The organism is Exiguobacterium sp. UBA3491 (assembly GCF_002377745.1).
GTDB lineage: Bacteria > Bacillota > Bacilli > Exiguobacteriales > Exiguobacteriaceae > Exiguobacterium_A.
This window is the reverse complement of the sequence record NZ_DFQK01000012.1, coordinates 114332-172002: the sequence shown is the minus strand read 5'-3', so window position 1 is coordinate 172002 and position 57671 is coordinate 114332. Positions and strand designations below refer to the sequence as shown.

60 protein-coding genes (1 of these 60 cut by a window edge) are annotated in these 57671 nt (G+C 48.8%); 5 read left to right on the top strand and 55 right to left on the bottom strand.

The window, feature by feature from the left end; all coding sequences use genetic code 11:
* The 32 genes from mutL to B4F99_RS03795 form a co-directional block, all read right to left on the bottom strand.
* Window positions 1-62 carry the 5' portion of a DNA mismatch repair endonuclease MutL gene (mutL, locus tag B4F99_RS03950; RefSeq protein ID WP_290755462.1) on the bottom strand. Its footprint begins 1771 nt before the window's first position, so only the first 62 of its 1833 coding nucleotides appear in the window; it begins with the start codon at window positions 60-62; its stop codon lies beyond the left edge, outside the window.
* 10 nt (window positions 63-72) lie between these two features.
* The gene (mutS, locus tag B4F99_RS03945; protein WP_290755460.1) at window positions 73-2604 is read right to left on the bottom strand and encodes a DNA mismatch repair protein MutS; all 2532 of its coding nucleotides are present in this window, start codon (window positions 2602-2604) and stop codon (window positions 73-75) included.
* 62 nt (window positions 2605-2666) lie between these two features.
* Entirely contained in the window at window positions 2667-3104 is a 438-nt protein-coding gene (locus tag B4F99_RS03940) for a RicAFT regulatory complex protein RicA family protein (protein WP_023467714.1), read from the bottom strand.
* Window positions 3105-3216: 112 nt separating this feature from the next.
* The gene (locus B4F99_RS03935) at window positions 3217-4044 is read right to left on the bottom strand and encodes a DNA-3-methyladenine glycosylase family protein (RefSeq protein ID WP_290755458.1); all 828 of its coding nucleotides are present in this window, start codon (window positions 4042-4044) and stop codon (window positions 3217-3219) included.
* Window positions 4041-5309: a DUF445 domain-containing protein gene (locus B4F99_RS03930; protein ID WP_290755456.1), complete on the bottom strand. Its 1269-nt coding sequence runs from the start codon at window positions 5307-5309 to the stop codon at window positions 4041-4043. The genes B4F99_RS03935 and B4F99_RS03930 overlap by 4 nt, the downstream gene beginning before the upstream one ends.
* A 105-nt stretch (window positions 5310-5414) precedes the next feature.
* A complete protein-coding gene (locus B4F99_RS03925) occupies window positions 5415-5702 on the bottom strand; it encodes a hypothetical protein (protein WP_029341204.1) in 288 nt (95 codons plus the stop codon).
* A 124-nt stretch (window positions 5703-5826) separates the two neighbouring features.
* Window positions 5827-7281 (bottom strand): phytoene desaturase family protein, encoded by a 1455-nt coding sequence (locus B4F99_RS03920; protein WP_290755454.1) that lies wholly within the window; start codon window positions 7279-7281, stop codon window positions 5827-5829.
* Window positions 7278-8894, bottom strand: a complete 1617-nt coding sequence (locus B4F99_RS03915) for an alpha/beta hydrolase (protein ID WP_414651132.1) — start codon at window positions 8892-8894, stop codon at window positions 7278-7280. The genes B4F99_RS03920 and B4F99_RS03915 overlap by 4 nt, the downstream gene beginning before the upstream one ends.
* Window positions 8895-9039: 145 nt before the next feature.
* Window positions 9040-10215, bottom strand: coding sequence for a glycine C-acetyltransferase (locus B4F99_RS03910; RefSeq protein WP_290755450.1), 1176 nt, complete (start codon window positions 10213-10215; stop codon window positions 9040-9042).
* The gene (gene tdh / locus B4F99_RS03905) at window positions 10215-11303 is read right to left on the bottom strand and encodes an L-threonine 3-dehydrogenase (protein ID WP_214855275.1); all 1089 of its coding nucleotides are present in this window, start codon (window positions 11301-11303) and stop codon (window positions 10215-10217) included. The genes B4F99_RS03910 and tdh overlap by 1 nt, the downstream gene beginning before the upstream one ends.
* Window positions 11304-11402: 99 nt before the next feature.
* On the bottom strand, window positions 11403-12269 hold the full coding sequence (locus B4F99_RS03900; protein WP_023467707.1) for a 2-oxoacid:ferredoxin oxidoreductase subunit beta: 867 nt from the start codon (window positions 12267-12269) through the stop codon (window positions 11403-11405).
* Window positions 12256-14004, bottom strand: a complete 1749-nt coding sequence (locus tag B4F99_RS03895; RefSeq protein WP_035398188.1) for a 2-oxoacid:acceptor oxidoreductase subunit alpha — start codon at window positions 14002-14004, stop codon at window positions 12256-12258. Before B4F99_RS03895 ends, B4F99_RS03900 begins: the two co-directional genes overlap by 14 nt.
* A gap of 191 nt (window positions 14005-14195) precedes the next feature.
* Window positions 14196-14456: a stage V sporulation protein S gene (locus B4F99_RS03890; RefSeq protein ID WP_023467705.1), complete on the bottom strand. Its 261-nt coding sequence runs from the start codon at window positions 14454-14456 to the stop codon at window positions 14196-14198.
* A 29-nt stretch (window positions 14457-14485) separates the two neighbouring features.
* A complete protein-coding gene (locus tag B4F99_RS03885; protein WP_035408850.1) occupies window positions 14486-15280 on the bottom strand; it encodes a TIGR00282 family metallophosphoesterase in 795 nt (264 codons plus the stop codon).
* Window positions 15281-15329: 49 nt separating this feature from the next.
* A complete protein-coding gene (gene rny, locus B4F99_RS03880) occupies window positions 15330-16892 on the bottom strand; it encodes a ribonuclease Y (RefSeq protein WP_290755447.1) in 1563 nt (520 codons plus the stop codon).
* A 193-nt stretch (window positions 16893-17085) separates the two neighbouring features.
* Entirely contained in the window at window positions 17086-18129 is a 1044-nt protein-coding gene (gene recA / locus B4F99_RS03875; protein WP_290755445.1) for a recombinase RecA, read from the bottom strand.
* A 111-nt stretch (window positions 18130-18240) separates the two neighbouring features.
* Window positions 18241-19473 (bottom strand): competence/damage-inducible protein A, encoded by a 1233-nt coding sequence (locus B4F99_RS03870; protein ID WP_290755443.1) that lies wholly within the window; start codon window positions 19471-19473, stop codon window positions 18241-18243.
* A gap of 71 nt (window positions 19474-19544) precedes the next feature.
* Entirely contained in the window at window positions 19545-20123 is a 579-nt protein-coding gene (gene pgsA / locus B4F99_RS03865; protein ID WP_214855267.1) for a CDP-diacylglycerol--glycerol-3-phosphate 3-phosphatidyltransferase, read from the bottom strand.
* 64 nt (window positions 20124-20187) lie between these two features.
* Window positions 20188-21087, bottom strand: coding sequence for a helix-turn-helix domain-containing protein (locus B4F99_RS03860; RefSeq protein ID WP_290755440.1), 900 nt, complete (start codon window positions 21085-21087; stop codon window positions 20188-20190).
* Window positions 21088-21114: 27 nt separating this feature from the next.
* Window positions 21115-21897, bottom strand: a complete 783-nt coding sequence (locus tag B4F99_RS03855; protein WP_023467698.1) for a DUF3388 domain-containing protein — start codon at window positions 21895-21897, stop codon at window positions 21115-21117.
* Window positions 21898-21991: 94 nt separating this feature from the next.
* Window positions 21992-22696, bottom strand: a complete 705-nt coding sequence (gene ymfI, locus B4F99_RS03850) for an elongation factor P 5-aminopentanone reductase (RefSeq protein WP_056060433.1) — start codon at window positions 22694-22696, stop codon at window positions 21992-21994.
* Entirely contained in the window at window positions 22696-23967 is a 1272-nt protein-coding gene (gene yfmH, locus B4F99_RS03845; protein ID WP_231496875.1) for an EF-P 5-aminopentanol modification-associated protein YfmH, read from the bottom strand. Before yfmH ends, ymfI begins: the two co-directional genes overlap by 1 nt.
* On the bottom strand, window positions 23964-25217 hold the full coding sequence (gene yfmF / locus B4F99_RS03840) for an EF-P 5-aminopentanol modification-associated protein YfmF (protein WP_214855261.1): 1254 nt from the start codon (window positions 25215-25217) through the stop codon (window positions 23964-23966). The genes yfmH and yfmF overlap by 4 nt, the downstream gene beginning before the upstream one ends.
* Window positions 25217-25765 (bottom strand): cob(I)yrinic acid a,c-diamide adenosyltransferase, encoded by a 549-nt coding sequence (locus tag B4F99_RS03835; RefSeq protein WP_035408870.1) that lies wholly within the window; start codon window positions 25763-25765, stop codon window positions 25217-25219. Before B4F99_RS03835 ends, yfmF begins: the two co-directional genes overlap by 1 nt.
* 33 nt (window positions 25766-25798) lie before the next feature.
* A complete protein-coding gene (locus tag B4F99_RS03830; RefSeq protein WP_290755436.1) occupies window positions 25799-27526 on the bottom strand; it encodes an ATP-binding protein in 1728 nt (575 codons plus the stop codon).
* Window positions 27523-28245, bottom strand: coding sequence for a response regulator transcription factor (locus B4F99_RS03825; protein WP_290755434.1), 723 nt, complete (start codon window positions 28243-28245; stop codon window positions 27523-27525). The genes B4F99_RS03830 and B4F99_RS03825 overlap by 4 nt, the downstream gene beginning before the upstream one ends.
* 171 nt (window positions 28246-28416) lie before the next feature.
* Window positions 28417-29583, bottom strand: coding sequence for a c-type cytochrome biogenesis protein CcsB (gene ccsB / locus B4F99_RS03820; protein ID WP_290755432.1), 1167 nt, complete (start codon window positions 29581-29583; stop codon window positions 28417-28419).
* The gene (gene resB, locus B4F99_RS03815; protein ID WP_251137910.1) at window positions 29580-31127 is read right to left on the bottom strand and encodes a cytochrome c biogenesis protein ResB; all 1548 of its coding nucleotides are present in this window, start codon (window positions 31125-31127) and stop codon (window positions 29580-29582) included. The genes ccsB and resB overlap by 4 nt, the downstream gene beginning before the upstream one ends.
* 22 nt (window positions 31128-31149) lie before the next feature.
* The gene (locus tag B4F99_RS03810; RefSeq protein WP_290755429.1) at window positions 31150-31740 is read right to left on the bottom strand and encodes a redoxin domain-containing protein; all 591 of its coding nucleotides are present in this window, start codon (window positions 31738-31740) and stop codon (window positions 31150-31152) included.
* Window positions 31741-31866: 126 nt separating this feature from the next.
* The gene (locus B4F99_RS03805) at window positions 31867-32628 is read right to left on the bottom strand and encodes a pseudouridine synthase (RefSeq protein WP_023467688.1); all 762 of its coding nucleotides are present in this window, start codon (window positions 32626-32628) and stop codon (window positions 31867-31869) included.
* Entirely contained in the window at window positions 32628-33200 is a 573-nt protein-coding gene (gene scpB / locus B4F99_RS03800) for an SMC-Scp complex subunit ScpB (protein WP_214855249.1), read from the bottom strand. Before scpB ends, B4F99_RS03805 begins: the two co-directional genes overlap by 1 nt.
* Complete coding sequence (locus tag B4F99_RS03795; protein WP_214855247.1) at window positions 33190-33945, bottom strand: segregation/condensation protein A; 756 nt, start codon at window positions 33943-33945, stop codon at window positions 33190-33192. Before B4F99_RS03795 ends, scpB begins: the two co-directional genes overlap by 11 nt.
* Window positions 33946-34037: 92 nt before the next feature.
* Here B4F99_RS03795 and B4F99_RS03790 point away from each other — a divergent pair, with 92 nt between their 5' ends.
* On the top strand, window positions 34038-34502 hold the full coding sequence (locus tag B4F99_RS03790) for a DUF309 domain-containing protein (protein WP_214855245.1): 465 nt from the start codon (window positions 34038-34040) through the stop codon (window positions 34500-34502).
* 17 nt (window positions 34503-34519) lie between these two features.
* Here the strand turns inward: B4F99_RS03790 and B4F99_RS03785 are convergent, their stop codons facing one another.
* The 11 genes from B4F99_RS03785 to B4F99_RS03735 form a co-directional block, all read right to left on the bottom strand.
* The gene (locus B4F99_RS03785) at window positions 34520-34867 is read right to left on the bottom strand and encodes a GNAT family N-acetyltransferase (RefSeq protein ID WP_290755424.1); all 348 of its coding nucleotides are present in this window, start codon (window positions 34865-34867) and stop codon (window positions 34520-34522) included.
* Window positions 34868-35019: 152 nt separating this feature from the next.
* Window positions 35020-35547, bottom strand: a complete 528-nt coding sequence (locus B4F99_RS03780; protein WP_035398198.1) for a type 1 glutamine amidotransferase domain-containing protein — start codon at window positions 35545-35547, stop codon at window positions 35020-35022.
* A gap of 97 nt (window positions 35548-35644) precedes the next feature.
* The gene (locus B4F99_RS03775) at window positions 35645-36082 is read right to left on the bottom strand and encodes a peptidylprolyl isomerase (protein ID WP_023467682.1); all 438 of its coding nucleotides are present in this window, start codon (window positions 36080-36082) and stop codon (window positions 35645-35647) included.
* Between the two features lie 103 nt (window positions 36083-36185).
* A complete protein-coding gene (locus B4F99_RS03770) occupies window positions 36186-37190 on the bottom strand; it encodes a S66 family peptidase (RefSeq protein WP_290755422.1) in 1005 nt (334 codons plus the stop codon).
* A gap of 85 nt (window positions 37191-37275) precedes the next feature.
* A complete protein-coding gene (locus tag B4F99_RS03765) occupies window positions 37276-37920 on the bottom strand; it encodes a hypothetical protein (protein ID WP_290755420.1) in 645 nt (214 codons plus the stop codon).
* A gap of 107 nt (window positions 37921-38027) precedes the next feature.
* Window positions 38028-39329, bottom strand: coding sequence for a pyrimidine-nucleoside phosphorylase (locus B4F99_RS03760; protein ID WP_290755419.1), 1302 nt, complete (start codon window positions 39327-39329; stop codon window positions 38028-38030).
* Between the two features lie 47 nt (window positions 39330-39376).
* Window positions 39377-40189 (bottom strand): purine-nucleoside phosphorylase, encoded by an 813-nt coding sequence (locus tag B4F99_RS03755; RefSeq protein WP_290755417.1) that lies wholly within the window; start codon window positions 40187-40189, stop codon window positions 39377-39379.
* Window positions 40190-40207: 18 nt separating this feature from the next.
* Entirely contained in the window at window positions 40208-41380 is a 1173-nt protein-coding gene (deoB, locus tag B4F99_RS03750) for a phosphopentomutase (protein ID WP_290755415.1), read from the bottom strand.
* A 118-nt stretch (window positions 41381-41498) separates the two neighbouring features.
* Window positions 41499-42383 carry a site-specific tyrosine recombinase XerD gene (xerD, locus tag B4F99_RS03745; RefSeq protein WP_056060398.1) on the bottom strand — a complete coding sequence of 295 codons (885 nt, stop codon included), beginning with the start codon at window positions 42381-42383 and terminating at the stop codon, window positions 41499-41501.
* Between the two features lie 125 nt (window positions 42384-42508).
* Window positions 42509-42991: a Fur family transcriptional regulator gene (locus B4F99_RS03740; RefSeq protein WP_023467675.1), complete on the bottom strand. Its 483-nt coding sequence runs from the start codon at window positions 42989-42991 to the stop codon at window positions 42509-42511.
* Between the two features lie 101 nt (window positions 42992-43092).
* A complete protein-coding gene (locus tag B4F99_RS03735; protein WP_035408909.1) occupies window positions 43093-43623 on the bottom strand; it encodes an NUDIX domain-containing protein in 531 nt (176 codons plus the stop codon).
* Window positions 43624-43790: 167 nt separating this feature from the next.
* On the opposite strand from B4F99_RS03735, the gene B4F99_RS03730 reads away from it, so the two are divergent.
* Window positions 43791-44645, top strand: a complete 855-nt coding sequence (locus tag B4F99_RS03730) for an aldo/keto reductase (protein ID WP_290755413.1) — start codon at window positions 43791-43793, stop codon at window positions 44643-44645.
* A 67-nt stretch (window positions 44646-44712) separates the two neighbouring features.
* The gene (locus tag B4F99_RS03725) at window positions 44713-45372 is read left to right on the top strand and encodes a type 1 glutamine amidotransferase domain-containing protein (protein ID WP_023467672.1); all 660 of its coding nucleotides are present in this window, start codon (window positions 44713-44715) and stop codon (window positions 45370-45372) included.
* Window positions 45373-45437: 65 nt separating this feature from the next.
* Here B4F99_RS03725 and B4F99_RS03720 read toward each other — a convergent pair whose 3' ends face one another.
* The 11 genes from B4F99_RS03720 to B4F99_RS03670 form a co-directional block, all read right to left on the bottom strand.
* Window positions 45438-46055 carry a hypothetical protein gene (locus B4F99_RS03720; protein WP_174316073.1) on the bottom strand — a complete coding sequence of 206 codons (618 nt, stop codon included), beginning with the start codon at window positions 46053-46055 and terminating at the stop codon, window positions 45438-45440.
* A gap of 80 nt (window positions 46056-46135) precedes the next feature.
* Window positions 46136-46672 (bottom strand): PadR family transcriptional regulator, encoded by a 537-nt coding sequence (locus tag B4F99_RS03715; protein ID WP_023467670.1) that lies wholly within the window; start codon window positions 46670-46672, stop codon window positions 46136-46138.
* Window positions 46673-46834: 162 nt separating this feature from the next.
* Window positions 46835-47419 (bottom strand): NUDIX hydrolase, encoded by a 585-nt coding sequence (locus B4F99_RS03710; protein WP_290755410.1) that lies wholly within the window; start codon window positions 47417-47419, stop codon window positions 46835-46837.
* Complete coding sequence (locus B4F99_RS03705; protein ID WP_290755409.1) at window positions 47416-47997, bottom strand: CDP-alcohol phosphatidyltransferase family protein; 582 nt, start codon at window positions 47995-47997, stop codon at window positions 47416-47418. The genes B4F99_RS03710 and B4F99_RS03705 overlap by 4 nt, the downstream gene beginning before the upstream one ends.
* Window position 47998: 1 nt before the next feature.
* Window positions 47999-48886, bottom strand: a complete 888-nt coding sequence (locus B4F99_RS03700) for an ABC transporter ATP-binding protein (protein WP_064300242.1) — start codon at window positions 48884-48886, stop codon at window positions 47999-48001.
* Window positions 48858-49607 (bottom strand): ABC transporter permease, encoded by a 750-nt coding sequence (locus B4F99_RS03695; RefSeq protein WP_290755406.1) that lies wholly within the window; start codon window positions 49605-49607, stop codon window positions 48858-48860. The genes B4F99_RS03700 and B4F99_RS03695 overlap by 29 nt, the downstream gene beginning before the upstream one ends.
* Window positions 49604-50362 (bottom strand): ABC transporter permease, encoded by a 759-nt coding sequence (locus tag B4F99_RS03690; protein ID WP_290755404.1) that lies wholly within the window; start codon window positions 50360-50362, stop codon window positions 49604-49606. The genes B4F99_RS03695 and B4F99_RS03690 overlap by 4 nt, the downstream gene beginning before the upstream one ends.
* Window positions 50349-51545: an ABC transporter substrate-binding protein gene (locus B4F99_RS03685; RefSeq protein ID WP_290755402.1), complete on the bottom strand. Its 1197-nt coding sequence runs from the start codon at window positions 51543-51545 to the stop codon at window positions 50349-50351. Before B4F99_RS03685 ends, B4F99_RS03690 begins: the two co-directional genes overlap by 14 nt.
* A gap of 19 nt (window positions 51546-51564) precedes the next feature.
* The gene (locus B4F99_RS03680) at window positions 51565-52323 is read right to left on the bottom strand and encodes an SDR family NAD(P)-dependent oxidoreductase (RefSeq protein ID WP_290755399.1); all 759 of its coding nucleotides are present in this window, start codon (window positions 52321-52323) and stop codon (window positions 51565-51567) included.
* Window positions 52323-53294, bottom strand: coding sequence for an MBL fold metallo-hydrolase (locus B4F99_RS03675; RefSeq protein ID WP_290755397.1), 972 nt, complete (start codon window positions 53292-53294; stop codon window positions 52323-52325). Before B4F99_RS03675 ends, B4F99_RS03680 begins: the two co-directional genes overlap by 1 nt.
* Before the next feature lie 173 nt (window positions 53295-53467).
* Complete coding sequence (locus tag B4F99_RS03670; RefSeq protein WP_290755395.1) at window positions 53468-54907, bottom strand: NADP-dependent glyceraldehyde-3-phosphate dehydrogenase; 1440 nt, start codon at window positions 54905-54907, stop codon at window positions 53468-53470.
* A gap of 218 nt (window positions 54908-55125) precedes the next feature.
* Here B4F99_RS03670 and B4F99_RS03665 point away from each other — a divergent pair, with 218 nt between their 5' ends.
* Window positions 55126-56004 (top strand): chemotaxis protein CheV, encoded by an 879-nt coding sequence (locus B4F99_RS03665; RefSeq protein ID WP_214855202.1) that lies wholly within the window; start codon window positions 55126-55128, stop codon window positions 56002-56004.
* A 46-nt stretch (window positions 56005-56050) separates the two neighbouring features.
* Here the strand turns inward: B4F99_RS03665 and B4F99_RS03660 are convergent, their stop codons facing one another.
* A complete protein-coding gene (locus B4F99_RS03660) occupies window positions 56051-56419 on the bottom strand; it encodes an Hpt domain-containing protein (RefSeq protein WP_290755392.1) in 369 nt (122 codons plus the stop codon).
* Between the two features lie 122 nt (window positions 56420-56541).
* Here B4F99_RS03660 and B4F99_RS03655 point away from each other — a divergent pair, with 122 nt between their 5' ends.
* Window positions 56542-57477: a magnesium transporter CorA family protein gene (locus tag B4F99_RS03655; RefSeq protein ID WP_023467658.1), complete on the top strand. Its 936-nt coding sequence runs from the start codon at window positions 56542-56544 to the stop codon at window positions 57475-57477.
* Window positions 57478-57671: the final 194 nt, after the last annotated feature.

Genomic DNA, 57671 nt, shown 5'->3' with positions numbered 1-57671 from the left:
ACGACTTCTCCCGCCGCGATTCGGTTCGCTAAACTATCGGATAATTCACGAATGATTCCCACTGCATTCTCCTCACTTTCTCGCTTCAGCTTGTAGACGGTATAGCGTATTCAGTGCCTCGAGTGGCGTCATATTAATTAAATCAAGACTAGCCATCGTCTCTCGCAGCGGATCCGCTTCTGAGAACAGACTGAGTTGATCAATCGGCTCCTCCTGAACAGGGGCTTTTACAGGTGCTGCGACCGGAACAGGCTCAGCCTGCTCGAACTCGGACAAGAGGACTTGCGCCCGCTCGATCAGACTATCTGGTAAATCAGCTAGACGCGCGACATGGATTCCGTAAGATTGATCGGCTTTTCCGTCGCGTACTTCATGCAAGAAGACGACGCGTCCCTCTTGTTCGACGGCGCGGACATGAACGTTCGCTAATCGATCAATCGATTCTTCGAGCACTGTCAATTCATGATAATGCGTCGAAAATAGCGTCTTTGCCCCGACGTGCCGGGCGATGTGTTCAACGATTGCTTGCGCAAGTGCCATCCCGTCGTACGTCGAGGTCCCGCGACCGATTTCATCTAGCAGGATCAACGACCGGTCCGTCGCACGCGTCAACGCTTCTTGTGTCTCGACCATCTCGACCATGAATGTCGACTGTCCACTGACAAGGTCGTCTGCTGCCCCGATCCGCGTGAAGATTTGATCGAAGATCGGCAGTTCCGCTTGAGCAGCTGGTACGAACGAGCCGATTTGATGCAATAAGGCGATCAAGGCGAACTGTCGCATATAGGTCGATTTACCGGACATGTTCGGTCCAGTGATCAACAACATCTCGCGTCCTTCGTTTAAGGTGATCCCGTTCGCGACGTATTCACCGCGCGGTAAGACTGTTTCGATGACCGGATGACGTCCTTGCTGAATATCAACCGTTCGTCCCGTCGTCGTGATTGGTCGGACATAGTCATGCGTCTCAGCAATCTCAGCCAGTGCGACGAGGACGTCGAGTTCCGCGATCCGGCGACTGACCCGTTGCAAGCTTTCGATATGTCCTTTAACTTCATCGCGCACTCCACAGAAGAGATCGTACTCGAGCGTGACACTCTTCTCTTCCGCACCAAGGATCAATGCTTCTTTTTCCTTCAGTTCCGGTGTGATATAACGCTCAGCATTGGCAAGTGTCTGCTTCCGTTCATACCGTCCTTCCGGCAACAGCTTGGCATTGGCACGTGAGACCTCGATGTAATAGCCGAAGACACGATTGTAACCGATCTTCAACGTCTTGATGCCGGTTGCTGCTCGTTCATTTGCTTCAAGCGTCGCTAACCACGTCTTACCGTCTTTTGAAGCAACAAGTAACTCGTCGAGGTCTGGTGAATAACCGGACTTGATCATGCCGCCCTCTTTCGTTGAGATCGGCGGGGCTTCAACGAACGCACTATCGAGTAGATCGCTTAATTCGTCGTGTGGATCGAGTCCGAGACTAAGTTGACCGAGCCGTTCGCTCATCATCTCTTCAAGTGCTGATTGAATACGGGGAATCAATCGCAACGTCGACTTCAATTGAACGAGATCACGCGCTGACGCTGTTCCGTAACCGACTTTTGCGACGAGTCTCTCGAGATCATAGACTTCCCGTAACGTATCTTTTAATTGCTGACGCTCGAAATAGTGCTGCAACAGTTCCTCGACAGCGTCGAGCCGTTCCGTGATGACGCGCTCCGATAACAACGGTTTTTCCAGCCAGCGTTTCAGCATCCGTCCACCCATCGCTGTACCTGTCACGTCAAGTAGACCAAGCAACGAACCCTTTTTGTCTCCTGTCCGTGCCGAGCGGACGAGCTCAAGATTCTTGACCGTATTCGGTTCGAGTTGCATGAAATCGCTCGCTTCGTAGACAATGGCCGGTTGCAGATGTGTCAACGCTCGTTTTTGTGTATCGTGCATGTAGGCATAGAGGACCGCAAAGGCTTCCGCTTGGGCTGTATCAATCGCGCGATCGCCATGTGGATGTGTCTCGCGTCGTGAACTGCGCGTCAGCGGGATCCGTAAGGACGCAAGTGCCGTCTCATGTTCCTCTGTCGTGACGATGATTTCCCGTGGCAAGATAATGCTTAATTCTTTGATTACACCATCGAGTGTCGCAACGCTTGTCAAGGCACTCTCACCCGTCGAGACATCTCCTCTGGCAATCCCAAAGCGACCGTCCTGTTCAACGACTGCAACTAAGTAACGATTTTCTTTTTCCGTTAAAGCGGACATCAACGTTCCCGGTGTGATGACTTGGATGACTTCGCGTTTGACAAGTCCTTTCGTCAACTTTGGATCCTCGACTTGATCACAAAGCGCCACTTTATACCCACGCTCGATCAACTGTTCGATGTAGCCGTTCGCTGCGTGATGGGGTACGCCACACATCGGAATCGGATGCTCCGCGTTTTTACCGTTTTTCGCCGTCAACGTCAACTCCAGTTCATGGGCGACCTTTTTGGCATCCTCAAAGAATAATTCATAAAAATCACCGAGCCGATAAAACAAGAAAGCGTCCGGATAGTCCGCCTTGATCGAGAAGTATTGTTTCATCATCGGTGTGTTGTGTACTGCTTCCATTCTTCCACCTCATTCGTCGAAAAAGCCGACGGATGTCCGTCGGCTTTTCGTTCATTTCGTGATTAGTAGCCGCAACCGCCGCTTTTGTTTTCTGCTTCCATGCCGCTACCTGTCTTACCTGCAAGAACATCTCCGTCCGTCGCTTCGATGATTTGATCCGTAATCCCGTTCGAGATCGTCACCGTGATGTATTGGAGAAGTCCGTTGACTTCTTCTTGCGTTTCTTGGAACTGTTGGACGACAGGCATCTCATCGAGCTCAGCAAACAATTTATCGAGCTTCGCTTCGACACGTGCGAGTGCTTCTGTTTTGCCGTAATGTTGGCAGTTGACTGCCTCTTTTTGAAGGAACTTGATTTGTTTCATCATCTTTTGGACTTTTTCATTCCCATTGATGTTGGCTTCTGCCGCTTTGAATCGTTCTACTTCCGGTGTCTCTGAAATCATTTTGGCGATTTCATTGGCTTTTTCGATGATTTGTTCATCTGTATACATCCACATTCGTCCCCTCTATCGTTAGCGAACACGTCGCTTCCCTTAGCATTTCTGAACGATTCCTCGTTCTATCGCATTCATTATACCGTTCTGACGATAGAGTGACAAGAATAGTTCCTTATTCAATCGAACGCCATAATAGATAGGCAGCGTGACTGCGAACAGGAGCGAATTCCTCTGCCAGTCGCGTCGCTTCTTCTACTGTCGGTCGATATCCAAGTAATCGTTCAAAAGCCCGTAATATTCCAATGTCCGATGCAGGGAAAAGATCCGGACGACCGTACCCGAACATCAGGACGTTTTGAACCGTCCATGGTCCGACACCTTTCAGTGCAATCAACGTCTCAGCGATTTCTGCGTCGGTCGCTGACGTCAATGCATCATAATCAATCGCTGCTGATGCTACCCCGAGTAGATAATCGACTTTACGTCCTGATAGTTGCAGAGCGAGCAAGTCCTCGCGACGCGCTGCCGCTAATTGACGCGGCGTCGGCGGAAGGATGATTCCATCCTTGACCGTTCCGAATGTCCGAAAGACACGTTCCGTCAACGTATGCGCAAACGACAGATTGATTTGTTGATGGATGATCGAACGAATCAAGGCCGTGAACGGTGAATGATCAAGAACGAGCCGTTCGTCGCCGAACTGTTCGACGATCGCATGTAACGACGTCGTCTTGAGATGCTGCGCAGGATTCGGCTCACTGAGTCGAAAGCGTCGCTTGAGTTGCGTCAGCACCGCTGCTTGCGGTCCTGAACCGTCAATCCGTAACGTATAACCGTCGATGGCTTCCATCATCGTGATGTATGCCTGATCGTTGACGAAGACCGGAACGACGAGTCGCCCATCCTGTTCGATTTGTAACGGGTCTTCCGTCAAACGAGATACGATTCCTTTAAAATCCAATGCTTCCGACAACGTCAGATCATATGTCCACCGGCTCATCCGACGAACACCTTGATCGCACCGAGAATCAAACCGATGATGAATCCACACAATGCCCCGTTGACCCGAATCCACTGCAAGTCACTGCCGACCTTATCCTCGATCATATGAATCAGTGTCTCGGTATCGAACCGATTTAAGTTCTCGCGCACGAGTCCGCCGATTTTTTTGTGATTTTGTTCGACGAAACGCACGAGTTGCTCCTTCATCCACTGATCACTGCTATCCTTGAACGTCGGATGCTGTTCCCAGTCGTCTAAAGCGCGCGAAAGCATCGGCATCGCCCGTTCCGTCCAGAAAGCGTCTGACGTCAAATAGCGTTCGAGCTCGATCAGACCAGCGTCATAGGCACGTTCAATGACCGGAAAGAAGTCAAACCGGTCGACCTCACTTGCCTTCCAAGCATCGATTTTCGCGAGACGCTCTTCATCAATCGACAACTGTGCCAGGTTACGACGCAGATGATCGAGAATCGCGAGTCGATTTGGATGATGGACGTGTCGCATATCTTGAATGACCGTCAACAAGACGCCTTGAATGACCAGACTGAGTTTTTCTTCCGAATAGACTTTTTGGACGGTTCGCGCCGTCACCCGCAAAAACGTATTCTTTTCTTGGTCAATCATCGCCGTATAAGCAAGGCGGCCAATCTGATCGCGAATGATCGGATCTTCGAGAAGGCGTTGGCCGTAATCGAGTAACTGATCCATCAGCCACTCGTCGAGTCGACGTTCCTCATTCAACTCCATCGCCCGGACCGCCAGCCGTTTGGACGGATACGCTTTGATCGTCTCCGTCACCCGTGTATTCGCAAACTCAAGAATTGCCTCTTTCGGTAGTTTCCGAATCAAACCCATCAACAGCTCGGTGACGGTTGCTCGAAAGGCAGGTAAGACCAGAATCGAACGTAAAATTTTGATGACACGATCTGCAAGCGTCATATGTTGCAGCTTCGCAACGATACTTTCTTTGTTCAGTAAATCCGTCTCGAGCATATGAACAATCGATTCGATGACCCGTTCCCGATTTTTCGGCAATAGGTTCGTATGGGGAATCTTTAATCCAAGCGGGTGACGAAACAGCGCCGTGATCGCGAACCAGTCGGCAATCCCACCGACGAGTCCGGCTTCAAAACCACTCTGGAGCCAAAAGACCCACGCATTTTCTTTAAATGGCAATGAGACGACGAATCCGACCGCCATGAAAATCAACGAAACGGTTGCAAGCCGCCGTGTCGATGTTTTAGGTTGTTCAAATGATGACACATCGTTTCCTCCTTCAACTGAGTCACTTATCTACCTTACGAACGGGACAAGGATTAGGTTTCGACACGAAAGAGCCCCAGTCATCGACTGGGACTCCCTATGTACTTAAAACGTGTATTCACCAAAACGGTCGCCATCCCATGTCGCGGTTGCCGTTGAGACAAAATAGACCAGTCCGTTGCCGAATGTATTTTCCATTAATGAAACGAGTTGTTGACCATTCGTCTGTTCAACGAACGCTAATCGGACTTCTTCTTTCCCTTGATAAATCCGTTCGTAGACACTTAAACCGCGTGCATTGAGAAACGTACGCGCCGACTCGAATTGAATCGGACCGACTTCAGGTCGTCGTTCCTGAATGAACGACTGACATTTTTGTTCGAATGTCTCCATGGTTCTTCACTCCTTCTCTCTTTTTGTTCATGGATATCATGTTCCCGACTCTTCCTCATCATAATCCTCAAATGTGAAAAAAGCGACAGATGCGTCGCTTCTTTCATCATTTTACGACGATTTCTCACAATCTGACTCCAAACTGTCGGGCAGCATGGATCGCAGACGTCGTCGCACCGATCGTTCCAGCACCCGGAAAGATGGTATCGCCGATTGCAAAGAAATGATCGACACCTGTTCGAAACGGTGCCGCGAATAGGAGACTCGTACTCGGACGTTGCGGATATCCACCGACTCCACCATCCGGGCGGAACGTATAGCGGACCCATGCACCTGGTCCACCCGGATGGCGTTCGATTGCCTGTTGACTAAAACCCGGAAACTGCTGTTCGAGAATGGCTTCGAAGATCGCCGACATCGTCTCGACTTGTCCGTCGTAACGTTTGCGGTTCGTCTTATCAAACGTACCAATGGGAACATGGCATGACATCGTCAGCGTCCGCTGACCAACTGGTGCACGTAATCGATCATCCGGACGGGACAGCGAGATGAAGGCATGACCTGAAGGTAAGGACGGATCATGAACTTGCCGGAATGCTTCGTCAGACAAAATGAGCGCCTCTGGAATCGCCGCATAATACGTAAAGGTCGCCCATTGCTGTAATTTTTCCTGTCGTCGGTACGTTCGTCGTAATGTTCGTCGCATATCCATGCTGACGACTTCTCGGATGCCTTCAAGCGGAACCGCACAGATGACAGTATCAGCAATCATCAAGCGTCCTCGGCGATCCTCGATCAAAAATCCATCTGATGTCTTTCGGATCGACGTGACTTTCCGTCCAAGGAGACAGGTTGCCCCGCTCGCCTCTGCTGTCTCTTTCAATTGCTCAGCCAGTCGGTACAAGCCGCCCGGAACATAATAGGCACCTTCATGATAAATCGATAAGGCGACGGCTCCTAGTAAAGCTGAGGCCTCCTGCCCAGTCTGCATGCTGTCGAGCAAGATCCCGTCGATCACTTGTGCGAACAACGTATCCGCTAGTTCATGTTTTCGTAACAGATGACCAATCGTCAGCGGAAAATACGGTAAAAGGACGACACTTTTCGCATGTCGGACTAACCGCCGGACGTCTGCTGGATCTTGAAGTGGTAATGCTGGAAGTTCTGCCATTAGCGGACGAATCACCTCGTAAATCTGCTCGATTTCTGCAAAGAAAGCCTGAATCGACGATGCCTGCTCTGGAAAATGTGATGTCAATTCGGTTAGAAACGCAGCACGATCCTGATAATAATGAATCGTCCGTCCTGCGATGCGAATCGTCATGACGACGTCGAGCGACTCGACCTGATGCGTCACTCCAAGATGATTAAGAACACGGGCATGAATACCACCGGGCTCAAACCCCATTCCGAGTGTCGCCCCTACTGGATACGTCAGGTCCCGGCGCGTGAACTTCCCGGCTGATCCCCCCCATTCACGGCTTCCTTCAAGGACGGTAACAGTATGTCCTTCTTGTGCGATCAGAGCCGCAGCCGTTAAACCTGCAATTCCTCCGCCGACGATGACGACGTGTTTCATGATGATTCCTCCTCCGTGACCCGATTTTCTTTAAATAGGAAATTGCGGATTTCGCGGAAGACCGGCTCCCGGCGATGAATCGTGAAGTGATCATATTTATACGATTTTGTCTGGATATTATCCGTGTAGTTCTCGAGTGCAAAGGAACTCTTTAACGAAATCAGATTGAAATCGCCTCCTTTGGCACCAAACGAATAGACGAGTACATCGCGTGGCCATGTCTCGAGCCGCTTAGTTAAATTGTTCATCGCTGGTGAGCCCTTCGCGAGATCACGAATGGCGGGACTGTTCGTATTCGTGCCAAGCGGTGCGAGCGTCAACCCGAGTTTTGCGTAATCGGAACCAGCGATTGGTGAGTCGAGCGTCACGACTTTTCGGACGTGATACGGCATCTCTTCTTGGACCGTATAGGCGACGACATCCACACCACCCATGCTGTGACCGACGAGCTGGATATCGGAAAAGGTCGCTTTTTGTTTCGCATCATACGCAGCAATCGCTGCATTCAACCACTTTTGTTGATCGGCAAGGCTCGCCTCGTCGTCTGCAAAGACGATTCGGACAAGCGGGTAGCCGGTCGGCGAGGGTGTGACGCTACAAGTCGCTTTTCCGGAACGAGTCACGTCACATCGACCACCATCATCGGCGACTTTTTTATTCGTGAAGTTTTGAATCATCGGCACGAACGTCCGCTCCGTCCCGAATAGCCCGTGGACGAGGAACGTCGGTACGATTTCACTCTTTCCTTGTGTGACGATCTGACGCGTTGGTGGCGGCGCACTCGACGTATCCTCCGCGAACACCCACCACGCGCCTCCCCCAACGATCAAACAGACGAGGAGCGAGATACTAATCGTCTTCAACTGTTGCCGGCGCAAACGGCGGACACGGTGAAAGACCCAGTAGAGCAATAATCCGACACCGATTAATAACACGATACCGGTAATGATCCAACCTGTCGGATTCGGTACATACGCAATCAACTGTAGCTGGTTGGCTTTCGTTCCGTATAATTTCCATGACACATCATGATAATTCGACCAGTCGATCTTTTCTCCGTTTTGGAGACCGATCACTTTCGGACCGTGGAGTTTGATCTCGATATCGGCTTGACGGATATACCGGTCGGCGAGTTTCTTGACCTGTCCCGTCGGTTGATAGCCTTTGATATTCAAACGATCGATACTGAGATCGATGTTCGTATCCAGTCGATACGTATCGAACCAAAATCCGTCCGATTTTTTCATGTCGAACTTCGTATCAGGTGGAATGAGAATCCCTCCGATACCTGTCTTCCATTCGTCCTTGATCGACGTCATGTCCTTGAAGTTCGCGAATGTCTTCTGGATCCGAATCCCTTCATAGTCATCCTTCGTCTTGAACGTTTTCGCCGCATAGCCGTTCTTTTCTGCCTGTTTGACATAACTATTCCAATTCGGATTTAGGTTCAGTAAACGCACTACTGGGTGTTCCTTTGCGGCATATGTCGTTTTTAAGGTGACACTCTGATCGGTATGAATCGTCGCATCATATTGGATGCGAATACAACCCCCAAGGAGCAGCGTCAGCATCAAAAATGAGAGCAAAATCTCTTTCTTCTTCGTACTCATCAGGTCACATCCTTTCCTCATCTGTTATTCCCTATCTCGCAAAAGTAAAAACGGTCGACGTTGATTCTTTCGTCATGACGCACTTCAGGCAGCGGATCGCTGATCCGCTGCCTGAAAGTATGCGGACGCATTTCGTCCGTGATCGATATCAACCGATCAAGTTTAATTCACGACCGACTTTTTCGAACGCTGCAAGAGCCGTCGTTAAATCTTCACGCGTATGTTCCGCCGTCACGATCGTCCGGACACGTGCTTTTCCTTTTGCGACCGTCGGGAAGGCGATGCCTTGAGCGAAGACACCTTCTTGACGGAGGCGATCCGACAATTCGTGGCAACGTGCTTCATCCCCGACGATGACCGGTGTGATCGGCGTCGTCGACGTGCCGATGTCGAATCCAAGATCCCGGAGTCCTTGTTTGAAGAATTCCGTGTTTTCCCACAGACGTTCGAAAAGTACCGTTTCTTCTTCCATGACGCGGAGTGCTTCGCGGTTCGCTTCGACGACCGCTGGTGGATGTGATGTCGAGAACAAGAACGGACGTCCTTTATGGATCAGATAATCTTTGACGTGCTGTTCACACGCGACGTATCCGCCAAGGACACCGATGGCTTTTGAGAGCGTACCAACTTGAAGAGCAACACGTCCGTCAAGACCGAAGTGATTGACCGTACCGCGTCCCGCTTTCCCAAGCACACCTGACGCATGAGCGTCATCGACCATGACGAGTGCGTCATAATGCTCGGCTAATTCAACGATTTCTGGAAGTGGTGCGATGTTTCCGTCCATCGAGAAGACACCGTCCGTGACGATAAGGCGCGTCCGCGCGTCTTGTGTTTCTTGTAAGGCCGCTTCAAGATCCGCCAAGTCGACGTGTTTATAGATCCGGCGTTTCGCTTTCGTCAGACGAATCCCGTCGATGATCGAAGCGTGGTTCAACTCATCCGAGATGACGACGTCTTCCGGACCGAGCAGTGCCGATAAGACACCTAAATTCGTGGCGAATCCAGACTGGAAGACGAGTGCTGCTTCCGTGTGCTTGAATGTCGCAAGTTCCCGTTCGAATGCTTGGTGCATCTCAAGTGTCCCGGCAATCGTCCGAACCGATCCTGTTCCAGCACCGAACGTGCGCGCTGCTTCCGCTGCTTGTTCAGCAAGACGTGGATGTGCTGCGAGTCCGAGGTAGTTGTTCGACGACAGTTGAATGAGTTCCTTACCATTGATCGTCACGCGGTTATGTTGTGCGCTCTCAAGTGCTACGAGGTTGCGGAACGTGCCCGCCTGTTTCATCTCTTCTAGTTCTGTCCGTAAGTGTTCAAATCCCATTAATTCGTCCCCCTTGGTTGTAATACGACTTTCCCGCATTTCCCTTGACGCATCAATTCAAATCCTTCTTCGAACCGCTCTAGCGGTAACGTGTGTGTGATTAACGGTCGGACATCGACTTTTCCGCTCGATAAGAAAGCAGAAACCTGGCTCCATGTCTCATACATCTTCCGACCGGTGATGCCTTGAACCCGGACACCTTTGAAGACGACGTGGTTCGTCAAATCGATTTCGACCGGTTTGACCGGCAGACTGAGGATGTTGACGTCTCCACCTGCTGTCACCATCTCGAAGGCTTGACGAATCGCAACCGGATGACCACTCATCTCACAGACGACATCAATTCCATCCCCGTCCGTCATGCGCTCGATCCGCTCCAAGACATCGTCATGACGTGAATCGATGACGACATCCGCCCCCATCGTCCGTGCGAGTTCAAGACGATATGGATTGACGTCGATTGCGACGACTTCCGCCGCACCGGCTGCTTTTGCGACCGAAACTGCCATCAGACCAATCGGACCACAACCGACGATTGCGACCGTTTTCGCGCTGACATCGCTCGCGAGTACCGTATGGACGGCATTGCCCATTGGCTCTTGAATCGAAGCGATCCCTGCTGGCATATCTTCCGGGTTGACCCAGAGGTTTTCTTCCGGCATGACGACGTATTCCGCAAAACAACCTTGTGTATCGACACCGATGATCTTCGTGTTCTTACAGATATGATATTGACCACGAAGACATTGTTTACATTGATGACAGACGATATGCGTCTCCGCCGAGACACGGTCACCGAGCTTCAAGCGTTTCGTGCCTTCTCCAAGCTCGACGACTTCGCCCGAGAACTCGTGACCGAAGACATACGGCGGATTGACACGCGAGGCTGCCCACGCATCCCACTCATAGATATGCACGTCCGTTCCACAGATCGATGTTGCCTCGACTCGAATCAAGACTTCCCCACGACTCGGTACGGGTACCGGTACTTCTTTCAGTGCCGCACCGAATCCGCGCTCTTCTTTGACGAGTGCACGCATCGTTTTCGTCGTTGCCGTCTCTTCTACCGTCGTTACTAATTTCGTCATCTTTCCCCGACTCCTTCGCGGAAGTTCGCGTTTATGTATATGTGGCGAACTTCCAAATGTTTAGCATCCCCAAAAAACCAAACACATCTTTCCTCTATCTTACATGAATTCTGCCGCTAGTTTACCGAATGTTTCTTCGTTTAGCTCAAGATCCGCATATGCGAGACCTGATTCTTGATAGCCGTCGATTTGTGACTGGTAATCAGGACGTGTTTCATCCTGATAAATCAATCCCATGACGAGTCCGTCGTGAGCATGAACGGTCTGTTTTGCAAGATCCAAGTTCGACGGATCGTATCCTTCGATGTCGGACAGCTTCGTCAAGTTCTGTTTGAACCAATCGTACGTATTGACCTTGTTGAACGTGACACACGGACTGAAGACGTTGATGAACGCAAACCCCTTATGTGCCGTCGCTTGCTCGATCAGTTGCGTCAAGCCCTTCAAATCGTTCGAGAAGCTTTGGGCAACGAACGTCGCACCAGCCGTCAAGGCGAGTTCAACCGGTGAAACACTCTTTTCGATCGACCCTTTTGGCGTCGATTTCGTCTTGAATCCAGGTGCAGAAGTAGGTGATGTCTGTCCTTTCGTCAAGCCGTAAATCTGATTGTCCATGACGATGTACGTCATGTCGACATTGCGCTTGAATGCATGAATCGTATGTCCCATGCCGATCGCAAATCCATCACCGTCGCCACCAGACGCGATGACTGTCAATTCGCGGTTCGCCATCTTAACACCTTGGGCGATCGGAAGGGATCGTCCATGAACGCCGTGGAAGCCATACGTATTGATATAACCGGAAATCCGACCAGAACAGCCGATCCCGGAAATCAATGCCAACTCTTCTGGCTCGAGACCGACGTTCGCGACAGCACGCTGAATCGCTGCTTGAATCGAGAAGTCTCCACACCCTGGACACCAGTTTGGTTTGACATCATTTCTAAAATCCTTAAAGGTTGCCATGATATACCCCTCCTACGACCTGCTCGACGACCTCTGCTGGGTAGAACGGGTCGCCATTGAATTTCAGGATATGCTCGATCTTCGATGCATGTCCACAGTTCATCTGGATCAGCTTCGCCAGTTGTCCCGTTGCGTTGTACTCGACGACGATGACTCGTTTGGCCCGCTCTAGGTGCGGCGTGACGAGCTCACTTGGGAACGGATGGACTTGACGGATATGCAAGTGATCAACCTTGATTCCTTGTGCTTCGAGTCGTGGCATGATCTCTTCGATCGTTCCACGTGTCGAGTTGAAACCGACGAATAAGATATCCGGTTCTGCATGATGCTCCGTTACGAGAACGGCATCCTGTAAGCGGAACGTGTTCAGCTTACGAAGTCGCTTCGTCATTTGATCGACCCGGTTCTTCGTCGCTTCCGACGGACGCCCTTCCTCATTGTGCTCAACACCCGTTACGTGGTGAATTCCGTGCTTGACGCCTGGAATGACACGTGGGCTGATTCCATCTTCCGTCACTTCGTAGCGTTTGAAGTACGCTTTTCCTTCAAGTTCCGGTAAGTCTTCCTGGATCAACTTCCCGCGACGGATCTCAACGCGTGACATATCCGGTGGTTCAACCGATTGTTTTCCGAGCGACAGCATCAAATCCGTCAATAGAATGACAGGGCATTGATACTCCTCTGCGATATTGAATGCTTCTGCTGCATCGTAGAACGCTTCTTCGACCGTTGACGGTGCCAAAACGACCTTCGGAATCTCACCATGTGTACTATAGATCATCGCCATCAAGTCCGACTGTTCCTGTTTCGTTGGTAGACCTGTTGACGGACCACCCCGTTGTGTATCGACGATGACGAGCGGTGTTTCCGTCATCCCGGATAATCCGATCGCTTCCGCCATTAGTGACAATCCTGGACCAGCAGACGCCGTCAAAGCACGGACACCTGCGTAGTTGGCACCAATTGCCATCGTGACCGCTGCCAGTTCGTCTTCCGTCTGGACGACCGTTCCACCGAACTGCGGTAATTTCTTGATTAAGTATTCCATGATCTCAGATGATGGTGTGATCGGGTAAGCTGCCATCAGACGCGCTCCACCGGCAATCGCGCCAAGAGCAATTGCATCGTTTCCAATCATGAACATCCGTTGTTTTCCGTCAGCCGGTTCCAAGACGAACCGTTCGCCCTCTCCTGCAAGAGCTTCAAACGCTGCTGCTCCTTCACGAATCGCTGCTAAGTTCTTCTCGACCATATCTGGACCTTTTCGTCCGAAAATCTGTTCGACGACGGCTTGGAAACGCTCTGGTGCAATGCCGAGAATCGCACTCGATGCACCAATCGCGACCATGTTCTTCATCAAGGCCGTACCGAGATCAGCTGCGATCTCCGTAAATGGAATCGCATACAAGGAAGCGCGTGCTTCGTCCGGATTCGTCGGATTGAATTTCGCATCCGCGATGATGATGGCACCTTGACGCAATTCATGGAAGTTGACGTCGATCGTCTCTTGATCGAACGCGACCAAAATATCGAGATCATCGGAAATCGTCCGGACTTCCTGTGTTGCGACACGAATCTTATTATTCGTATGTCCTCCCTTGATACGTGACGAAAAGTGACGGTAGCCATACAGGTAATAGCCGAGTCGATTCAAGGCAATCGCAAAGATTTCGCCTGTTGATTCGATCCCTTCTCCCTGCTGACCGCCAACTTTCCATGATAACTGATTATACATCGACGTTCGCTCCTTCTCTGTCCCCTGAAATGATAGTTCTCTCTATCCTCCCTCATGATACCGATTTACCGGAAGTAGTACAATGCTCCCTCGGTGGAAAGGTGAGAAAAATTCGAAGACGCAGCAAAAAGACCATCTACTCCAGTCGAGTAAATGGTCTACTTGTAAATATAGGACCTATGTCCAATTCATCATCGTGGTTCGATGATGAGTTTGATGGCGGTTCTTTCTTCTCCATCAATTAAAATGTCTGTGAAGGCTGGGATACAAATCAAATCGATGCCAGAAGGCGCCACGAATCCGCGTGCGATGGCGACGGCTTTGACAGATTGATTGAGCGCTCCCGCACCAATGGCCTGAATCTCGACGGAACCTCTCTCTCGAATGACACCCGCGAGTGCACCTGCTACCGCGTTTGGATTCGACTTAGCTGATACTTTCAGGACGTCCATGCGTGTACCTCCCCATCCAGAAATGGCAATCAGTCGAAGAATACTGACTGATCCGTCAGATGAATCCGTTCAATCTTCGTTGCTTTTTTGGTTGTGTCATCGATATGAATCAAGACTCCATTAAGTTGTTCCCGTCCTTCGGCAACTTCAAACCGCGTTGGGAGCTGTGTCTTAAATTTTCGTAGGACATCTTCCTGACGCATCCCGAGCACACCGTTCAGCGGACCTGTCATCCCGACATCCGTGATATAAGCCGTTCCTCCGTCAAGAACACGCTCATCTGCTGTCTGGACGTGCGTATGTGTGCCAACGACAGCTTGTACACGACCATCGAGGTGATAACCCATCGCGATTTTTTCACTCGTTGCTTCCGCATGGACATCAACGAAGATCGCATCGACTTTTCCTTCGACTTCCGCAATCAGTTCATCAACGGTACGGAACGGGTCACCGAGAGGTGGTAAGAAGACCGTTCCTTGGACGTTGATGACGGCAATCTTTTTATTGCCTGCCTTGACGATCATCATCCCACGACCTGGTGTGCCTTCCGGATAGTTCGCAGGACGGATGATCCGGTCCGCGTCGTCAATCCAGTCAAAGATGTCACGGTTATCAAACGTATGGTTCCCCATCGTGATGCCGTGGAATCCGAGTTCGAGGAATTGATGATAGATCGACTTCGTGATGCCGCGTCCGTGTGCTGCATTTTCACCGTTGACGAGCATGACGTTCGGATTGTATTTCGCTTTCAAGCGTGCTGTGAATTGTTGCAGGATATGTCGACCGGGTGCACCGACGACGTCTCCGACGAATAAAATCTTCATTGCTGTTCCTCCGTTCATTAAAAAAAGTGGCGGTCGCCCGCCACTCCACTTATTTCGCGTATTCGACTGCTCGCGTTTCCCGAATGACCGTGACTTTGATGTGTCCCGGATAATCGAGTTCTTCTTCGATTTTTTTCCGGATGTCACTCGCCATCTTGTGAGCCAGTACATCATCGACGACGTCAGGTCGAACGATGATGCGGACTTCACGACCCGCTTGGATCGCAAATGATTTTTCGACACCGTCGAACGATTCCGAGATTTCCTCGAGGCGTTCGAGACGGCGGATATAACTTTCGAGTGTCTCTTGACGTGCACCTGGACGAGCAGCAGATAATGCATCCGCAGCTGCGACCAAGACGGAAATGACAGATGTCGCTTCCGTATCCCCGTGGTGGGACGCGATCGCGTTGATGACGGTTGGATGCTCTTTATACTTCGTACCGAGCTCGACTCCGATCTCAACGTGACTGCCTTCGACTTCGTGGTCGATCGCTTTCCCGATATCATGCAGAAGACCCGCACGCTTCGCAAGCGTGACATCTTCTCCAAGTTCAGCTGCCATCATACCTGCAAGGTGGGCAACCTCAAGTGAGTGATACAGGACGTTCTGTCCGTAACTCGTACGGTACTTCAAGCGACCGAGAATTTTGACAAGGTCCGGATGAATGCCGTGGATTCCGACATCATACGTCGCTTCTTCCCCGATTTCTCGAATCCGCTCGTCGACTTCACGACGGGATTTGTCGACCATCTCTTCAATACGGGCCGGGTGAATCCGACCATCCTGAACCAATTTCTCGAGCGCCATTTTAGCGACTTCGCGACGAATTGGGTCAAAACCAGACAAAATGACGGCTTCCGGCGTATCATCGATGATCAAGTCGATCCCAGTCAAGGTCTCGAGCGTACGGATGTTGCGGCCTTCCCGTCCGATGATCCGACCTTTCATCTCATCGTTCGGCAAGTTGACGACCGATACAGTCGTCTCTGCGATATGTTCAGCGGCGAACCGTTGAATCGCAAGTGACAAGATGTTACGTGCTTTCTTGTCGGATTCTTCTTTTGCTTTTTGTTCGATTTCTTTTTGAAGAATGGCTGCGTCGTGTAAAGCAGCCTGTTTCGTCTCATCCATGATGATCGTTCTTGCCTCGTCTTGCGATAAATTCGCGACGCGGACAAGCTCTTGACGTCCCTGTTCATACAGGTCCTCTACTTTGCGCTCTAGTTCTTCAGCTTGATGCTTCCGTTTCGCGATCTCTGCATCACGTGTATTGATTTGATCTTCCTTACGGTCGATAGCGTCAACACGGCGATCGAGTGTCTCTTCTTTCTGGAGCAACCGGGCTTCTTGTTTCGCTAGCTCTTGGCGACGTTCACGCAATTCTTTTTCCACTTCGTTACGAAGTTTGAATGCTTCATCTTTCGCTTCGAGTACTGCTTCTTTTTTCGTTGCCTCAGCCGATTCACGCGCACGTTCAACGATTTTGTTCGCTTCCGTTTCTGCGCCTTGAATTTTCGCTTCTGCAATCGATTTCCGCAAGAAGTAGCCTACGATGAATGCGATCAGCAAAGTGAGGAGAAGTATGACAATCCAAGTCAGTGTACTCATGGGTTCACCTCCCCTTTGCAAGGTGTTTCTTAGTTCATTTCGGTATTTCATCGAAGCTGTCTAAAAAACGTACATCTATATTGTAAGGATAGCACTCGTTCATTGTCAACGAACGGACGGGAAAGAATTCCACTGTTTTCCTCTTTTACACTAAAAAAGAGAGGATTCGCATGCGAATCCTCTCTGAAACGGTTTATTCAGCAAATAGATCTTCTGGTTGTTCTGCTTCGAAATCAACCGGCTCTTCGCGATCGACGAGACCGTGGTGTTCACGAATCAAACGTTCGACCTCTGCTGCGACTTCCGGATGCTCGACCATGTATTGCTTCGCGTTCTCACGTCCTTGACCGAGACGCTCTGAGTTGTACGAGTACCATGCACCACTCTTTTGAACGATATCGAGGTCTGTTCCGATGTCGATCAACTCACCGACCTTCGAAATCCCTTGACCGTACATGATATCAACTTCCGCTTGTTTGAACGGAGGTGCGATCTTGTTTTTGACGACCTTAATCTTCGTTTTGTTACCGACGACGTCCGTACCGTTTTTCAACGCTTCCGCACGACGCACTTCTAAACGTACAGACGAGTAGAATTTAAGTGCGCGACCACCTGGAGTTGTTTCCGGGTTACCGAACATGACACCGATTTTTTCACGGATTTGGTTGATGAAGATGACGATCGTCTTCGATTTATTCGTTGCACCAGACAACTTACGAAGCGCTTGGCTCATTAAACGTGCTTGAAGACCGACGTGTGAGTCACCCATTTCGCCTTCGATCTCTGCTTTTGGTACGAGTGCCGCAACAGAGTCGACGACAAGAATATCGACCGCACCAGAACGAACGAGTGCTTCCGCGATTTCAAGTGCCTGTTCCCCAGAGTCCGGTTGTGACAAGAGGAGCTCATCGATGTTTACACCAAGTTTGTTGGCATATGCTGGATCAAGCGCGTGCTCCGCATCGATGAATGCTGCTTGTCCACCTTGTTTTTGAACTTCTGCGATTGCATGAAGCGCTACCGTCGTTTTACCTGACGATTCAGGTCCGTATACTTCGATGACCCGTCCACGTGGGTATCCACCTGCACCTAGGGCAATATCTAATGTAATCGATCCAGAAGAGATCACTGAAACCTTCTGATCCGCATTTTCTCCGAGTTTCATGATGGAACCTTTACCGAACTGTTTCTCTATCTGGCGTAACGCCATCTCAAGTGCTGCTTTACGATCACTCACGTAGCAGGCCTCCTTTTAATTATCTTACTGAGATTATTGTACTTCTTTTGAGACCGAATGACAAGCATTTTACGAACATTTATTCGCATACTTGCACATTGGCCAATTTTCTCACTCGGGTGCTTTTTCGAGATGTTTCAGTAGAAGGAAATAGGTATCCTTGACGGCGCGCAGTCGAATCATTCCTCGGTCGAACGATGGATATTGCCATTCGACGATGCGTGTTCCACGTGCGTCCGCAACAGCACAATAGACGGTTCCGACCACTTTTCCGCTGTTGCTCGTCGGACCTGCTTCCCCTGTCAAAGCGACGGCGATATCGGATTGATACAGTTCGCGTACCCCTTCAGCCATCGCGATCGCGACCTCTTTACTGACAGCAGTATGCTCTCGTAACAAAACTTCCGGTACCGATAATACGCCTTGCTTCGCTGCATCATCATACACGACGGCGCTCCCACGCAACACTTGACTCGCACCGCTGACATCAACGAGTCCACTTGCGATAGCTCCTCCCGTCAGTGATTCGGCGAGTGACAGTGTCAATCCTGCTTCTTGATACCGTTTCAGTACGACTTCCGGCAGGCTTGTCTCGCCATATCCATAAAAGTACATGCCCACTTCAGCCAGTACGTGTTGTTCCAGTTCATCGAGCATACGGTCGGCTTCCTGTTGATCGAGTGCTTTAGCAGTCAGACGCAACCGTACTTCAGCGAGTTCCGCATAAGGGGCGACCGATGGATTGGTTGCTTCTTTGATTAACGTTTCCAGGCGATCGTTTAGAGCCGATTCTCCGATTCCGAAGAAACGTAGTGTTCGGGAACGGATTGTCTCTTGACCGAACAAATGACTGAAGTGATCTTTGAGGATTTGCTTCATCTCACGTGGCACACCGGGTAAAACGATATATTGGTGGTGCTCCGTCTGCACCGACATACCGGGAGCAAGACCCGCATCATTGCGTAAAACCGTCGCGCCATCGATGACTAATGCTTGTTTCCGTTCATTGTTCGTCATCTCCCGTTGACGTGTCTTCAAGAATCCTTCGATTCTTTCGTACGCTGCTTGATCGAGAACGAGATCGCGCCCAAGCAGGTCAGCGAGCACCTCTTTCGTCAAGTCATCCTCGGTCGGTCCAAGCCCCCCTGTGATGACAAGGAGATCCGCCCGCTGTTGCGCCTGACGGAACGTTTCCTGCATCCGCTCGCGGTTGTCACCGACGACTGTATGATAATGAACGTCAATTCCTGCACTGGCTAGCCATTCGGAAAGGTACTGTGCATTCGTGTTGGCGATTTCTCCAAGGAGAAGCTCACTTCCGACTGCGATGATTTCTGCTTTCATGTTGATTCCTCACCTTCTTGAAGTATAAGAAAAGACTGTTCGGTATGACGAACAGTCTAAATTGATCCAACTCACATGGATTTCGTAATTAACTTGATGTTTTTCGAGAAATACTCGACGCCAGAATAGATCGTCAAGATAAGAGCAAGCCACATCGTGATATCTGCGAATGGAATGTTCCACATCGCAAAAACGATATCGTGCAATAAATACGCTGTAATCGATGTCAACTGGACCCATGTCTTTGCTTTCCCAGAGTTTCCGGCAGCAAGAACGATGCCTTCGTCAGATGCGACAAGACGAAGACCTGTGACAGCGAACTCACGGCAGAGAATGATGACGACGATCCATGCCGCGACGAACTCAAGTTCCACGAGGTAGACGAGCGCAGCAGCGACTAACATCTTATCAGCAAGTGGATCCATGAATTTTCCAAAGTTCGTCACTAGTTTTTGTTTGCGGGCGATATACCCATCAAGCCAGTCCGTCAGTGAAGCAACAAGGAAGATGATGGCTGCAACGAAGTGTGAGACGGGAAGTTCAGCTCCTAGTACATCCCACTGTCCCCAGTTCGGATCAATCGCAAGTACGATGACGAACACAGGAATTAATAAAACGCGTAATACTGTCAATTGATTCGGTAAGTTCATGTAACGCCCTCCTCCTTCATTTCATATGTAGATGAATATGCCATCTAAAAGAAGGCACGCCGGTTTACGGCGTGGCTACTTTCTTCAGATAGATGTTTTGGACGAGAAGCGAACGGTTCAGTTTCAGTTCTTGGTCATTGACGACGATTTTATCAATCCCTTTAATTGAACCGATCCGGATCCGGATCAAGTCCGTCTTCGCGTCCTTCACGACGATCGGATTCGGATCCGACGCGTTGATGTGATCTGGCGCGAGTGCTTTTCCTTCAAGGGATGTATCACGCACACCAACGAATGGTGATGGAGAGGCATCTTTCTTGATTTGAATCGAGACACTCATCGTATCTTTCGTTGCGACTTCATAGGTGACATCTTGACCAGATGTCGACTTCGCAGCAAGCGCTTCTTTTTTAGGTTTTTCTTTTGTTTCTTCTTGTTTCGCCGGTTCTTCCTTCGGCTTTTCTTCTGTCTTCGCAGGCGCATCCGTTTCTTTACTCGGTGCGTCTCCTTGGTCGATCGTGACATCGTTTTGCTTCGGTGCAGACGTTTTTGCCTCTTCGTTACCGTCGAGGAACATCTGAAGTCCATAATACAAGGCAGCACCAATCGCAAAAATCAGCACGATGATGATGATGTTCGGAATCCAGCGCTTTGCAACGCTTTTCTTCGGTGCACTTGATTTCGAATACGTCGCGCGTCGTGATAATTCGACGACCGGTTGTGCCTCCGGTTCCGGAAGATCACGCTTATAGGTCGTGAAGACTTCGTCGACGTCAAGACCGAGTGCTTCCGCATATGTCTTGATGAAGGCCCGGGCGTAAAAAGCACCTGGTAATTGATCATAGTTGCCTTCTTCAATCGCGACGATGTAACGCTTTTGAATCTTCGTCGTCGTTTGAATTTGTTCGAGAGAGACGCCTAGCGTCTCTCGTTGTTCCTTTAAGTAGGTTCCGAGCTCGGTCATCGGTAACACACCTTCCATTTTTCATACTTATTCAAAGTTGAACCAATCATTTCCCCCATGGGAACGAGGCAGTTCAGTCACAATGATTTCTTCTGTCGTGTTGCGTAATTCAATGATGTAATCAAAATCATCCCACGTATATTCACTTGATTTGACGAATGCATCCGGATGTTCGACGATTTTCGTCGCCGGTAGTCGCATGACTTCGCGTAAAATCTGCCAGTGCCGTTCATCGAAATTCCGTTGCGACACCAATGCATCGATGATGTAGACGTAATCCCCAGTCCGTTCGTCATCGAATAACGACGTTCGTACCGTCTGTTTGATCAGCGTCGAAGAAAGGAACAACCATTTCTTGTTCGCACTGACGCTTGCAGCGACGATCGATTCCGTCTTCCCGACTCGTGGCATACCGCGGACACCAATCAACAAGTGCCCATCCTGTTTGCATAGTTCTGCCATGAAATCGACGAGAATCCCTAAGTCTTCCCGAACGAAGCGGAACGTCTTTCGTTCATCACTGCTTTGATCGATATAACGACCGTGACGAATCGCGATCCGATCACGCAGTTTTGGTTTTCGTAGTTTGATGACCTCTATGGTTGACATCGTCTTGAGAATAGCAGCGAGTCGTGGAATTTGATCCGGTTGTTTCGTTTGGAGCAACATACCGCGTCGTTGATGATCGACACCATTGATCGTCACGATCGAAATATGTAACATTCCCATCAACGAAGCAATGTCCCCGAGTATACCGGGACGGTTGACCTTTAATTCATATTCGAGATACCATTGCTCGAACTCACTCACGCGTCCATCCTCCTCTATTGATACGATTATCCATTCCTCATGTTAAATGATTTTTTGAAAAATGAAAAGCATTCCTGAACTGAAATTCCAATGCTTACATCCACGCACCATCTATTTTAAGGATGGCTCCCGACACATAACTCGATTCTGGTTGCACCAAGTAACGGATCGCGGAAGCTACTTCCTCTGCTTTTCCGAATCGTCCGGCAGGGATTTCAGCAATCGCTTCTGCCTTTTCATCCTCAGAAAAAATCGCGTTCATCGGCGTATCAATCCATCCTGGCGTAATCGCATTGATGCGTCCATGCATTGGTCCAAGTTCTTTACTGTATGCTTTGACGAAGCCCAGCTGTGCTGCCTTGCACGTCGAATAGGCAACTTCACCCGCGACACCTTGTTCCCCTAATACACTACTGATGACGACGATCGCCAGCTGCGACGTAAACGGTTTCGTCCGCGTCACGGTTTGACTGATGCGCATCAACGCATCGACATGTATTCTCCAAAGTTCACTCATTGATGTTGCCGATTGATCGAGCAACAGACCGCTATAACTCGTTCCGGCACAATGGACGAAGGCATCGACGACAGGTAACGCCGTACAAAATGCCTGCAAGTCCTCATCATCCGCTAAATTCGCCGTCAAGATGTGGTGCTCTCCTTGCCACTCCTCTATCATCCGTTCCAAAACCGCTTGCTGTCGATACGTCTGAAGCACCAATTCATGTCCGGCGGCAGCAAGTTGTTTTGCTGCCGCAAGACCAATGGCGCCACTCGCACCGGTGATGAGGATTCGCATCACGCGTACGGTTTGACGATTGAGATCGCCCGGTTTTCAATGGCGAACAACTCGTCGAAACGGGCTTCGATCTCTTCTTTCGTAATCGAAGCAATCAATGTCGGAAGCGTGAACAGATTCGTACCGGCAAGTGCGTGACGCGAGAACTGATTCGCAATGAATTCCGGTGAATTCAAGGCACGGAGGAATTTCCCTTGCATCATGTTCCGCTTGCGCGTGACTTCATCTTCCGTGAAGTCAGGACGCGTTTGCAGAAGTGTCTCATATGCTTGGATAAACTTGTCTGGATCCTCTGTCTCCATGCCGAACGTCGCGAAGGCGAACTCTTCTTCACTCGAGTAATCAAAGCTGAACGTATCGTCGATCAGACCGTCTTCATACAATTCCAAATACGTCGATGATGTTTGATCGAATAAGAGGTGCAATAATAATTCACTCGTCAACTCACGACGGACTTGTGCTTCGCCGCGGACAGATTCGTCTTTGTAGCCGATCAATACCTTCGGTGTCTTGACGTCGAGCTCGAGTTCAAGACGTGGACGATGCACGCCGTGCGGTTCTTGACCGTAATCCCGTTCAATCGCTGGACGATCCGTATAATCCTTCTTCGCCTGGTTTGCTTTAATTAACGCTAGTGTCTCTTCCGGGTCGATGTTTCCGACGACGAACAACACCATGTTTGATGGATGATAGAACGTACGATAGCACGTGTATAGGTCATCGGCTGTGATTTGATTGATCGATTCCGGTGTTCCTGCGATATCGATTCGGACCGGATGCGTCGCATACATCGATTCGATTAGACCGAAGAACAGACGCCACCCTGGATTATCTTGATACATCTGAATTTCCTGCGTGATGATCCCCTTCTCTTTTTCAACGCTTTCCGGCGTGAAGTAGGGATCTTGTACGAAATCAATCAATGTCTCGAGGTTTTGTTCGATCAGTGACGTTGCTGAGAACAAGTACGCTGTTCGTGAGAACGAGGTAAAGGCGTTCGCTGAGGCACCGAGACGACCGAACTCTTGGAAGACGTCACCTTTTTCGGATTCAAACATCTTATGCTCGAGGAAGTGGGCGATGCCGTCCGGTACCGTGATCCATTCCTCTCCTTTTTTAAATCGTTGATCAATCGAACCATAACGTGTCGTAAACGTCGCATACGTCTTTTCGTATCCTTTTTTTTGCAACAGATAGACGGATAAGCCGTTATCGAGCTGCTCGTGGTATACCGTTTCGTCTGTATCGTGATAAGTCAGTTGTTCCATCATGCTTCACCTCGCAATAGATATACGGCATCTAGATCGATTGCCGCTGCTAATCGAACGACGTCTTCACGTGTCGCCGTCTCGATGATGTGGATCTCATCTTCAAGTGTCAGTCCACGCATCTTCGAACCATTCAACCAACCAATCAATTGCCCCGGCTGATCAAGAATTTGCCGGCGCGCATTGATCAACATCGCCTTCGTCTGTGTTAATTCTTCATCGGTGAACTGTCCCGCCTTCAAATCAACGAGTTGCTCTAGGATGATTTTCTCGGCACGTTCCGCTTCTTTTGTGTCAACCCCTGCATAGACGTAGAGTGCACTGTTTAATGCCGCATATCGTGAAGCCGCATAATAGGCGAGACTCTCTTTTTCACGGACATTCATGAACAGTTTTGAATGTGGAAAGCCACCAAACAGACCGTTGACGATTTGCATCCGGATTGAATCGGCAGACGTCGGATCGACCGCTACCCGGTAACCAAGGTGCAGCTTCCCTTGTTTGATCGGTTGCGTTTCGCTCGACCGTTTCACACCGTTGACCGGTTTTTGGGCAGGGATGTAATGGCTGACTTTTTCTGAGTGCGATGGCAAGAAGGACAACGCATCTTCCATTTCCTCCTTCGTCACCTGTCCGACGACGAAAACATCGATTCGATCGTCTTCGATCATCGAACGGTATGTATCACGCAAGGACGATGGAGTGATCCGTTCTAGTTCTTCGATTGTCCCAAGCGATGGTAACGAGACGGCTTCACCTGGTGCCATCAATTCAAGAAGACGCTGCTGTGCGTAGCGCATCTTATCGTCGTACAGCGAGCTGATTCGTAAAGCATGCAGTCGCTTTTCTTGTTTGACGAACTGTTCGCGGAAACCACTTTCCGTCAAGTCTGGATACAGCACCATTTGCTCTAGCAATTCAAGTGCTTCTTTTAATAACGACGGGTGATGGACGAGTTCTCCACGGACGACATCAAGTTGGAACGAGATGACATGCTCTTCACCGAACTTCGACGCGTCCGCATAAAGCCCGGCATCATATAATGTCTCAAGTGGCTCACGTAATGCTTTCATCGACGGATAAGCTGCTGTCGATTTTTCCATGATGTATGGTAAAATCGCGCGGCTAGTCAGTGTTTTCGCCTCTAGCGGTGCTGAAAACGTGACGAGGATCGTCGTCGTCTTGAATTTATCGGTCGGAACGAGGTGGAAGCTCGTTCCTTCCTTTTTCCATGTGCTAAATGACTGACTCATTACTCTCCATCCTTTCGTTTGAACACATGCGCACTGCGAACGTATTCAATATCTGCTTTTTGGTTAACGGCATTCTCATAACGGGCTGCTGTAAAAAAGAAATCACTGAGCCGATTGATGAACGGTAACAAATGAGCCGCTTGGGGAACATCGATCATCGAACGTTCGACGCGACGGCAGACCGTCCGTGCCACATGCAATGTCGCGGCCGCTTCCGTTCCGCCTGGTAAGATGAACTTGTCGAGTGGTGGCGATAATTCCGTTAAACTATCAATCCAACTTTCTAAATCAACTGTTGCTTCCTGACTTAACCGTGATGGACGAGGTTCGACATACATCAAGTCACTGCCACAGTCGAACAACGCATGCTGGATGACCGTCAATTGTTCTCGTACTTCGATCGATGATGCTTTGGTCCGAGCAAGTCCGACGAAGCTATTCAATTCATCGAGTTCTCCCATCAAGCTGATCAATCGATCATTTTTTTTGACTCTCCCACCGACAAGGGATGTTTCTCCTTCATCGCCTGATTTCGTATAAATTTTCATGTTTTATTCACTCCTATAGCGAAAGGAAGCGACTCATAATGTTCGCTTCCTTTGTTTTTTTGGTAATCGGATTCGGAAAGTCGCTCCTTCTCCTAAGCGGCTGTCGACTTCGACCTCTCCACCATGAGCACGGACGACGTTCGCGACGATCGCAAGACCAATTCCTGTACCGGTCTTACCGCGCGTTCGTGCCTTGTCCGCCTTATAGAAACGATCAAAGACGAAAGGTAGATCTTCTTCCGGAATCCCGTCACCTGAATCGATGACGGATAATGTAATGTTTTCCCTATCTTCGTCAATCTTAATCTTGATTTCTCCGTTCTCCGTATAACGCAGGGCGTTTCCAAGAAGATTCGTCAAGACTTGTTCCATCTGATCCGGATCGGCATCAAATGTGATGTTCGGACCGGAAACCGAGAAAGTGACCTGCTTATCGCGTCCCATTTGTTTGAATTTCTTGATGACTCGCTGTGCAAACGAGACCGTTTCGATGGCTTCAATCCGTAACTCCTGATAACCGGCTTCCATCCGCGCGAGATCGAGTAGATCATTGACGAGACGGGACAAGCGTTGCGATTCATCATAGATGATTGATGCAAATTCTTTCGTCGCCTCGTCACTTTCCGTCATCCCGTCGACGATCGCTTCCGAATACCCTTGCAACATGACGAGTGGCGTCCGCAGTTCATGGCTGACATTCGCGACGAAGTCGGCCCGCATCTTCTCCAGTTGTTGTGCTTCCGTCATGTCGCGCAGGACAGCGACCGCTCCGATCTGCTCTTCTTGTTCGAGTAACGGACTGACGATGATGATGTAAAAGCGTCCTTCCCGTTCAAACGAAACCGTCATCTCCGTCTCTTCCTTCATGACTGTCTGGAACAGTTCAATCAGTTCATCCGGTACGGGAGAACCTGCAAGAAATGCTTCAGCTGGTGGATTCGTCGCGAGTAGCTCACCTGATTTTGAGAACGTCAACACGCCGTCTGCCATACAGCGCAGAATCGAGGAGAGCAAATGCCGCTCCTTATCAAGATCCGTGACGTATTGATTGAGTTGGCTACTCATCTCGTTAAAGGCAAGCGCTAAGTCACCAATCTCATCACGTGAACGTTGCGTCAGGCTTTGATCGAATTTCCCTTCACCGGCCTCAACGACGGCTTGACGAATCGTCCGTAGTGGTGCGGTGATCCGTGTCGATAGGAAGAAAGCAAAGACGGTCGTCCCGATGATCGCTAACAAGACACAGAGCTGAATGATTTGACGTGCGCCTTCATTCGCTTGCTCGATATTCGTCAATTGTTCGATCAAGTAGATCGTTCCGTTGCCGCTATCCGTAATGAGCGGTGCTCGATACGCGAGTGCCGCCTTTCCATCGAAGGTCTCGTAATTACCGATTGCCGTTTCACCTTCTTCACCATCGATCGCTTTCCAGTTCTGACGTTCGAGCTCCTTGATGATCCGGTTCGCTTTCGCTTGTGAAATATTCGCTTCGACAGAATCGTCCTGGGTCTTCGCAATTAATGTCGCGCCATATATATCCGTGATTTCGACAGCAGTACTCGATCCTTCCTCGATACCGGAGTGCGCCTGAAAGACGGTCTCGACTTGTTGACCGAGCTTTGCAAGGTGCCCCCGCTCCTGTTCGATATGAAAAGAGTTGAAAAATTCAAGTAGCAAGATCGTCAAGGCGATCAAGACGACCGAGACAAGCAATAGGATCGTGCCCCATAGTTTGATGACTACACTTTGCAACCATTTCATCGTCCGGTCGGACTATTCTCGAACTTGTATCCGACACCCCAGACCGTCGTGATCATTTGAGCAGCATTCGGAGACAAACGATTCAGCTTTTCACGCAGACGTTTGACGTGTGTATCGACCGTCCGAAGATCCCCAAAAAATTCATAGTTCCAGACTTCCTTGAGTAGTTGTTCCCGTGAGAATACTTTGTCCGTTTGTTTTGCCAAGAAATACAGGAGTTCATATTCTTTTGGTGTTAAATTGACTTCTTGTGATTCAACCGTCACGCGGTGTGCGTCATTATCAATCGTCAAATGTGGGAAGACGATGACATCTTTTGTTTTCGCATCCGTATGGAGGAATTTCGTTGCACTCGCTCGGCGAAGGATTGCTTTGACACGCAAAACGACTTCACGTGGACTGAATGGTTTGACGATATAATCATCTGCCCCCATTTCAAACCCATGGACGCGATTCGTTTCTTCACCTTTTGCCGTCAGCATGACGACCGGCGTCGCTTTCGTTTTCCGTAGTTCTTCACAAACTTGCATCCCGTCCATCTTCGGCATCATCAAGTCGAGGAGAATGACATCGTATTCTGTCTCAAGCGCCATTTCAAGCGCCGTCTCTCCATTGTCTGCTTCCTCGATCGTGAAATTTTCCCGCTCCAGATACATCTTCAACAGGCGACGAATTCGTTCCTCATCGTCGACAACTAAAATACGTGCTTCTTCTGACATGCTGTCTCCTCCTATAAACTAAACTCTACTCCTCTATCCTACTACTCTTTTAGTATACTATGAAACGAAAAGAATGGCTTGCACTGGCTGATTTCCCCAAAACAATACTCTTTTGTCAGAGAAACATGAAAAAGCAGCGGACCGTTTCCGGATCCGCTGCTTTTCTTTTCCTTATGCGTACGAGTGTAATCCCGCTACGACAAGGTTGACGAAGACAAGGTTGAACATGATGACAGCAAAACCACCAACACATAACCATGCTGATTTTTTACCGATCCACCCACGCTGGATGCGCATGTGGAGATAGAACACGTAGAAGAGCATCGTGATCAGTGCCCAAACCTCTTTCGGGTCCCAGCCCCAATAGCGGCTCCATGCCATTTGCGCCCAAATCATTGCGAAGATTAATCCGCCAAGGATGAAGATTGGAAGACCGATCGCAATCGCACGGTAACTAATCTCATCAGCTGTTTCTAAATCAATCTTCCGCGCGATTGGTTTCAGACTCTCTGCGACACGCTTACGAAGAATGACGAAGCGAAGCAAGACGTATAAGACGACGCCACCAATGATCGACCATAAGACCGTATTGACTTTGTTCGCGTTCAAGAAGTTCGGCAATTCAATGACGGCACCTGAACCAGATAAGACTTTTCCGTTCTCAGGACCTGTCAGAACCGGCATCGTGTATTCATGTGTCATCTTCGCACCATTCTTCGCGACGTATTCGATCGTTGATGCAGAACCTGTTGCTTTGAACAAGAGGCCGACGAGGATGTAACCAACGACACAAACGAGTGAGAACATGACGATTTCAAGCCATGTCCGTGTTTTCGATTCTTTATTGAAATCCGTCGCGTGGACCAGATAGAGCAATCCGGTCGCAAAACTGACAGCGAGAATCCCCTCACCGAGCGCTGCCGTCGTAACGTGGATTTTGAGCCAGACACTTTGAAGTGCCGGAATCAAGGGTTGGACCTCATCCGGGAACATCGACGCATAAGCGATGACGAGCAAGGCAACCGGCATTGCAATCAAGCCAAGGACATTATTTTTATAGATGGCATAGACGATCAAGAATCCAAGGACCATCATCATACCAAAGAATGTCGTGTATTCGTATAAATTTGAGACCGGAACGTGTCCAGCACCCGCCCAGCGCGTAAAGAAATACCCTAACTGAGCAAGAAAACCGATGATCGCGAGCGTATAGGCGATCTTACCAGAACGTGTCGGACCTTTTTTACCACTCGTCGCAACAGCGAAAAAACCTGTACTGACGAGGTAGACGATGAATGACGTTAGGAGCAGATTACTGCTCAACTGAAGCATATTCATTTAGCTTCCCCCTCTTCCCGCAACTTTTGTCGGTCCTCAAGTTCTGGTAGACCAACTTCCGTCAACGCGAGATTGGCTTCTTTTTGAAGCCCTAATGCGTTTTTGTTTGTAAATCCAGCAATCTGAATGCGACCGTTCTTCTCACGTAACCAGAGACGACGGTGCGGCCAGTACATCCCGATCAATAGACCTGCCATGAAGATGATGCCACCCGCAAAGAGGAACGGGAGCGTCAAGTCTTTCTTGATTCGGACACCTGAGATGTTTGAGAGCTCCGTACCGGCAAACGCCATCTTGTACTGGTTCTCATCCCCACCGACATTCAGCTTGATACCAATCAAGCTACGCTCCCCTTTTGGGTGCTCCGGTGATTTGATATTAAAGACGAACGCCGGATTGACAGGACGTCCAGAATTGGTCGTCGGCTGTCCATCCTTGACGACGAAATCAGGCAAGAAATCCTTCAATTCGACATCATAGCCGTTTTTCAACTTGTAGGTCTCTTTTGGTTCACGTAAATCGACCTTGATCGTATCCACGACTTTACCTGTCTTTTGGTTGACGATGCTAAACGACATCGTCTTAAATTCTGGATCTGCCGCGTATTGTTCTTGGAAGACTTGGAAATCATCGAATTCGAATGGACGGTTGACTGCTGTCTCACCTGATTTGACTTCTTCGAGTTTCGGTTTGAAATCACTTGTCTCTCCGACTTTTTTATAGAGCGTCATCTTCGTGTCGTAGTTTTTCGGCACGTTTCCGCCCGCTGCTTCAAGCGATTTCTTGAATTTTTCGTCCACCTTCTCAGGATCATAGAACTCGATGTTGAACGCTTCATTTTTCAAGTAATACTTGTTGTCCGTCGCTTCGATTGGTAATGTCTCTCCTTCACGAAGCCAGAGCAGTTCATCTTCATGCATACCCGGTACGACCCGAAGCATCGCTCCTCCAAAGAAGAGTACAAGACCGATATGGTTGATGTAAGGACCCCATCGTCCAAACCGTTGTTTTTCCGCTAAGAGCGCCCCATCTTGTCGACGGACTTTATAGCCCTTCTTCTCAAGTAACGGTGCGATCGCATCGATTTTTTTGACGTCTCCAGTCGCTTCAGCGCCAAATCGCTGACCATTCATGAAACGGTCCGACTGGATGACCGGTTGTTTCTTCAATGCTCGGTAGAGCGGGAAGAAGCGGTCAATCGACACGATGATGATCGATAAGAGTAACAGTGTGATTAATCCGATGTACCACCATGATTCAAACAGGTTGTGGAATCCTAACGTATAGTAGATATCCCCTGCCGTACCGTATTCTTTTTGATAAAATTCTTCCGGTGGTGTTGCCTGCGGAATATACATCTCTTGCGGGAAGATCGTACCGACCCCACTCGCGATGATGATCAGACCGATCAGCCATAACCCGACCTTGACGGACGAGAAGAACGTCCATGCCCGGTCGATCCAAGATGGATTTTTACGTTTCGAACGAAGTTCTGCTTCCTCGTAACGCATGTCCAGTTGTTTGAAATCTTCTTGCTCCTGCATCCTTAAATCCCCCTTCGATGCGTTACTCGTTCGCCTTCTTCACCATCTCTTCCAGCTTCGCTTGATCAATCTCACCTTCGTATTTCTCGACGACCTCACCTTTTTTGTTGATGATGAACGTCACAGGTAAGTTGTAGATCCCGTAAGCCTTCTCGACCGAACTATTCGTATCCATGAGGATCGGATAATCCGTTCCGCCGATATCCTTGATGAAGCTTGAGACTCGAACCGGTGTTTCTCCGACATTGACCGCTACGAAATTGACACCTTGATCCTGCATCATCTGATAGTTGTCATTGATCAAAGGCATCTCTTTCTTACATGGTTCGCAGAATGTACCCCAGAAATTGAGTAAAAGTCCTTTTCCTTTGTATTCATCCATTGAGTGCTGTTTCTCACCGTATAGATCGACGAGCGCGAAACCAGGAGCATCATCGCCTGCCATGACACGACCGTTTTTATCACGTGTCGCTTGATCGACGAATTGCATGATGACGACAGCACCGGCGAACAAGACCATCGTCATGATCATCAGACGCCAGAAAGAGCGTTTCTTCTTTTTTTGCTGGGCTGCTGCTAAGCGTTCTTCCGGATTTTGTTTCGTTTTTTTCATATTTTACCGCCTCCACCCATATTGTACTTGAAATCGCTTAAACGTTGATAAAATGTGAAATTCGTTAATCGTTTTGTCACAAAAAAAGAAAACTCAACCCGGAGGATGAGCTTCTCGCTTTACAAATTAACGTTTTTTTGTGTTCTTACGTCTTTTCGTAGGTGGAGCGGCTGGATCCGCTAGCTCACGCAATTGATTGACTTCTTTTTTTGAAAGTTCACGCCACTCGCCAGAAGTAAGACCTGCCAGTGTCAAGAAACCGAACTGTTCACGTTTCAACTTCAAGACTTCTGAACCGAGTGTCTCGACCATTTGACGGACTTGGCGGTTATGTCCCTCGTAGATGACCATCTCAAGGATTGCCGTGTTTTTCTTCTTATCGATGTCACGCATCTCGACGCGTGCTTTCCCTGTCTTAAAGCCATCCGGCAAGACGACGCCTTTTTCAAGACCTTTGACGTGGAAATATTCCGGTACGCCTTTGATTTTGACGATGTAGCGTTTCGGTACCTTATACTTCGGGTGAAGCAGAAGGTTCGAGAATTCACCGTCATTCGTCATCAAAAGAAGACCGCTCGTATTGTAGTCGAGTCGACCGACTGGGAAAACACGGTGTCCCGGTGGTACGAGATCAACGACCGTCTTACGTCCCTTATCGTCTTCAACCGTCGAGACGACACCTGTTGGTTTATACAGCATGTAATAAACGTGTTCTTCACGCTCAAGCTTCACGCCGTCGACTTCGACTTCAGCACGCGCTCCAACTTTCGTTCCGAGCTCCGTGATGACTTTCCCGTTAACCTTGACGCGGCCTGCTGTAATCAATTCCTCTGCTTTACGCCGTGAAGCGACACCTGCTTGTGCGATGATTTTTTGTAACCGTTCCATTAATTCACTCTCTCCTCTAATGAAGGATCATTCCGGAAGAAGAGATCTCCATCTGATTCGAACGTTTCTTCGAACTCGAGTGGTGGTAACTCCTCAATGCTATTCAGACCAAAGTGGTCCAGGAAATGATCCGTCGTCTTATACAATTTCGCGCGACCAACGCCTTTGGCACGTCCCGCTTCTTCAATCAAACCTTTTGCACTTAACGTATGGATGACGCGTTCCGTCTTGACGCCACGGACGACTTCGATATCAGCACGCGTGACGGGTTGTTTGTACGCGATGATGACGAGTGTCTCCATCGCTGCTCGAGACAAGGAGTCTTCTGCAAGTGATCCCGCATACGCCTGAATATACGGCGACATCTCTTTACGTGTCACCATCTTAAAGACGCCACCTGACTCCACGATTTGCAACACCCGTCGCTCTGCTTCGAACGTCGTCTGAAGAGCCAGTAACTGTTCGCGCGCCGCTGCTTCACTGATCTCTAGTGCTTGACTGAGACCACGTGGGTCGATACCGTCATCGCCGACGACGAATAACAAGCTTTCAATGATTTGTTCATACGCCAATCTGACTCTCCTCCTTCACCATGCTACGCAACAAAATGTCATCGGTCATTTGTTCACAATCAATGACCCGTTGCTTCACGAGTTCTAGGACGGCGAGGAAACTGACGACCAGTTCTTCGACCGTCGGCTGCTCCACAAAAAAGCCAAAGAATGTCGTACGCTCACGCGTCGCGACGTAACGGGCAACGGACTCCATCTGTTGCTCAAGCGACCGTTCTTCCCGTTTAACCGTCTTCGAGCGACGTACCTTCCAAGCTTCCCGTTGACGCATTTTTTCGTATGCACGCAATAAATCACTTAGGGATAACGTACCATTATACTCTTGTGCGTCCGTATCGAGATAACGCATCAAATCCTCTGGTTGTTTCGAGAACAGCTCAAGGCGCGCCTCTTCCTTTTCCTTGAGGACGAGTGCCGCTTCCTTATACGCTTTATACTCGATCAACTGTTGAATCAGACCTTCTCGTGTCGGTTCTTCCTCGAAATCGGGAATCTCATCGTATTCCGTCTGTTCAACCGGCAAGAGTTGTTTGCTTTTCAGTTGCAACAGCGTCGCTGCCATGACAAGATATTCACTAGCAACATCTAGTTCAAGATGTTGCATCGCACGGATATAGGACACATATTGATCCGTCACCATGGAAACGGATATATCATAAATATCGATTTCTAATTTACCAACCAAGTGTAACAGCAAGTCCAGCGGGCCTTCAAACGCATCCATCTTTACACTGTATGATTCCATGATTCTCCCTGCCCATCAACGTTTTTTGCGCCTTAGTATACCATACAACGGATAGGTTCGACTATGTTATATTCAAAGGAAGAGGTGATTCCATGAATCCAATCGAGCGATTCGTATTCGAATTCAACATCCGGCACGATTACTTCGAGTGCCATGAAATCTTAGAGGAAGTCTGGCAAGAAGGACAGCGCCAGGATGAGGCGCTCGTTGGTTTAATCCAACTGGCCGTCGCCCGCTATCACCATCGGCGCGGCAATGCGACCGGTGCACAGCGGACATATGTGAAAGCATTTGATAAGATCGAACGTCACCGAACTACGCTGATTGCGTCCGGAATCGACGTCTCTCGTTTGCTCGATCATCTTCATCAATTTACGGATCCGGTTTATCGACACATCCCGTTACCTGTCTTCCCGGATGTCATCCGGACCGTTGCGCTTGAAGCGACAGCACCTGATCTCGACTATGTGACGCATAAGCATCGCTTGCGTGATCGCACGGATGTCGTTCTTGCACGCCAAGAAGCGCTACAAAACCGAAGAGACCGGTCCATCTGAGCCATGGACCGGTCTTTTTATTGGTTTTTCCATTTGTCGACGAGGCGTTGCGTCTCTTCGGTCGCACCCGTAATATCCGTTCGAAGGAGCTTGACTGCTTCATCGAGTAGGAGATACGACATCCGTTCTCCACGGAAAGACGGTGATAAGGCGATATGTTTCAATTCAGCATGGCCATCCATTAATTGAAACCCGATGACACCGACGAAATCCTCATCTTGTTTGTACAAATACAAGCGTTGGTCTTCTTCCTGTTCATAGGCTTGAACCGTTTCAAGCAAATACTTCGGATCCTTCACTTCGCACGAAAAGGCGATCAGCCCCATCGCGGTCCGTTCATTCAACTTCTTATATTTTACTAGCATGTGATTCTACACCTTCCTAATTTCAACAACTCTCAGGAGCATGAACGACTGAGACTCATTCATTCTACACCTTCTCACACAGAATTACTGCATTTTTTTCATAATCCATGAAAAAGGCAGGAGACCGTCATGTGACGTCCCCTGCATCTGAATCATGCTTGTTCTTCCATCACTTGGATGAAAGCACGCATGTAATCTGGTAGATCAGGCGGGCGACGGCTCGAGACGATATGTCCGTCGACGACAACGGCTTCATCGTGCCAAATCGCACCTGCATTCGTCATGTCATCCTTGATTCCTGGCGTACTCGTGACATTAACACCTTTTAAGATGCCAGCAGAGATCAACACCCAACCAGCGTGGCAGATTTGACCAATTGGTTGTTTGTTCTGGTCAAAATGACGCACCATGTTCAGGACAGAGTCAAAGCGGCGTAACAGATCGGGTGACCAACCACCCGGAACAAGAATCGCATCGTATTCTGCTGGATTGATCTCATCGAACGTCTTATTCGATTTGATCGGAACACCGTACTTCCCGATATACGTCTCATCTGCCTTCTCACCGACGATGTCGACGATCGCGCCTTCTTCACGTAAGCGATGGACAGGATACCATAATTCTAAATCCTCGAAGTCATTGCTGACGACTTGGATGATTCGTTTTCCTTCTAAACGCATGACAAACACTCCTTTACAAGTTGAGTTCCCTTACTGATTGTACCCGCTTCTAAAAAAAGAAAAACTCCTCTTCAAACGTTTGAAGAGGAGCAAGAACTTATGCTTCGACGCGGATTTCTTTGATGCCAGCGCCTTGCTTCATTTTTTGTGCATGTTCGAGACCTGAAGTCACTTGTCCGAAGACTGTGTGTACACCGTCGAGGTGCGGTTGTGGCTCATGTACGATGAAGAACTGGCTTGATCCAGTGTTACGACCAGCGTGTGCCATCGAAAGTGAACCCGCTTTGTGTTTGTGTGGGTATGATGTAGACGTTTCGCAAGGAATCGTTTTTCCTGAACCGCCTGTACCGTTTCCGATTGGGCATCCGCCTTGTGAGACGAAGCCTGGGATGACACGGTGGAAGTTCAATCCATCGTAGAAGTTCGAGTTTGCAAGGTTTTCGAAGTTTTCAGTCGTGATCGGTGCTTCATCGTTGAACAATTCGAATTCGATTTTATTTCCATCTTCTAATAAGATATGACCAGTTTTTTGCATGTTTGACCAACCTTTCGTGCTTTTCAGCAAGAGATTCGTCACGATTCAAGATCGTGATTCCATGGTACAGTGTACCAAATTTCAGGACGTCGTGCAGACCTTTTTACTCGACGGCTGCCTCTAACACATCGAGTGTCACCGAATCCGTTGCTTCGACACGAATCCGAATTCCATTCGCGAGTGTCGTGACAGGATCCGTATGCCCGAAGTCCGCATCGAGAATGATCGGGAAATCATAGCCCCGCGTCGCGCGCAGAATGATGTCTTTGAGCGGGAAGTCCGGATCAAAATCGACCTTGCTCGGGAAGCGTCCGACGACGAGCGCCGCAATCTTGTCATACGCACCCATGTGTCGCAATTGCGTGAAATACCGGTCGATCGTTTCTGGTGTCTCACTTTCGTCATCCTCAAGCATCAAGACGACACCGTCAAATGATGGCAAGTATGGTGTCCCAGCAAGCAGCAAAAGTGTTCCCGTGTTCCCCGTCAGAATCGGACCTTCTGCGACGCCCGTCTTGACGATCGTGTACCCTGCATTCGGCTGATGCTCTCGTCTGCGATCATCCGCGACATCCCAGCGTAAAATCTCGTCCGTCCACTCTTCCGATGCTTCGATTCGACCGATCGGTTCCGTCTGCATGAACGTACGATTAAACGACTCTTCCGTATACGGATCAAGACCATCAAATTGACCGAACTGTGTCAGTAGCGCTGGTCCGACGAACGTCGTCAATCCTGTTTTCTGATAGATGCCAGCAAACAATGCGGTGATATCACTGTATCCGACGAAGATTTTCGGATTGTTTCGGATCAACTCATAATCAAGTTCATCGAGTAATTGGTGCGAGTTAAATCCACCGATTGTCGAGATGATCGCCTTAATCGACGGATCAGCAAACGCCATATGTAAATCTTGCAGACGTTCGCCGATCGTTCCTGCTGTATGACTATGAACAGCTGTTGCATTCGGCATCAAGACGACCTCGAACCCCATTTTTTCAAGTGTTGCGATACCGCGGGCGAGACGACGCGGTACGTATGCTGCGACAGCAGACGCCGGCGAGACGATAGCAATCTTATCCCCTTTTTGTAAGCGTGGTGGTTTCATGAGAGTTCCCCCCCTTTTTTCATTACAAGTATTTCCAGTATAACAAATCGAAAAGGAAACACGTACTCTCATTTTCCCATCCATTTTACAGCTTCACGAAGAGCGAATCTCCGTTCTCAAGCAATTCTCCTTTTTCCGACATATAGTCAATCTTGACCGTCATATGTTGAAGGATCTTTTGTTCACGTAATGACTTTGCCCACGCTGTGACCTGCGCTTTATCCTGTTCGTGTCGCTTGCGTGGAACATCCACTAAGAGCGTCGGAGCGACTTCTTTCCGTAAATAAGCCTTTGATTCAAAACGCGCGTCACCTAGCCGCTGTATTTCATCGCTGTCATAAAGTACGGTCACGCTCAATTGATCGTTCAGTTGTTCGAGAGTCGGCGACGGGATCCGTCGCTCTAACCGATCTTCCCAAAGTGACGCATGATACGAGTCAACGAGCCTCCCCGACTCCTCTTGTTGATAGACGAAAAACTCAGTATTCGTTTTTTCGTCTATCGCGCGTGCGGCATATTCAAATGGAAAATTTCCCATGTTGTCGTAAAGACTACCTGTCACCTTCGCTTCCGGAAGATGCTGTTCTAAGTAAGTTTTTGCTTTCCGCTGTATTTCAGTCTCTTTCGTTCCATCCGAGTTCATGTCCTGTGTAAAAGCGAACGTCATCAATAAGGCACCACCTCCGATGACTCCAACTAGACTGGCAATTCCGATCAACCAACGTTTCATGCACTCACCCCCAAAATTAATCATCCTATATTTTTACAATTTTGATTTTATCACAAAAAAAGAGTAGCGGACGAAGTCCACTACTCAAGTATTGCTGATTGGATTGCTTACTGGATGACAGCGTGAACGAGCGGACGTTCTGCCGGTTTCGTTTCACTGATGTGATACGCGTGATCCATTTTTTCGATCGCTTGGTCGAGCGTTTCTTTGTTTGAACGAAGCGTTGCGATGACATCGCCGACTTCGACACGATCGCCGACTTTCTTGTGTAACGTGACGCTTGCTGCGTGGTCGATCTCATCTGCTTTCGTCGCGCGTCCAGCACCGAGGATCATTGCCGCAACACCGACTTCGTCAGCGATGATTTCAGAAACGTAACCGGCTTTTGAAGCAACGAATGTTTTTTCGTATTTCGTTTCAAGTGCTTTTGTCATGTCGTCAACGAGTGACGCGTCGCCACCTTGCGCTGCGATGAACTTCTTGAAGACGTCAAGTGCTGCGCCGTTAGCGAGACGTGTTTCGAGATCCGCATACGCTTCGTCGAACGTCGGGTAGAACTCACCGAGGACTGCCATGTGTGATGCAATCGTCAAGGCGATGACTTTCAAGTCACGGACATCTTTCCCTTGAAGGACTTCAATCGCTTCCTTGACTTCGTTTGCGTTTCCGATTTCAAAGCCGAGCGGCTGATCCATGTCTGTAATGACAGCAACCGTCTTACGGTTGACACTCTTACCGATTGAAACCATCTCTGTCGCGAGTGCTTTTGCATCTTCAAACGATTTCATGAAGGCACCAGAACCTGTCTTGACGTCGAGTACGATGCTGTCTGCTCCTGCTGCGATTTTTTTCGACATGATTGAACTTGCGATCAATGGGATCGAGTTGACCGTCGCCGTGACGTCACGTAATGCGTAGAGTTTTTTGTCTGCAGGCGTCAGGTTACCCGTTTGACCGATGATCGCCATCTTAATGTCGTTGACTTGTGAGACGAACGCTTCTTCAGAAAGCTCGACGTCAAAACCAGGGAACGCTTCGAGTTTGTCGATGGTTCCACCTGTATGACCGAGTCCACGACCGCTCATCTTCGCAACCGGAATGCCGATTGACGCAACGAGTGGTGCGACGATCAGACTGATCTTGTCACCAACACCGCCTGTCGAGTGTTTATCGACTTTTTTCCCGTGGATACGTGAAAGGTCGATCACGTCGCCCGAGTTGACCATCGCCATCGTCAAATCAGCGATTTCACGATCTGACATTCCTTGATAGAAAATCGCCATCGACATCGCTGACATTTGGTAATCTGGAATCTCACCATTCGTGAACCCTTCTACCATTGCTTGAATATCAGCTGTTGCGAGTTCGCCACCGTCTCGTTTTGTTGCAATCAAATCTACCATACGCATAATCTAGTTCCTCCTCAGGAGTATTTTGTGAGTTTTATAAACAGTCGTTACATTTTTTTGATCGAACCGCGAACGAGTGATAGGAAGTGTGCCCGGACACGTTCTGTCGTTTCGATGACTTCATCGTGGTGTAACGGTTGGTCGAGAATACCTGCTGCCATGTTCGAGACACATGAGATTCCAAGGACTCGCATATCGGAATGACGGGCAACGATGACTTCAGGGACCGTCGACATACCGACGACGTCGCCACCGAGCATCCGTGCCATCTTGACTTCTGCTGGCGTCTCATACGTTGGACCAGTGTTTCCGAAGTAGACACCTTGACGGACACGAATTCCGAGTTCATCCGCTGTTTCCTGTGCAAGACGAAGTAATTCCGCATCATACGGCTTCGACATATCCGGGAAACGTGGTCCCATCTCGTCGACGTTCTTCCCGATTAATGGGTTCGTACCGAAGAAGTTGATGTGATCCGTGATCAACATCAAATCACCTGGTTCGAACGCTTCGTTACACGCACCGGCTGCGTTCGTAACGATCAATGTCTCGACACTGATCGCCTTCATGACACGAACCGGGAACGTGACCATATCCATCGAATATCCTTCGTAGAAGTGGAATCGCCCTTGCATCGCAACGACTTGTTTCCCTTCAAGAGTACCGAAGACGAGTTGCCCCGCGTGCCCTTCGACCGTTGATACCGGGAAGTTCGGGATTTCATGGTATGGAATCGCGATTGGGTTTTCAATCTCATCTGCGAGGACACCAAGTCCTGAACCGAGAATCAATCCGATTTCCGGTTTTGCCTGCATCTTGCTTTCTAAAAACGAACGTGTTTCATTCCAGTTGACTGTCATCTGAATCGCTCCCTCGAATTATAGTTCTGTTAAAAAGCTTGTTCCGTGTGCCGGCATTTTGACACCGAAGTTTTCAGCAACCGTTGCCCCAAGATCAGCGAACGTCTCACGGATACCGAGCGGTTTTGCGACACTGTTTTTGTGATAAGCAAGCAACGGTACGTATTCACGCGTGTGGTCTGTCCCAGCGTGAACTGGGTCGTTTCCATGGTCAGCCGTGATGATCAAAAGATCATCTTCGTTCAAGCGATCAAACACTTCCGGAAGACGTGCATCGAACTCTTCGAGTGCTTGTCCGTAACCTTGCGGATCGCGACGGTGTCCGAACAACGCATCGAAATCGACGAGGTTCAAGAAGCAGAGTCCGTTGAAGTCTCGATCGAGTTGCTTCACGAGTTGATCCATCCCGTCCATGTTCGACTTCGTACGGATCGCATCGGTCACGCCTTCGCCGTCATAGATATCAGCAATCTTACCGAGTGAGATGACATCAAGTCCAGCTGTCTCAAGTTCGTTCATGACTGTCCGGTCGAATGGTTTAAGGGCATAGTCGTGACGGTTCGCTGTTCGAACCCACGCCCCTGCCTCACCAAGGAATGGACGTGCGATGATACGACCGAGCATGTACGGGTCATCCCGCGTGATATCACGTGCGTATTCACAAATCCGGTACAATTCCTCTAATGGCACGACTTCTTCGTGTGCTGCGATCTGAAGGACAGAGTCTGCCGACGTATAGACGATCAAGGCGCCTGTCTCGACATGTTCTTGTCCGAGTTCGTCGAGAATTTCCGTACCAGAAGCCGGTTTGTTCCCGATGATCTTCCGTCCTGAGAACTCTTCCAAGCGATGAATCAAATCATCCGGGAATTTTTCGAAGACACGGAATGGTGTATCGATCCGCAGTCCCATGATCTCCCAATGCCCTGTCATCGTATCTTTCCCTGCAGATACTTCCTGCATTTTCCCGTATGCCGCAAGCGGTGCTTCTTCAGCTGAGACACCTTCGATCGGTTCGATATGCGAGAGACCGAGTTTTGCCATGTTCGGCATGTTGAGTCCGTTGCGTTCACGCGCGATGTGACCGAGCGTATGCGAACCAAGATCTCCGAACTGTTCAGCGTCCGGTGCTTCTCCGATTCCTACGGAGTCCATGACGATCAAAAATACACGTTTAAATGATTGAGCCATTTGCTGTTCCTCCTATATACGAGCTGTAGTTGTGCGATTTCCGTTACGATTTTTCCCGGAAAGGGACTAGACAAAACGCATCATTTGTCTGAAGTCCGACCTTTAAAAGATAGAATCATCATGCCCGTGGATGATGTTTCTTATACACGTCGTGGAGTCGTGCTTTGTTGACGTGTGTATACATTTGTGTCGTCGACAAATCAGCGTGTCCTAGCATCTCTTGCACGACGCGTAGATCGGCACCATTTTCAAGAAGATGGGTCGCGAACGAATGACGCAAGACATGCGGCGTGATTTCTTTTTCGATACCGGCTTCCTTTGCCCGTCGTTTGATCATCTTCCAAAAACCTTGTCGTGACAAACGATCACCGCGACTGTTCAAGAAAACATCGTCCGTCTGTTGACCACCGAGACTATTACGCGCGAGGTCAAGATATGTCCTGACGCTTTCAATCGACGTCGAACTCATCGGGATGATACGGGACTTGTTCCCTTTCCCGATACACGACAGATACCCTAGTTCGAGTTGCAAATCGTTCAACTTCAGTTGTAGCAGTTCGCTGACGCGCATCCCTGTTCCATAGAGAAGCTCAAGCATTGCTGCATCTCGTCGTGTAAGCGGATCGACACCGACGACCGAATCAAGCAAACGTTCGACGTCGGTTTGACTCCAGACGACGGGAAGCTTCTTCTCCGGTTTCGGTAAATCAAGGTGACGGGACGGATCATGCGTCGTTAGTTTCTCTTCGACCAGATATTGATGGAACGAACGGATTGAGCTCGTCGCCCGACGGACCGTCGATCGTGACTTGCGTGCTTCAAGCAATCGTTCAATGTGGTCGACGATATGATGTCGGTGAACCTGTTCAAACGAAGAAACTTCCGCTGTTTCGAGCGTCTGTAAGTATTGATTCAAATCATTTCGATACGCAGCTGCCGTATTCGCGGACATTTGCCGTTCAATCACTAAATAGTTGATAAATGCTTCCAGTTGTTCACGCACTGAACTCATCCTCTTCGTTTACGAAATCGCTTACTTTCCCATCATATCAAAGGTGTAAACCGTTGTGAAGAGGTCTGACCTATAAAAATTGAAAAAGAAAAACCATCCGAAATTTCCTCGGACGGTCAGACTGTTTGTGTTTGCGATTGTTCCAACGCTTCCCGAGCGTGACGCTCTTGGCAGACACGGCAGACGCCATGGAATGTCAGGCGGTGATCCTTGATTTTGAAGTGGAATCGGGACACGATTTCTTTCTCTACTTCTTCCAGCATATCGTCTAAAATCTCTTCGACGGATCCGCATTCGATACAGACGAGATGGTGATGCGAATGACTCGCACCTTCTTGTCGTAAATCAAACCGGGATACGCCATCTCCGAAGTTGACCTTATCGACGACTTCGAGCTCCGTCAATAATTCGAGCGTCCGGTAAACCGTCGCAAGTCCGATGTCGGAGTTCTTTTCTTTTACAAGGAGAAAGACATTTTCGGCACTGAGGTGATCCGACTCATGTTCGAGCAGGACACGCACAGTCGCTTCACGTTGGGGAGTCAGCTTATATCCTTTACCGCTTAGCTGTTTTTTGATGCGTTCTACACGACTTTCCATCATAGCGCCCCCTTTGTTCGAACTGATGCTATTATCATAGCTGATAATCAGTCTTTTTTCAAATTAAAATGATTATCAACTGAAAATCATTTAAATGAGAATCATTTTAAAGTACGGATCTGCCAATGCTGGATCGCCATGATCGTCTTCGCGTCGACAATCGTTCCGTTTGCAACAAGTTCGAGCGCTTGTTCAAGCTTCAATGTTTTGTTCTCAAGGAACTCATCTTCATCGAGCTGACGATCACCGGCAGTCAGACCAATCGCTTCATAGATATGTACACGTTCGCTACAGAAACCAGGCGCACCGTAGAAATCAAAGACATGTCGTAACTCTTTCGCGACGTAACCTGTTTCTTCCTTTAATTCACGTCCGGCACAATCGAGTGGATCTTCACCTTTCTCGAGTTTGCCCGCTGGTATCTCGATTGATAGACTCTCGAACGCCTTCCGATATTGTTCAACGACAATCAGATCCCCTTGTTCATCAAAAGCGATGATGGCGACGGCACCATTATGATAGACCAGTTCACGAACCGAGGTATTACCGTTCGGTAACGTGACGACATGTTTCTCGACATCAAAAACTTTTCCTTCATAGATCACTTCACGTTCAATCGTTTTTTCTTCCATCGGTAGTGTTCCCCTCTTCTATCCTAGTTTACGTTCTCTGTCATGATTAGTATGCCGTTTCCGACGTATTGCCGCAAGACTTCAAGCCGTCTTTTTCATAAGATATGATACACTAGAATGCAGAAGTTCCAAACTTACAGTTCATTTAAGAAAAGAGGGAATTGAACATGTCATTAGGATTAGGTACGATGACGATCTTAAAACGCGGACAGGAAGAAGCGGCAGCAATCCTGCGGACGGCACTCGACGCGGGTATCACCCATTTCGACACAGCGGATGTCTATGCAAACGGAGCCGTCGAATCGATTATCGGCCAAACCTTCGCTCAAGAGGATCGTAGTCGATTGTTCCTTGCCTCAAAAGGTGGCAATCGAATGAATGCGACCGGAACCGGTTGGACATGGGATCCGAGTTATGACTATCTAAAGCAAGCTTGTCTTGAAAGTTTGAATCGTCTTGAAACTCCTTATCTCGATCTGTATTACGTCCATGGCGGTACGATTGATGATGATATCGATGCGTCGATCCGCGCAATGGAAGATTTAAAAGTAGAGGGGAAGATCAAGGAATATGGTCTGTCGTCACTGCGCCCGAATGTCATCGAATATTGGCTCGAGCACAGTAATTTCTCTTACTTGATGACGCCTTATTCGTTGCTCGATCGCCGCATCGAAGAGTTGTTGCCACGCTTAAAAGAGAAAAACATCCAAGTCGTTGCCCGTGGTCCACTGGCAAAAGGACTCTTGACACATGAAAGTGCTTCACGCCTGCAGTCGGTTGATCGGTTCGAACAATTCGATAAGGAAACGCTTGAGGCGAGTCTACAAAAACTTCAAGATTTCCCGCTTCCGGCGCTTGCATTGCAAGCCATCGATCAACAGGTCGATATCGTCCTTCCTGGCGCGTCAAGCGTGTCACAGCTTCAGGCAAACGTCCAAGCGATGAAAGAGTCGATCTCGCAAGCTCAAATCGACCAGGCACTTGCTACACTGCCGGTTCATCACTATACGGAACACCGTTGAGGTTTAACTCTTCATATCTCCGGGAAACTCCTTCTTTGTAACGTTCATACAGAGGAGGAGTTTTATTATGGCTCGTATTTTAATCGTATCAACAAGTGCAGATGACATGAATGGTCACAAAACAGGATTATGGTTCGAAGAGTTCGCAGCACCATACAACCTGTTTAAGGATGCAGGACATGACGTGACGGTCACTTCGATCAAAGGTGGCGACGTCCCGATCGATAAAGCATCGATTGTCAAAGAAATCTTGCCGAAATTCCAAGATGCACGCCGTGCGTTGCACGACACGAAAGCACTCTCAGAAGTCGATCCAGCATCATTTGATGCTGTTTACTTCCCAGGTGGTCACGGTGCGGTCGTCGACTTCCCGAATAACCCACAAGTGGCAGGTGCCATTGAAGCTGTCATCAAAAAAGATGGCGTCGTCGCATCGGTCTGTCACGGTCCAGCGGCCTTCGCACACGTCATGATCGATGGCAAACCTTTCGTATCAGGTCGTCAAATCAACGGCTTCACAGACGAAGAAGAAAAATCGACAGGTCTCGAAGATAAAGTACCATTCTTGCTTGAGACGACACTTCGTGGTGAAGGCGCTACTTTCCTGACATCAGATGCTGGTAAGGAATTCGCAGTCATCGACGGCAACGTCGTCACAGGACAAAACCCGGCTTCAAGTGAAGCGGTCGCGAAACTTGTCCTTGCGAAACTTGCGACACAAGCTTAATACGATACCTTTATACAAAATGGAGCAAACGACATAACGTCGTCTGCTCCATTTTTTGGCGTGAATTACAATCGGTGAAGTGAATCCAATCGTTCGAGATCAGCTTCAGTCTCACGTTTTTTTTGTTCGAGTCGCTTTAACTCGTCCTCGAGTTGTTGCTGTTGTGCCTGTAGCGCAGATCGTTCTTCCTCCGTATAGGAACGTGCTACTTCTTTTTCTTTGAGATACCACCATTTTTTGACCTTTTTAGGTGGCGGTCCGAGTTCAATCTGTTGCTCGTGTTGTTTGACCTCATCTATTTGTTCAGCATGCGCCAATTGAAGCTGCTTCAATTCCGCCTCATAAGTGGCTTGTCTCGCTTCAAGAATTGGTGTGAGGTACGCGAGGATATGCGCAGTAAAGTCTCGCTTGACGACCCGTCGTAACACATCTCGCCGAAGGGAAGCTTCCGAATGACCTGAGGCATTCTCCCAAACGATTGAATCCGCTCGTTCTAGAATCTCCTCTTCTTCTGCTTCTCCGAGCCAACGTAATTTCAGCAATAATGGTTCAAGGAGTGCCTCTTCTACATACGCCGTAAATTGCGAATACGAGATCGCTTCTCGTATCAGCGGTTCTTCATGTAAGCGAAATAATGCTTCCGCCTCTTCCTCAATCCAGTCTTCATAGTCATTAAAGTACATCGATTCTCTCCTTACTAAATCCTATTACAAAATAAAACTGGCTCGAATCCGCCATCTACATGACAGTCGAGCCAATTTGGTTAGACGTTCGCTTCGTTCTTTTTGATTTCCGCGATTGCCCAGTCACACCAATCCAAGTAATTCAACATCATACGCAAGCCGTACTCACTCGTCAAGGTCTCCCCTAGTGTTGCACCGTTCTCGAGGTGGTCGTGACGCCAACTATGCATCATCTCGACGGCAAATTGATGGTGCCGCTTCGACTCTTCCAAATAAGCAACGGCTTCCTCTGGTGGGAGCAGATGCAAGAGCGACACCCGCATCAAGTTCTCATCCTTCATCTTCGGTTTGAATTCATTTGGTGTCCGTAACCATTCAACGAGCTCCGTACGCCCTTTATCGGTAATCGAATAGACTTTCTTGTCCGGCAAGTCTTCTTGGACGATATGAACACTCGTCACGAGCTCTGCCTCTTCCATTTTCAACAACTCTCGGTATATTTGAGTATGGTGTGCGGTCCAGAAGTGGATCATCTGTTTTTTAAAAGTCGCGCTTAAATCGTAACCGGTCGCTTCCCCTTGGGTCAGCAGCCCGAGTAGTGCAAATCGTAATGCCACTGGCTGCACCTTCTTTCCTTCTTTTGTATATATACTTAATTATCTCAAATATATCTTAATTTCGCTACTCTTGCGTCGAACGAATGTACGATTAAAAAAAGACCTACGAGCGAAATCACATTCGATCGTAGGTCTTCATGCGTTATTTCTTTCCCATTCTTTCTATTTACGTAATTGCTCGATTCCCTGTCGTACATGTCTCCAGTAAGAAGAAGGATGCGGAACGAATTGACGACGATCGAACCACTCGCCTGTCGTGTCCTGAATACGCTCGATGGACATGTCAGCGATGCGATCCAACTGTTCAATCGAAAAAGCGATTAATCGTTTCACTTCGGTTTCCTGAAGCATATACGATTCTAATGCTTGATCACTTTGTGCGAGAAACACATGGCATCGTTCACAATCCCAAAGTGTCGCATCCCGAAACTCCTCCTCCTGAACTCCAAGAGGTATTAGTTGATCAAAGGTATAAGCTAAACCAATCTCTTCTTCGAGTTCCCGGACACCATCTTCAACCGTCTCATTTGCAAGCAGATGACCGGCTGCCGTGATATCGAGCATTCCCGGAAAGTCCTTCTTTTGTTCAGAACGTTGCTGGAGCAACACGACGTCCCGCTTTGGATCGTAAACGAAACAATGAAACGTTTCATGCCATAGACCTTTTGCGTGGACTTCTGATCGCGGACGCGGTCCGAGCGGATTCCCAGCACGGTCCACCGTCATGATCATCTCTTGTTCACTCATCGTAACACCTTCGAAGCTTGATGGAATCGCTCCCCGACCGTATAGAGTTCAGCAATCAAAAAGACAATTGCGATCCAAATGATGGCGCTTGGGAACAGGATCATCGCTGTTAGGAATAAGAACCCTTCCGTTCGCTCGACCAGTCCCGGTTGATATTGAAACGACTTGTAGCCGTAATTTTCACTGACCGCTCCGATTGCAAGGAACATCGTCATCCCAATGACGAATGATGCGACGAGCAACAGAATAACGGCCTGCGTTTCCGGAAATCGGAGTGCAAGACCAATCAGCACTGACAGCTCGACGATCCGGTCGAGAACAAGGTCGAGAATCGTGCCGATTGGAGTCGTCTTTTCTTTTCGTGCCATCGTTCCATCGATGACATCAAGCATGCCCGAGATCCACAATAAGACAATCGCCGTTCCCATCATATCGTTATAGACGAAAAAGCCCGTCGCACCACCGATGATGCCGGAGATGATCGTCACCTGTGTCGCCGATAATCCAATTTTCTTAAATAAGGTCGCCCCTTGATCAAATAGGGGTTGAACGATTTTACGCGCACGCGTATCTAACATGTCACCCCTCCTTTCTAACGATATAGCCTTCTTTCTCATGAATCGTCTCGTCTGAAGAGAGCACGAGTCGTTCTCCGGATGCTCGTTCGACTTCGTAGAATCGAACACCGTATTGAATGAGTTCTTTCGTAATCGTAACACGTTCATCCGTCTCCTTCGTCGGTCTTGAGACCAAGTTGACTGCCGTCAACGGATGCCATGTTTCTTCAATTTGAATGCCTTCGCCAAAAAACGGGCTGGTCTGGCTCAGCGTAATCGGTGTACCATGATCGACGATTCGCCCCTGTTCTAAGACATAGACGATATCCGCCATCGCCATTGCCTCTTCCCGATCGTGTGTGACAAGGAGTGTCGTGACACCTTGTTCCTCGGTCAACTTCCGAATCAATGTCCGTAGTTCCCGTCGTCTCGGTACATCTAGACTCGAGAACGGTTCATCGAGCAACAAGAAGTCCGGTTGACTCGCCAGCGCACGAGCTAAACTCGCCCGCTGCTGTTCGCCCCCTGACAATTCGTGAACAGCACTTTTTCCTCTTCCCTCGAGTCCGACGCGATGTAACCAGGATTCGAGCTCGATCGGTGTTAATTGTTTGGCACCGAGACGGATGTTCTGTTCGACGTTCAAATGTGGGAACAACAGCGACCGTTGAAACATCATCGTCACACCTCGCTGATTCGGTGAAAGAACAGTCACATCTCGGTCACCGAACTGAATCACTCCACTCGTCACACGTTCGAGACCCGCAATCAGGCGGAGAAGCGTCGTTTTCCCACTACCACTCGGTCCAACTAAAGCCACACATTGTCCAGATGCGATATTTAAATCGATATCAGACAACACATGCTTCGTTCCAAATCGTTTATTGACTTGTTGTATCGTGACTTCCATTTAAACGCCTCCGTACGATTCGTATCCAACTAGAAAAAATAACGGCTTGTCCAGCATAAAAGAGAATGGGCACCCCGATCAACCGCAGTGTCGCTAGACGCGCCGCCCCTTGCGAATTACCAGAATACGCCGGGAATACTTCGAGTGATATCATGCGGACGATCCCACCACCAATCAACGCAACTAGTGCATACTGACTGATCGTGATCACCGTGACGAGTAGCGTCACGGATTGTAACGTCGACCGAAGCATCGGTCCCGTCAAATAGAACCAACGCTTGAACCGGTTCCCCTCAATCAAGACCATCTGTTCAAGCATCCGTTCTCCGAGCGCCTGAAATCCGTTCGTGTACAAGCGAACTGTATACGGCAAGGTCGGCAGAAGCAACACGAGCAGGACACCAAAAAATCGATCTGCCAAACCAAGACGGATCCATGTCAAATAGAGACCGAATGATAGCAATAACACGGGAACGAACAGCGGCAAACTAATCAAGAACTCTGCTATACGAATCCGTTTCCCCGTTTGAAAGGCAATCGCTTTTCCTGCCATGTACCCGAAGAGATGATTCAACAATACGACGGCACAAATCATCGCGACGGTCGTGCCGAGCGTCGCTTCTAGGCGCGGATTCCAATTCCACTCTCCTGTAATCAAACCAATTAAAGGAACGATGAACAGGATTACAACGAATACAGTCACACTGATTTTTTTTATCATTCGCTTCGCCCCCTACTGATCTTCGTTGCCAGTGGGCGTGTCAAACCAGTCATAAGCAATAGCAGGAGGAAGAGTCCTCCCGTCAAGACGACACTCATTGCAAAAGCGAGTGGTTGCTCCGATAAATCGCCTTGTGTATACAAATCGAATGCATAGACGCCAAGTAATTTTGGATAGGTCACGCCGAGCAGTGCTGGAATCTCATATGCGAACAGGATGAAGGCAAGCAAGATAAATGCTGCCTCAAGCATCGGAACGAGTAGGAAAACACCCCGCGCATGCCAGAATCGGCGCACTGGTGATAAACCGAGCATCATACCGAGTTCTTGATAACGCGAATCAAGGCGCCGGACCACCGGTAAGAGATAAAAAAACACGAACGGAATTTCTTTATACAGATACGTCAAGATGACATTAAAATAATTCCCTTCATGCGGTCCGATGACAGGCACATCACTCAAATAGAGAATCGCGAGGTATGCTGCTCCTAGATGAGGGATGAATAAAGGAATCGCAAGTAACGCAGCTAGTCTTGTTCTGCTCAAGAGACTTGCGAGCACCACACCAATGATCAGCGCGAGCACCGTACTGACGATGGCCACGTAACTGCTGACGGCTAGACTCTCTAAAAAGACCTCATCCGTCAGTAGCTCGCGGTAATCAGCAGATGTCGTCATCGAGATACTGACCCATAACCCGTATAAGACCATACCTGCCATCAAGAGTGCAGCAGGATACGCGTTACCGCGCCACACGAGACGGCCATTCCTTACGGATCATCTCGAAAATGGATGGGTCGAGTTCCGTCCGGACCTTTCCTTCAAAGACGCTTGGCTTTGGTGTCGACGGTGCAGCCGGTACATCAGCGAATTGCTTTTGTTCTGATGAATCAAGTGTCGATAAATCAAGACTCGTTCCGTCTCCCCAATACGTCGCATCGTATTTTTTCAACTGTGCTTCTGGTGATAACAACGTATTGATCGCTACGAGTGCGCCCTTCGGATTCGGTGCGTTGAACGGTACGGAAAGGAAATGCGTCGACGCGATTGATCCATCCTTCAAGACGATCGGACGTGTTTGTTTCGGAAACGTTCCTGACTTCACTTCTTGTTCAGCCCGTCGTTCGTTGAAGCCCATCGTGAAATCAACGTCTCCCTTCGCGTATAACTGATCGAGTTGGGCAAGTGTCTTTGGATAGGTCTTCCCTTTTTTCCAGAGATACGGTTTGATTTCGTTCAAATAAGCCCATGTCTTCTTGAAGTCTGCTTTCGGGTCTTTTAAGGTTTCATTCGATTCGACACCATACATGACATGGCGGACGAAGGCATTCCCCGTAAAGTCCGTCACTTCCGGATAAGTGAAACGTCCTGGATTTTCCTTGACCCATGACTTCAGTGCTTTCAAGTCGGTCGGCGGCGACTTCACGTCAGCTGCGTCATAGTGCAACGTATATTGAACTTTCCCCCATGCGGCTTCAAGTCCGTCTGTTTTCGTACCACTATCTGAACTCTGTGCGGCAGCATCAACATATTTCATGTTCGGGAGGACTTTTGTGATCTCTCCATACAGTAAATCATCTTTTTTAGCATTTAAAAAATTATCGCCATTGATCCAGACGACATCGATGACACCTTTTTCCTTACCTGCCTGTTTCTCAGCACGCAGTTTTTGAATGATATCCGCCGTCTCGATCGGAATCCGTTCTAATGTGATGTTGTGTTCCTTCTTCAGACGCGGTGCTACGTATTCATCGATGTAGGCATTGATGCCGTCATCGCCGCCCCACATATACATCCGAACCGCTGACTTTTCCGCTTCTTTTTCGATCGTCTGATAAGAAGTCCCTAAGACATTCTTCGGTTCCGGTGTCGCATCCGGTGTTCCACAGCCTGCGAGCAGCGTACCTAGGGCAAGAAAGCTGATTACCTTTGTTTTCATTTGTCGTTCTCCTCCGTCATCACTTTTTATCGAAGCCCGGTTTTCCTAACCACTCGATCAACCGTGGCATCACGCCGTACCCTTTTGCCGATAGCTCCATCCACCATGGTGCATTGACTTCACGTTTACGCTGCTCTATTGCTCGGACGACAGTAGAAGCTAGTCGTTCTTTCGATAGGACGATAGAAGCGACATTTTGCTCATACTTCCGGTCGACATCCGCACGGACAAAAAATTCTGTCGCGATCGGTCCTGGATTGACCGTCATGACGTGGATGCCTTTTGGACGTAACTCGAGACGTAACGCGTTCGAAAACTGCAACATCGCTGCTTTCGTCATGCAATAGATCGTTGATTTCGGTGTCGGCAACTTCCCCGCCTGACTGGCCACGTTGACGATCATGCCACCTTCTTTCAGTAATGGCAGACAGGCTTTTGTCAAACGAACCGGACTTAAGACATTGATCCGGTGCATCGACTCAATCGTTTCAATCGAGGTATCGTCTAGGAAGCTGAATTCCCCGAAACCTGCGTTATTAATCAAAATATCGATCCGTCCATAACGATTTGCGAGTGTTTTCGCAAGAATTTCAGGCGCCTCTTCCAAATCGTAGACCAGGTAGTCTGCCTGGAGTTCAGACGCTAACGTTTGTAACCGATCCTCGCGTCGTGCGATTAAAATCAAGTTTGCGCCTTCTTTATGCAGAGTGCGCGCCAGTGCCTCCCCGAGTCCACTTGAAGCACCCGTGATGACGATCGTCCGGTTGATGAGTTGCATTAGACTTCCTCCATTTTCGAATAGTAGAGGATACCTGATCGTTTCTCGACCGTGATCGCACCGCGGGCGACGAGTGTATCGAGGCGTGCTTTCATCTCACTCATGACAAGAGGGAATGATTTTTTTAATCGGTTACCGTACGTCACTTGTGCTAATTCGAATAACGTATGTTCTCCCGAAAAATACTTCAAGAGCTGATCACCGCGTGCCTTGCGTTGCATCAATCGTTCTTCAACGAGTGCCGCGACATCGCGAATCGGATCACCATGACCGGTATACGCAATTCGGATCTGTTCTCCTTGTAGTTTTTCCAAGGAGTCGAGATACGCAAGAACGGGTCGTTTCACGAGCACGTCATCACCCGGTTGCGGTTGTTCAAGCAACGGGTTCGGTTCGACCCGGTCCAGCAAATGGTCCGCCGCGAACAATATACCATCGTCGCTTAAAATTCCGATTTGGTCACTCGCATGACCTGGCAGTTCGATGACGCGATATCGCCCAGAAGGTGTAATTGCGTCGCCTTCCTTTAATATGAAATCAAGCTGACCTTTTCCAAGCCATTTTAAGGCAGATTGATAGCTCGGTAACATCTCTTGAATCGCTGACGGAACACCAAATGAAGTCGCCAGTCGACGTAAGAACACGTCCCCATTGTTTAGGAACGTCTCGTCCTGTTCCAAATACGGGCGCAACCGCGCATGTCCATAGACAGGAATGCCTTTCTCTGAAAATCGATGTGCCATCCCAGCATGATCCGCATGGTGATGCGTCACGATGACACGATCTAAATCCTCAACCCTCAAATCGTGTCGCGCAAGCGTCTGTTGCATCATTTGCCACGCCTCGAGTGTATCGGGTCCACAATCAATGAGAATGTTTTCCCCTTCCGTTCGTAACACATAACAGTTCACGTCCCCTACAGGAAATGGTGTGGGAATCGGAATCGGGATGATTTCGTCTGATACAGTCATGCCTACACGCCTCTTTTCTCTCGTCCATTTTCTTTCATTATAGAGAGATTGAAGCTATAGCGCCAAACTTTGTGCGTCAGCGGATGATATTTGTTGTCTAGCTTACGCTAGAGTATAAGAAATGGATGCACAAAAAACCGACCTTTCCGCAGATTGAAAGGTCGGTCAAAAACTTATTTTAAGTTGAGGACTGTTAATTTGTCGCGTGTCATCGAAGCTAAGCTACGTCCGACACCTTGAACACCAAGACCCGATGATTTAACACCGATGAATGGGAAGTGGTCAGGACCACGTTCCGTACGTCCATTGATTTGAACAGAACCTGTTTCAAGCGCGTCCGCTACCGCAAACGCAGCATCGATGTTTTCCGTGAAGACACTTGCTTGAAGACCGTATTCTGATTCGTTCGAGTATGCGATCATTTCGTCGACCGAGTTAACACGAATAATTGGAAGAACTGGTCCGAACGGCTCTTCCCAAGCGACGCGCATATCACGTGTCACGTTGTCAAGAAGTGTTGGTTCGATCAAGTTTGCTGTACGTCCGCCACCTGTGACGAGCGTTGCGCCCTTGTCTGTTGCGTCCATAATCAAGCCTTCGACGAAGTCCGCTGATTTCGTATCGATGAGCGGTACGACGACACTTTCTTGTTCAGGTGAACCGACTGTCAATTTTGCAATTCGAGTCTTAAGTTCTTCAATAAGCGCATCCGCTTGGTGATCGAGAACGAAGACACGTTTGATTGCTGTACAACGTTGACCTGAGTAAGAGAATGCACCACTGATGATGTGATCTGCTGCAAGGGACAGGTTCGCATCCTCAAGAACGAGTGCTGGGTCTTTTCCGCCGAGTTCAAGGACAAGTGGAATCATTGCAGATTGACGTGATAAATGTTGTCCTGTTCCTGTACCACCTGTGAATGTGATCATGTTGATTCCCGGATGAGCTGTCAAGTAATCACCGATGACTGATCCACGACCTGTGACGATGTTGACGAGTCCAGCTGGAAGGCCGGCTGCGACGAGCGCCTCAACCATTAAGATACCGCTGATTGAACCTTGTGTTGCCGGTTTAAAGACGACGGCGTTCCCTGTCATGAGTGCAGGTGCGAGTTTCGCTGCTGCCAAGTTAACTGGGTAGTTGAACGGTGAGATGGCAAGCACGACACCGAGTGGCGCTTTTTTGATGATCGCGATTTTTTTCGCGCTACCGCCTGGGAACGAATCCCCTTGCATCATCTGACCGTCGAAACGGAGACCTTCTTCCGCAGTGTAGCGAATGATTTCAGCTGTCCGTTTGACTTCTTTGACGCCATCTGCACGTCCTTTACCGACTTCGCGCATGATGACTTCACCGATTTCGTCCGCACGTTTCTCGAGTTCCGTTGCCCAAGCGTGAAGCAGTTCAGCCCGTTTGTTCGCTGGTTGTTTTGCCCACTCTGCTTGTGCCGCTTTCGCTGAAGCGATGGCACGATCGACTTCTGGTTTTGTCATCGCTTGAACACGACCGACAAGATCCTCTTTATATGGTGAAGAGATTTCAATCGTCTCTTTTGATTCACTTTCATGCCATTTTCCATCTAGTAAAAATGTGTAGGTTGTTGCTGTAGTCATTCCACTCTACCTCCATTTATTTTTATCTCTCTCATTTCAGTGTGTGGCTGCATAGCTTATTGTAATCAATTGGTCTGACAAATGCCAAACTTTTTGCTTAACATATTATGAAAGCGATTACAACACTTTTTTTGTCGATTCAGAACTAGAATTTTTAACGTAGCATGCCGATAACTAGTCAGAAGTGAAGTGAAGGTAATGGAAAGGGGCACAACCATATGTACAATCAGCACGATATTTTATTAGAAGCCGGCACGAACGAACTCGAGATCGTCATCTTCCATTGTGGTCCGTATACGTTCGGTATCAACGTCATGAAGGTTCGGGAAATCATCGTTCCGCTCCCGATGACACCACTTCCGGGTACACCGGATGCTGTCAAAGGATTGATCGAACTCCGCGGCGAAGTCATGACGGTAATCGATTTGCCTACAGTCATCGGTGTTCCCCACGACGAAGCAACCGAGGATCGACTGATCATCTGTGAATTCAATGGAGAAAAGAGTGTCCTACGCGTTGATTCCGTGACGGAAATCCGCCGTATCTCATGGGAGCAGATCGATACACCAAACGAACTCGCTCGTGGCATCGAAGGGTTAACGAATGGTGTCGTTAAAACGGGAGACAAGATGATCATCCTGCTCGACTATGAAAAAATTGCCCTTGAGCTCTCACGCAAGGATATCTTCGCCCGCGAAGAAGGACGTCGCGTCCAGTCCCGTGACCGGTCCGATAAAATCATCTGGATTGCCGAAGACTCGGAAATGCTCCGGATGTTGATCATCGAAACACTCGAGGAAGCCGGTTACCACGGACTGAAGTGGTTCATCAATGGGAAAGACGCATTCGATGCTTTCGAACAAGGAAGTAACTGTGATCTCCTGATTACGGATATTGAAATGCCCAAGATGGATGGACTTCATTTAACGAAACGACTCCGTGAAGATGATCGTTATGCAGAACTGCCGATCATTGTCTTCTCTTCCTTGATTTCCGACGATTTACGCCATAAAGGTGAATCCGTTGGTGTCAATGCACAAATCACGAAACCAGAAATCGGTCGTTTGATCGAAACGGTTGATTCCTACGTCTTATAAGAAAAAAAGCCGACAGCATGTCGGCTTTTTTGATCTATTCGATTGCTCAACGCAGAGCGTCAAGATTTTTCCCAGTAAACACATCGAGCCAGACGACACGGAATTCCACCATGCATTGCTCAATCCGATCGACGATTTCTTGTGTTCCGGTCATTGAACCGGACTCTGCTTCTTTTTCAAGCAATTCGAAATCATCAGCTAAATCGTCAGCGGCAACGGAATAGGAAGCACCTTTTAGCAAGTGAGCGAGCTTTTCAGTTTTCTCAGCATCTTGCTTAGCGACGGCATCTTTCAGTTCAGGAAACTTTCGATCGAACTGCGCGATATACGTCTCTCCAATTTTTTGAAGGAACGCGTGATCCCCACCCGCGATCGATTGAAGTTCTTCGAGCTTCTTAGCATTAAAAAAAGGCATGTCTTCCCCTCCTCTGTTTTTATCTTATCACTAATCTTCGTAAAAAAAAATCGGAGAATCATTTACACGCCATCGTTTCTATTTCTATAATGAGACAGTGAAGAGCAGGAGGGATAGACAATATGTTGACGATTTATCGAAGCGATGTCACTGGGGCAGTCAACGAGATACAGGAGTTTACGAAAGGTTCCTGGATCCATCTTGTCAATCCGACCAAGGATGAAGCCGACCAAGTCATCGCTGCTACGAATATTCCAGAGGATTTCATTTATGACCCTTTGGACGTGGAAGAAAAACCACGTTTTGAAAAAGATGAAGAAGGTCTACTGATGATCGTCGACGTTCCCTACATCGAAGAAGAATCATCAGGACGCCGTTATAATACGATTCCGCTCGGTATCATCGTGACATCCCGTCATTTCATCACCGTTTGTTCGCAACAGCTCGATGTCCTGACGTTATTTTCGAGTGGTAAGTTGCGAGGATTCCGGACGAATTATCGATCGCGCTTCGTATTTCAGATACTCTATAAAGTCAGTTCCTCGTATCTCCGTTTCCTACGCCAAATCGATCGACGGATGGATGAACTCGAGGAAGAATTACAACGTTCGATGCGAAATCAAGAAATCTTTCAACTCATGAACCTTCAGAAATCATTGGTCTATTTCATGACATCCTTGAAATCGAACGATGGTGTCCTCGACCGAATCATCAAGACACCGAGTCTTGAGAAACACGAAGACGATGAAGACTTACTCGAAGATGTCTTCGTCGAACACCGGCAAGCAATGGAAATGGCACAAATCTATAAAGACATCATCAGTTCGACGATGGATACATTTGGTTCCGTTATCTCGAACAATGTCAACTTCGTCATGAAGTTCCTCGCCTCGATTACGATCGTCATCTCGATTCCGACGATGATATCTGGGATGTTCGGAATGAACGTCCATGTCCCTTGGGAAGGAGAAGTCATCGGTTTTTGGATTGTCTTCGGCATGATGATCTTCTTCTCTGGTCTTGCCGCATTCATCTTATGGCGGAGAAGGTTTTTCTAGTCCTAAAGTTTGTATGCGTCAAAAAAGACTCAGCGACGGTGCTTCCGTCGCTGAGTCTTTTCGTTTGTATTTTAAGTGATTTCGACTGTCACGAGACAAAGATCATCCGCTTCATCGCTCTGATCCGGTTGAATCAACTGATGGATGTTCGGTCCTTGTTGTTCGATTAGGTTCTGGATGGCGAAGATTCCTCC

Excerpts from the sequence above, each read along its gene's own strand:
- B4F99_RS03810 (WP_290755429.1), bottom strand. The coding sequence starts at position 31,740 with ATGAAAAAAACGAAACAAAATCCGGAAGAACGCTTAGCAGCAGCCCAG.
- B4F99_RS03805 (WP_023467688.1), bottom strand. The coding sequence starts at position 32,628 with ATGGAACGGTTACAAAAAATCATCGCACAAGCAGGTGTCGCTTCACGG.
- deoB (WP_290755415.1), bottom strand. The coding sequence starts at position 41,380 with ATGGCTCAATCATTTAAACGTGTATTTTTGATCGTCATGGACTCCGTA.
- B4F99_RS03890 (WP_023467705.1), bottom strand. The coding sequence starts at position 14,456 with ATGGACGTCCTGAAAGTATCAGCTAAGTCGAATCCAAACGCGGTAGCA.
- B4F99_RS03725 (WP_023467672.1), top strand. The coding sequence starts at position 44,713 with ATGGCTCGTATTTTAATCGTATCAACAAGTGCAGATGACATGAATGGT.
- B4F99_RS03700 (WP_064300242.1), bottom strand. The coding sequence starts at position 48,886 with ATGGAAGTCACGATACAACAAGTCAATAAACGATTTGGAACGAAGCAT.
- B4F99_RS03860 (WP_290755440.1), bottom strand. The coding sequence starts at position 21,087 with ATGACCGAGCTCGGAACCTACTTAAAGGAACAACGAGAGACGCTAGGC.
- B4F99_RS03765 (WP_290755420.1), bottom strand. The coding sequence starts at position 37,920 with ATGAAACGTTGGTTGATCGGAATTGCCAGTCTAGTTGGAGTCATCGGA.
- B4F99_RS03885 (WP_035408850.1), bottom strand. The coding sequence starts at position 15,280 with ATGAAGATTTTATTCGTCGGAGACGTCGTCGGTGCACCCGGTCGACAT.
- B4F99_RS03895 (WP_035398188.1), bottom strand. The coding sequence starts at position 14,004 with ATGTATAATCAGTTATCATGGAAAGTTGGCGGTCAGCAGGGAGAAGGG.
- B4F99_RS03795 (WP_214855247.1), bottom strand. The coding sequence starts at position 33,945 with ATGGAATCATACAGTGTAAAGATGGATGCGTTTGAAGGCCCGCTGGAC.
- B4F99_RS03755 (WP_290755417.1), bottom strand. The coding sequence starts at position 40,189 with ATGACAGTCAACTGGAATGAAACACGTTCGTTTTTAGAAAGCAAGATG.
- B4F99_RS03785 (WP_290755424.1), bottom strand. The coding sequence starts at position 34,867 with ATGCTAGTAAAATATAAGAAGTTGAATGAACGGACCGCGATGGGGCTG.
- B4F99_RS03660 (WP_290755392.1), bottom strand. The coding sequence starts at position 56,419 with ATGCCTTTTTTTAATGCTAAGAAGCTCGAAGAACTTCAATCGATCGCG.
- B4F99_RS03900 (WP_023467707.1), bottom strand. The coding sequence starts at position 12,269 with ATGGCAACCTTTAAGGATTTTAGAAATGATGTCAAACCAAACTGGTGT.
- B4F99_RS03680 (WP_290755399.1), bottom strand. The coding sequence starts at position 52,323 with ATGCAACTCATCAACCGGACGATCGTCATCACGGGTGCTTCAAGTGGA.
- B4F99_RS03705 (WP_290755409.1), bottom strand. The coding sequence starts at position 47,997 with ATGTTAGATACGCGTGCGCGTAAAATCGTTCAACCCCTATTTGATCAA.
- yfmF (WP_214855261.1), bottom strand. The coding sequence starts at position 25,217 with ATGAGTCAGTCATTTAGCACATGGAAAAAGGAAGGAACGAGCTTCCAC.
- B4F99_RS03775 (WP_023467682.1), bottom strand. The coding sequence starts at position 36,082 with ATGCAAAAAACTGGTCATATCTTATTAGAAGATGGAAATAAAATCGAA.
- B4F99_RS03940 (WP_023467714.1), bottom strand. The coding sequence starts at position 3,104 with ATGTGGATGTATACAGATGAACAAATCATCGAAAAAGCCAATGAAATC.
- B4F99_RS03830 (WP_290755436.1), bottom strand. The coding sequence starts at position 27,526 with ATGAAATGGTTGCAAAGTGTAGTCATCAAACTATGGGGCACGATCCTA.
- B4F99_RS03735 (WP_035408909.1), bottom strand. The coding sequence starts at position 43,623 with ATGGAAGAAAAAACGATTGAACGTGAAGTGATCTATGAAGGAAAAGTT.
- B4F99_RS03670 (WP_290755395.1), bottom strand. The coding sequence starts at position 54,907 with ATGACTACAGCAACAACCTACACATTTTTACTAGATGGAAAATGGCAT.
- resB (WP_251137910.1), bottom strand. The coding sequence starts at position 31,127 with ATGCAGGAGCAAGAAGATTTCAAACAACTGGACATGCGTTACGAGGAA.
- tdh (WP_214855275.1), bottom strand. The coding sequence starts at position 11,303 with ATGACGAAATTAGTAACGACGGTAGAAGAGACGGCAACGACGAAAACG.
- B4F99_RS03730 (WP_290755413.1), top strand. The coding sequence starts at position 43,791 with ATGTCATTAGGATTAGGTACGATGACGATCTTAAAACGCGGACAGGAA.
- B4F99_RS03760 (WP_290755419.1), bottom strand. The coding sequence starts at position 39,329 with ATGCGTATGGTAGATTTGATTGCAACAAAACGAGACGGTGGCGAACTC.
- B4F99_RS03770 (WP_290755422.1), bottom strand. The coding sequence starts at position 37,190 with ATGAAACCACCACGCTTACAAAAAGGGGATAAGATTGCTATCGTCTCG.
- B4F99_RS03675 (WP_290755397.1), bottom strand. The coding sequence starts at position 53,294 with ATGACTGTATCAGACGAAATCATCCCGATTCCGATTCCCACACCATTT.
- B4F99_RS03780 (WP_035398198.1), bottom strand. The coding sequence starts at position 35,547 with ATGCGTTTAGAAGGAAAACGAATCATCCAAGTCGTCAGCAATGACTTC.
- B4F99_RS03835 (WP_035408870.1), bottom strand. The coding sequence starts at position 25,765 with ATGAAAATTTATACGAAATCAGGCGATGAAGGAGAAACATCCCTTGTC.
- pgsA (WP_214855267.1), bottom strand. The coding sequence starts at position 20,123 with ATGAACTTACCGAATCAATTGACAGTATTACGCGTTTTATTAATTCCT.
- B4F99_RS03695 (WP_290755406.1), bottom strand. The coding sequence starts at position 49,607 with ATGATAAAAAAAATCAGTGTGACTGTATTCGTTGTAATCCTGTTCATC.
- yfmH (WP_231496875.1), bottom strand. The coding sequence starts at position 23,967 with ATGATGGAACAACTGACTTATCACGATACAGACGAAACGGTATACCAC.
- ymfI (WP_056060433.1), bottom strand. The coding sequence starts at position 22,696 with ATGCGAATCCTCATCACCGGTGCGAGTGGCGCCATTGGTCTTGCGGCA.
- B4F99_RS03925 (WP_029341204.1), bottom strand. The coding sequence starts at position 5,702 with ATGGAGACATTCGAACAAAAATGTCAGTCGTTCATTCAGGAACGACGA.
- B4F99_RS03710 (WP_290755410.1), bottom strand. The coding sequence starts at position 47,419 with ATGAGTGAACAAGAGATGATCATGACGGTGGACCGTGCTGGGAATCCG.
- B4F99_RS03870 (WP_290755443.1), bottom strand. The coding sequence starts at position 19,473 with ATGAAAGCAGAAATCATCGCAGTCGGAAGTGAGCTTCTCCTTGGAGAA.
- B4F99_RS03935 (WP_290755458.1), bottom strand. The coding sequence starts at position 4,044 with ATGAGCCGGTGGACATATGATCTGACGTTGTCGGAAGCATTGGATTTT.
- B4F99_RS03910 (WP_290755450.1), bottom strand. The coding sequence starts at position 10,215 with ATGGGATTTGAACACTTACGGACAGAACTAGAAGAGATGAAACAGGCG.
- B4F99_RS03665 (WP_214855202.1), top strand. The coding sequence starts at position 55,126 with ATGTACAATCAGCACGATATTTTATTAGAAGCCGGCACGAACGAACTC.
- B4F99_RS03920 (WP_290755454.1), bottom strand. The coding sequence starts at position 7,281 with ATGAAACACGTCGTCATCGTCGGCGGAGGAATTGCAGGTTTAACGGCT.
- B4F99_RS03685 (WP_290755402.1), bottom strand. The coding sequence starts at position 51,545 with ATGAAAACAAAGGTAATCAGCTTTCTTGCCCTAGGTACGCTGCTCGCA.
- B4F99_RS03740 (WP_023467675.1), bottom strand. The coding sequence starts at position 42,991 with ATGGAAAGTCGTGTAGAACGCATCAAAAAACAGCTAAGCGGTAAAGGA.
- rny (WP_290755447.1), bottom strand. The coding sequence starts at position 16,892 with ATGAGTACACTGACTTGGATTGTCATACTTCTCCTCACTTTGCTGATC.
- B4F99_RS03825 (WP_290755434.1), bottom strand. The coding sequence starts at position 28,245 with ATGTCAGAAGAAGCACGTATTTTAGTTGTCGACGATGAGGAACGAATT.
- B4F99_RS03655 (WP_023467658.1), top strand. The coding sequence starts at position 56,542 with ATGTTGACGATTTATCGAAGCGATGTCACTGGGGCAGTCAACGAGATA.
- B4F99_RS03790 (WP_214855245.1), top strand. The coding sequence starts at position 34,038 with ATGAATCCAATCGAGCGATTCGTATTCGAATTCAACATCCGGCACGAT.
- mutS (WP_290755460.1), bottom strand. The coding sequence starts at position 2,604 with ATGGAAGCAGTACACAACACACCGATGATGAAACAATACTTCTCGATC.
- ccsB (WP_290755432.1), bottom strand. The coding sequence starts at position 29,583 with ATGAATATGCTTCAGTTGAGCAGTAATCTGCTCCTAACGTCATTCATC.
- B4F99_RS03720 (WP_174316073.1), bottom strand. The coding sequence starts at position 46,055 with ATGTACTTTAATGACTATGAAGACTGGATTGAGGAAGAGGCGGAAGCA.